Here is a 57,671-nt window from a genome sequence, read left to right as displayed (position 1 = left end):
CGGGTGCCCGCCGAGCACGAGTACGACAAGCTCCTGGCGGAGACGATCTCCTGCGACACCGGGTTCGCCCATCACGGCAGCGGCGGCAGCACGCATCCGCACTGCGGCGGCTGCACCTCGTGTCTGCTGCGCCGACAGGCGCTGGCCGCGGCCGGACGCGATGTCCCCACTCCCCGGCGGCGCACCCCCCAGCGCAAACTCGAACACCACAACCTCATGACCTGGCAGGTGGCACGACTGCGTCACGCGATGAGCGAGGGCCTGTCGTGGAGGCGGATGGTGCGGGAGTTCCCCGACCTGGTGTGCGACCCCGACTCGTTCCGGCCCGAGCGGCGGGGAGAGCTGCTGGACCTGTTCAGCCGCTACGCCGCCGAGTGGGACCTACCCGCCGTCGCCGCGGAGCTCGGTGTTCAGGAGACCGCGCCGCTCCCCTGAGCACCGAGCCACCGGACCCGACCGGACATCAGCCGAGGTAGTTCCGCACCGCCTCGCGGATCTTCTCGGCGTGGAGGTAGATCTCGTCGATCGACCCCAGCCGGTGACGGGTCTCGTTCTTCGCGGCGTCGAAGGTGCCGAGGTACTTCTTCGACCTGGCGTTGAAGTGCAGGCGCGCGATCGGCTTCCGGTTGTTGTCGTCCAACAGGATGGCGAAGTAGCTCTTGGAGTCCCGCTGCGTGATCCGCTGGGGCTTGACCTCGCTGCACGCGATCGCCTTGACGACCTGGTAGCCCTCCAGCTCCTCAAGGGTGGTCTCGATTCCCGTGCCGCGTTCCAGGTCCTCCTCCGCGACGTCCTCACTGCTGGCCGGCTCCACCTCGGTCTGCGGACGGGTCGTCTCCAACGCTTTCTTCAACCGGACGTTGACCTGGTCGTCCAGGAAGGCGGAGGCGGCCTCCCGGACGAGCGGCGTGAGCTGCTCGCGCGCCTTCTTGGTGAAGGCCTTGTCGTAGACGCGGCCGGCGAAGAACTTCACCCAGTCGGCCTCCGGCTCCTGGAACTGCTCCGCCAGTGTGCGCTTGATCGCGCCGATGTACTTGAGTTTCTCAGCGGCGTCGATCACCGAGTTCAGGTCGAAGGAGGCCTTGGTCAGCTTGTACAGCTCGGGCAGGAGGCTCTCGTCGACGTCGCCCAGGTCGAGCACCATGAACGGGCGGGAATCCATGCGGTTCGGTGCTTCGAGGTCGGTGTAGAAGCGGTACTCCACGCCGTTGGTGAGAACCGCGATCCGTGCGTTGGTGACGGAGAAGTACCGGTAGAGCTGGGAGGCGTGCTCGACCTTCAACCCACCGTTCGACTTCTTGCATTCGATGAGCATCTGCACTTCGTTGTCGTGCATGATGGCATAGTCGACCTTCTCCCCCTTCTTCATCCCGACGTCGGCGGTGAACTCGGGAACCACCTCGCGCGGATCGAAGACGTCGTACCCGAGGACCGTCGCGATGAATGGCATGACGAATGCGTTCTTCGCCGCTTCCTCGGTCTGGGTCATCTCGCGCTGCTTCTGCACCTTGGCGCTGAGCGCGGAAACCTTCTCGTCGAATTCCATAACGGCCCTTCTACGGCAACCCGGTCAGGGAACCCTAGCAAGGGATAAAGACCGACATCCACCGGTCAACACATTCGTTATAACGACGCACCGGAGATTTTCGGCCATTCCGACGGCGCCCGCCTCCCCGAACAGCGGGCACGGGGCCTCCTGCCGCTCGCCCGGCGGGATCCCGTTGACCTCGCGTGGCACCTCTCCGGACGGAAACCTGGTCCCGGCGCCGTTACCGGGCCACCAGGCCGTGCACTTCTGGTGTGGAACCGCCCCTTTCCCACCGTCTCCTTCGGCGTGGGCCCGTCCGCCCTCGGTTCCGTGGCCGGAAGACGAACCACACCAGGTGGACGCGAGTCCGCATTCCCACGTTGGCATCCCCGGGAAAAGAGCACATCACGAACCGGCCACGAAGACCCTGGGCGAACACGTGTGCCACCGGGCCGGGGATCGCGCTCACTCGACGGGGCTGCCGCCGCGGTTCAGGATGGCCTCCTCTCGGAAGTGGCGAGCTCCGCGATCCGCCGCCCGGTGTCGCGGGCACGCGACAGCGAGTCCAGCGACTCGGAGTCGACCTCGGCCGCGGCGTGGACCCAGGGGTCATCGACCCGCATGCTCTCCAGGCGCAGGGCGTTGACCCGGTCGATCAGGTCACGCTCCGCCTCGATGACCTGACCAGCCATATGAACGATGGTGTCCACCTGGTGCGCGGTCTTCTCCTGTTCCGCGTCCAGGGTGTCCAGGGCACGTTCGGCGGCCTGCCGACTACGTTCCCCCGTGGTCGGAACCCCTTCGATGCCACGGCGCCGACCATCATGGAGAGGAAGAGTGACGCACCCGCACCCATCCAACCAAACACACTGCTGGAGTACCGGTCCTCTCGGCGTTGTTTCTCCCGGTCCTCCGCGGTCCTTCGAAGAGCGGAAAGGGGACGCTCCGGGAACGTGGGATCGATACTGAGCCTGGGTGACACGGCGTTCTTTGACATGGGAAACCTTTCTGGCCCCGAAAGGGGACGTGAGATTCGCTAGAGGGGCCAGAGCTGGGTGAGGGCCGCGACCGCCGTGCCCGTTGCCATGAACAGCAGCACCGCGCCCGCGCAGCCGCCGCCCTCCTTCCGCGCCTCCACCGGGATGCTGGCGTTGATCTTCCGGGGTCCCCGATCCGGTCGGCGCGCGTACGCCGCCGTATGGTCGCGGCGCTCGAAGGGTGCGACGAACTGCTCGTGGTACTGCCGATCGGTCAGTTCCCGGGGCCGCCAGAACGTCTGCCAGGCCCTGCCGTCCCTCTCCTCCTGGTGCTCGGCCCGGAGCTGGGCGGCGACCACCGCGCCGGTTCCGTCGTCGAACAGACCGCGCTCCGCCCCGTCGACGGCCGCCTTCAGCAGGTCCCAGGCCTCGGCCGGGGTCACCACCCGGATATCCGCCTCGCGGGCCCTGTGGACCTTCACGTCGTCCGCCGCCGGTTCGGCGATGACCAGCCGAACGGTCTTGGTGACGTTCACCCCGACGGTCGCGCCGTGGGACACCGCGAAGTCCACGACCGCGCTCACCGGCCCGCTCTCCCCCACCGGCACGACGCGCCAGCCTCGGAGCGGGCCGTTCCTGCGCGCCTTCTCCTGGTCGGCGACGTAGAGCAGGTCCTGGATGACGTGCCCCGCTCCCAGGTTCCTCGCGGCCTTCTCCAGCTCCCGGAGTTCGGTGGAGGTCACCCGCCCGTCGGCCTCGGCGCGGGCGCGGGCCTCCAGCAGGACCTCCTCGTGCACCCGGCGCACCGTGGCCTGCGTGAACCCCGCCCGGGTGGCGAGCAGGGCGAGCTGCTGAGCCTCGTCTCCGACGATCCTCCCGTCCGTGAGGGCGTGCCCCAGCATGGAACGGTAGGCGGCCACGCCCTGGAGGTTGGGGTGGGGCGAGGGGTTCATGTCGGGCAGTCCGGCGGCCAGGTTGGCCAGCCAGCCCTCCCGTCCCTTGCGGAGACCGGTGGTACGCGGAGCGATCCGCCCGCTGCGGGGCACCGGCGGCGCGGGCACCGGCCCGGGCCCGACCCAGGCGAGCGGTTGGGGGCTCTCGTTCACCAGTACCGACAGCATGCGGGCGAGGTGACGGGCGTCGGCCAGCGCGTGGTGCTGTCCCTGCATCCACTCGCCGGTCATCAGCTGGTAGAGCTGGTGCTGGCGGTAGGCGTACCGGTCCAGGTGGGTGCGGAAGGCCTGGAGCGTGCACAGCCCCGGCAGTCCGGAGGGGCGCATGCCCAGGGCACCGAACCCGGCTTCGAGGAACCCCTCCTCGAAGGGCAGGTTGTGCGCGACGACCACCGCGTCGGACAGGTAGGCGATCAGGTCACCGGCGATGTCGGCGAAGGCGGGCGCGTCGGCCGCCTGGGCGGCGGTGATGCCGTGGAACTCCTCCCCCGTGAGGGGACGTCCGGGGTCGACCAGGGTCGCGTACTCGTCGACGACCGTGCCGTCGCCGCGCATGCGCACCACCGCGACCTCACAGATCCGGTGGCCCCCGCGCGGGTCGAGCCCGGTGGTCTCCACGTCCAGGACGGCGAACGGCATCCGTCGCGGATCGGTTCCCTGGCCTCGGGTCAGGCGGCCCTGGGTGAACATACGCGCCTCCGGTACGGGATTTCGAGGGGAGGGCCGTGCGCGTCCGGGGTCAGGGGGCGGCGGCGACGGCCGTCAGGTGGGGGCGGGGAAGCGCGCTTACCGGCGCGGGCGCTTGCGCTGCTGGATCAGGGCCTCCACACGGACGCGGCGGAACTTCTTCCGCAGCGTCGCGCTGCCGCTCCTGTGTTTCAGGAGCGCCAGAGCCTCGTCGCAGACGTCCAGCGCCAGCTCGGGGTGCCGTTCGACTTCCGCCATGGCCCTGTGTGACATCCTGACGAGCCGCGTGTGCTCCTGCGTCGTGAGCCCTGGTGCCTTCACGGGCCCGGCGGTTTCACCGCCCCGGGGCCGCGGGACGCCGCGCGTCCTCCGCTCGGTCGGGGGCGGAACCCGCCGGGGCTTCGGGACCCTCGCGCCTTGGCCGCGGCCCTCGACCCTGGCCTTCGCCTCACGACGGAGCTGGCGGAAGTCGTCCATCGTCGTCCTGACCCGCTGCCCCACCTGAGCGAGGAGCCGCCGTTCCTCCTTCAGGGCACGGGCGCAGATCTCCAGTGTCCGCTCCGGTTCTTTGGGCAGGAGCGCCTTCGCGCGCGTGCGCATCCTGTTCAGTTCGGGGACGTCGATGGCTCTGGGGGCGGGGGTGAACCTCTCCGTACGAGACCTGGAGCCGTCCGACGAGGGCTGCGCCTTCCTCCTCGCCTTGTTCGACGGTCCCCGTGTGGGTCGGTTCGCCCTCCACCCCGAGTCGACCGGCAGGGGCGTGCGCGGGCGGGGAGCGCGCGGCGCCTCCATACCCCGGTGCTTCGTGCAGCGGGGTTCCATCGAGGTTCCACCGAAGTCGTGGTCGATGTCGCCGCGCCCCCGGATCACGGACTCGCTCGCGTCGCGGTCCTCACACCCCGGGTATCCACAGAGCACCCCGGTATGGCCGAGACCGACCAGACGGGGCGCCCGGCCGTTCTCCGGGCCGGACTTCTCCTTCGCCACCGCGTCCTCCGATCAGCAGCGACAGGGGCCACATCCCTTTCGGGACCAAAGCCCTGTCTGGAGGGTGGGCCTCCGAGCCGGTCAACCCGAAGGCCTGCGCCGCCGTCATAACACCGAAAGCGTGCTTCTGCGTCGCTGAAACAAGGATACACGGCAATGCTGTGAACCTTGTTAACAATCGGGTTTCGGTCGTCGGAGTACCGCCCGAACACCCCACAGTCAGTCGAGTTCCGCGCCTCCCGCCGCCCGGAGTGGGCGAAGGCGCGGTACCGCCACAGCGTCCGGATCATGCTCCTCGACCGGCACCGCCCACGGCACCGCGCTGGCCGCCCGTTCGAGCCCGACCGGGCCGGGCACGCGGGCGTGGGGTGCCTCCGGCGCGAGGAGCAGCCCCGAGTCGACCGGGATCGGCCAACGCGGTCCGGTCCCGTACCCGGGACCATGTGTCCGCTGGAGCATGGTGAGGATCGACGAATCGTCACCCCGTGTCCCTAGGGTCATGGCCACCAGCAGACGAAGAGGGGGAAGAGACGCATGATCCGCGTACATCCGATCCGGCTCCCGGAGGCGTTCGTCCGCGACCGGGGAGTCGATCCGGCCAACACGTTCACGTGGAGGCACCGCGCGGTGTGCACACGGCCCGACGGGGAGCGCTACGTGCTCTCCGAGGTCGGTTACAACCCCTATCGCTACGACGACTCCGACTATGACGAGGAGGAGACCTTCGGGCACGTGCTGTCCCGGTACGCCCCGGACGGGACACCTCTCGCCCAGGTCTTCCTTGACTGGGGACGCCCCGGCTCGATCGTCGGCGACGGGGGCTACCACCCGGGTTCGCTGAGCCTCCTCCCGGACGGGAGGGTCCTGTACTCCACGGGGAACAACCGGGCGTTCGCCTTCACTCCGGACCTGGACTCGACGGCGGAGGTCACGGCGCCCAAGGCGAAGCGGTGGGCGTTCAGGACGCGGCTGACCCCGTCCGGACGTGCGCTGTGCCTGCTCGGCGACAACACGGTGGCACTCTCACACGAGCCGGTCGGAACCGAGCTGCCCGCGCTCACCGCGGTGACCGCGCTGATGTGTGAGCGGCCGCCCGCGGGCCATGCCCCCCGGTACTGCCCGCCGACCGGCGCTTCGGGTGAGGGGACTCCCCGTACCGAGCTGGTCGGGCAACTCGACGCGGAGAGCGGCGGTCGGTTCGGCATACGTGCCGAGACGGTGCGCGACGCCGTACCCGTCGACGACTCCACCTTCGTCGCCCTGGCGGTCGGCTGGCACAAGCACGCGGGACAGCGCGGCGGCGACTTCCTGTTCGCGCTGGTCAACACCGACGGCAAGGTGGTGGGACACCTGGACCTCGACACCTACCGGGACTCGGCGGCCCGCGGCATGCGCTACGACGTGGTCGTGGACCAGCGGCGACGCCGCATCTTCCACCTCAACACCTTCGGCCTGTACGTGTTCGACGACTCCGGGACCAGGACGCTGCACCTGTCCACCGAGGACAAGGGGTACAAGCCGCTCGCGCACTTCCGGTTGCACGAGTTCGACCCGTCCGGGCACCTGGTGCTCACCCACGAGAAGCAGCACCTCGTGCTGACCGTTCCCGTGCCCGACGACCTCGCCGACCTGCCCGGTACCGTCGTCGACGCGCTCACGCGCTTCCGCGGGGAACGGACGCGGCTGAAGAAGGAACACCGCCCCGAGAACTGGTACTGGACGGCGGCCGACACCCCGCTCACCCTCTTCTGAGAGCTCTCGGAGAACGGGCAGCCGAGGGAGCGGCATGTGCCGCTCCAGAACCCCACGGCTCTCCGGTACGCGCTCACTGCCGGTCGCGGCCGGGGGTACCGGCGATCGCGTCCCCTCCACGGGCGGAGGAGACGTGTGTACGCGGGCGGGGTCGTGTTGGCCGAACGGCTCCAAGCAGGTCAGGGCCCCGGCTGGCATCCGAAGACCCGGACCACGGGTGTTCACCACGGCGTCCCGGGGGGCGGGGTGGCCGGTATCGGCCAGAGACCGTCGGACGCCTCGCGCTACGCTGGCGGCTGTCCGTTTCCCTCTGCTTCCGGGACGTGTTCATGACCTCCTGCCCTGTCTGCCGTCAGTCGGACCAGATCGCGAGTGTCCCGGCGATCGTGAGCGCGGGAAGCTCGCAGACCTCGTTCACGGGCACGTCGTACGTCCCGGGGGCGACCGGCTACGCGGGCTCCACCCCGGTACACGTGGGGAGCTCCACCGCCCACCACCACTTCCACTCGCACAGCCAGACCCAGCTGGCCCAGACCCTGGACCTGTGGCTGGAACAGCCGCCGAACCGCTCCCGGTTCCAGCTGGGGGTCTTCGCCCTGTTTTTCACCGTCCTGGCCCTGGTCGGCACGGATTCCATGACGTCGATGCTGATGTTCCTGTGCCTCCTGTGGATCGCGGTGCCCACCCTGGTCGTCCGGAGGTACGGGCCCCGGTTCGGGATGCTCGCCGGGCTCGCCACCTTCGGGGCCACCGCCCTCCTGGTCACCGAACCGGGGCGGCTCGACGCCGTCTACCAGGGCACGGTCGTGGTCGGCCCGATCGTGGCCGTGCTCGCCCTGGGGAGCTGGGCCTGGGCCTGGATCGGCTACCGTCGGCGCGCGCCCCTGCGGGAGCACCTGTACGAGGTGTGGTCGCGCCTGTTCTACTGCTCCCGCGACGGCAGGGTCTTCGACCCCGCGACCGGGATGCACACCGATCCCCACGACGTCAACGCGCTGCTCCACGCGCGGTAGCCCGGGCGGCGGCGCCCACGCACGTCGGGTGCCCCGCCCCGGCTGGCGACCGCGTGCGCGATGGTCGGGGACACCCGTCCTGTCACCATTGGTGTCCCTCGACCGCGACGACGATCTTCCCGACGTGCCGCTGACGCCCGAACCGCTCCTGGGCCGCGGCGAGGTCCTCCCGCGCGTACCGGGCCTCGATCACGGGCCGGACCGCGCCTCTGCGCGCCGTACGCAACAGCGCGGCGAAGTGCTTGCGCGTGTGCATCGGGGAGCCGATGAGGCTGATGTCGTGCAGGTACAGCCGACGCAGGTCGAACTCGACGACCGCTCCGGCGACGGCCCCGGCGATGACCCACCGCCCGTCGTCACGGGTCAGCGGCATGAGCCGGGAGACCAGCGGACCGGCGGCGCGCACCTCGGCGGCCCTGTCGCCGCTGGTGACCGCGATGACGACGACCGTACCGTGCGCCCGCCGTCGACCTCGTTGCACACGTGCTCGCGCTCATCCGATACACGGTTCCTCCCCTCGGCCGGGTCAGGCGATGTCCGCCTCGGCGAGGAAGGGGCTCGGCCGCCCCGACCACGACACGTGCAGGTGGTCCCGCGCCCGGGTGCAGGCCACGAAGAGCAGACAGCGTTCGGCCATCAGGTCGGCTTCGTGCTGGAGGGGGTCCACCTCCTCGGGGGTGACGCCCCGGGCGTAGGGCACGGCGCCGTCGTTGACGCCGATGACGGCCACGCACCGGAACTCCAGTCCCTTGAGGGAGTGCATCGTCCCCGCGCGTACGCCCGGATCGTCCGGGCCCGCCGTGCGCAGCTCGCGGGCGTGGACGCCCGCCTCGGTCAGGGCGTTGACCGCCCGCCGCGCGGCCGAGTTGAAGCGGGCCGCGACGGCGATGGACGCCGGCTCCACTCCCCCGTCGATCCAGGAGCGCACCGTGTCCACGAGCACGTCGAGTTCCTCGCTCTGGCCGGTGGCCGCGTGCGTGGTGGGCCTGGGGCCCTGGAGGGCCGAGCGGTACCCGGACAGGGACTCGGTGCCCCCGTCCGCGAGGGCCTCCACCCTCTCCCCCGCCAGCAGCGGTCCGGCCCAGGTGAGGATCTGCTGGGTGCTGCGGTAGTTGCGACGCAGGCGCTGCGAACGCCCCACGACGTTGACGCCGAGCGTTTTGAGGGAGACCTTCGAGTCGTAGATGCGCTGGTGGGGGTCGCCCGCGATGAACAGGTCGTCCGGGCGCGGAGCGACCAGGGCGCGCAGGAGCCGCCACTGCGCGGGGTGCAGGTCCTGGGCCTCGTCGACCACCACGTGCCGGTAGCGGGGCCCCTTCTCCTCCAGGGCACGCGCGGCCTCGTCGCACGCCTGCAACTGCGTGCGCAGGCCGTCGGCGGCCAGCCGGTCGGTGAAGGCGGACACCACCTCCCACACCCGGGTGCGCTGGTCCTCGTTCAGGGGTCGTCCTCGTCCGCGGCGGGTGGCGGACAGGTACTCGGGGAGGGTGTCGATGCGCTGGGCGAGGACGACGTGGCGGTACTCCTGGAGCAGGAACTCGGCCGTCCACGGCAGCTGGCGTTCCTCCACCAGCGCGCGCCAGCGCTCCAACTCCTGGGTGTCGTTGACGTAGGAGGGTTTTGCGCCCCCGGCGACCTCGGTGAGGACCTCGGCGGCCTGGGCGTTGACCGTGGTGACGTCGAGCCGCTCCAGCCGTGCGGGGTCGTCCGTCAGCTGTCGCACACCCTCCCTCAGCGCGGAGGCGAGCGTGTTGGTGAAGGTGGTCAGCAGGATCCGCTCGTCGGAGCGCAGGTAGGACAGCAGGTGGTGGACTCGGTGCATGGCCACCACCGTCTTGCCTGTGCCGGGGCCTCCGGTGACCTGGTAGCTGCCGGGATAGCTGGCCTTGTAGGCGACCTTGCGCTGGGCCGGGTGCAGGAAGGTCCGCCAGACGGTGAAGGGCTGGGAGAGGATCTCCTCCAGTTCGTCGAGTCCGGAGACGAGCTTGATCCGGGTGGGGGTGTTGCGGATGGCGGTGTCCAGGTCGCCGCTGACGGGCCCGGAGGGCCGGTGGGCGACGATGTCCCTCCAGATCTCCTCCACGGAGAACCCGGCGGCGAGGTACTGGAGGACCTCGGCCTGGTCCTCGGGCAGGAGCGGGACGATACCGGCGAGTTCGTCGGTGTCCGCGATGGTACGGGCCGCGCGCAGCACCCTGTCGGTGACGCCCAGGGTCCTCAGGTCGCCGTCGGAGACCTCGGCGAACAGCTGCCGCTCCGGGTCGGACGGTACCGCCCTCCCCTCCAGGTCCGTGGTGGCCCGTTCCAACGCCTCGGCGTCCCAGATCTCCACCGCTCCGGTGAGCTGGTTGACGCCCGCGTCCTGCTTGTTGGCCCAGTCGTAGGCGTCGTCGTGCGCCATGACCTTGAGCAGCGTGTAGCTGTCGCCGCTCTCGGGGGCCAGGACCACGCCCCGGTAGAAGTTGTCCACCCTGAAGGTGAAGATGCTGCGGTTGCGCCGCCCCTGGGGAGGCTTGAAGTTGAGTCCCTTGTCGGCCTTGAGTTCGGCGGGGGTGAGCAGGCTGAACTTCTCCATGGCGGTCCGGATGTTCTTCCGGGCCGACGGGGGGAGTTCGTCGTACTCACCGCTCGCGAAGAACTGCTTTCCCAGGGCGAGTTGGGGCATGGGGTCAGGGCTCCGTTCCTGCTGGGGCGACTCGGGCGACCGTCCGGCTCAGCTCCGGCTCCGCCCCAGCCGACCCCGTCCCAGCCGGTCCAGGAGGTCGGCGACCTGACGGGTCTCGGGGGCGCCGGGGCCGTAGGCCGCGCGCAGGTCAGAGTACAGCGCGGGCAGCTCGGACGAGGCGCGTTCGGTGTCTCCCGAACGCAGCCGCCACAGGACCATCTCCCGGCGCAGGTCCAACACGTCCTCGGAGCGGTCCCCGCTCACCCGGCGGAACCGCTCCAGGAGCCCCTCCGCCTCGTGCAGGGCTCGGGTGGTCTCCCCCAGCTGCGCCATGCAGTAGACGGCCTGCTGCCGGCAGATGAGGGCGCGTTCGTCCTGCGGCCCGGCCTGGCGCTGGAGGATGTCGGCCAGGGTGGTGAACTCGGGCAGGGCGCGGCGCGCGTCCCCGCTGATGGCCAGGGCGTTGGCCCGCAGCAGGCGCAGTTCCACGACCTGGGCTGACTCCTCTCCCAGCACGGACACGGCCGGGTCGATCACGTCGTCGAGGACCCCGATGGCCTGGGCGAAGCGCCCCTCGCCGATGAGGGCCTGGGCGTGCCCGTCGGCCTCGGTCAGCTCTCCGGGGGCCAGACCGGCGATCGGGGGCGTGGCCGCGGTGGCATCCACCAGCGTGGAGGGCAGCGGCTTGGTTGGCGAGGGCACGGTCGCCCGGGGGCGGAGTGGAACGGGACGCCGGTAGGGGCGGGTGGGGTCGGGCAGGGCGCCGGGCGGCAGGGGCTTGTCCGGCGCGAGGGGGTCGGGTCGGGGCAGGTGGGGAACGAGCCGGTCGTGGACGTCCTGCGCGGTGGCGGGCCGGTCCTCGGGGTCCTTGGCGAGCAGGTCCAGCACGAGCCGTTCCAGGTCCTCGGGAAGACCGTCCACGTGGGCCGAGGGTGGTGAGGGAGTCTCCTCCACGTGCGCGACCTGGAGTTGGAAGTGCGTGTAGTCGGCGGGGAACACGGTCCGGCCGGTGAGCATCTGGTAGAGGACGCAGCCCAGGGAGTACAGGTCGCTGCCGGGGGTGGCGGGCGCACCGCGCACCTGTTCGGGAGGCATGTAGGCGTAGGTCCCCAGCATGCTGCCGGTGTGGGTGAGGCGGGTGACGTCGGTGCGCAGCACGGCGGCGATCCCGAAGTCCAGGACCTTCACCGTGCCGTCGTCGGCCACCATGATGTTGCCCGGCTTGAGGTCGCGGTGGACGACGGGGACCGCGTGGGCCTCGGCCAGGGCCGCGCACACCTGGGCGGCGACCGCCGCGGCCGCGGGCACCGGCATCGGGGCGCTCTCGTCGATGGTGTCGGCGAGGGAGACGCCGCGCACCAGCTGCATCACCAGGTACAGCGAGCCCTTGTCCTTGTCCACGGCGGCGTCGTAGACGGCCGGTACGCCCGGGCTCTCGATACGGGCGGTGACGCGGGCCTCGCGCCTGAACCGGTCGGCGTACTCGTCGTAGAGCCTGGGGTCAGCCACCAGGTCGGGGCGGATCACCTTGACCGCGACCGGCCGGTCGAGCACGGTGTCGTAGCCGCGCCAGACCCGGCCCATGCCACCGGTGCTGATGGTGTCGACGAGTTCGTACCGGTCGGCGATCCGCTCGGGTGTGGCGTGCACCAGGCCCCTTAGGTCGGGTGCGGACGGGCGGTGGCGGGTCGGCCCGGCCCGCACGGATGGTGGTCCTCTTCTCTGCGGGGAGATCCTACGGGGCCGGAACCGGGGTGGCGCAGGGACCTTGGTCCCTTGACGCACATCCCACGCCGCCGGTGGTGGTGCGGGTACACCGCGACTCGCACGACCTCGGCGCGGCCGTCGGCCTCGATCTCCAGGTAGGCGGGGATGTGCGGCCAGGTGTCGATCTTCCTGCCCCTGAGGGTCATCTGGTCGCCGGTGCCGCGCAGGCGCACCCAACGGGAGGGTTCGCCGGGTTCGAGGTCGTGGACCCAGCTCCGCTGGAGCACCTCACCCAGGTCCGCGCCGCCCTTGTCGAGGACGCGCTGGGCCACCTGGTCGACGTCGATGTCCGGGATCTCGGCCCCGTACTCGATCACGCCCATGGTGTCGGGTTTCCTTCGGTGCTGTGGGCCGTGGTGGAAAAGGAGCGGGACGCGGTGGGCGGCTTCCCGCCTGTCACGGTCGGTCCGGTGGAAACGGAGGATCTCGTCCTTGACGAGGGGCGTGGAGGAAGTGTCCTAGACGGGCTGGCACAGGTCCATGCGTCGCAGGCACATGCCGACCAGGTAGCGCCCGTGACGGTTACGGGCGAGAAGGGGTTCTTCACGGAGGCTCTCCCTCGGCCCATACTCCAACAATCCCTCATAACCTTCACATGACGATCAGCATGGGATTGGGCTTTTCCCGAAAATCGGGCAGCCGATTGGTATAGCTTCGCGCAGGTCAGCCGCACCAGCCCGCGCTCCAGTTCTCCTGGTGCCTGCCGGCCCTGCCGCACGTGGATTCTGGAGTATCCATGACCATCCCCCACCCAGCCCGCCCGCCGAGACTGAAGGCGGGCTTGCCGATCGGCACAAAAGAAGGAACCGGTTGCGGAGGATCCGCGTTCATTGTCGGGATCGGTTTTCTGTTGCTGCTGTCCCTGGTTCCCTTCGAAACACCGGCACCGGAAGCCGAATCGGTGGCGGCCATGCCGTCGCCGTCCCCCAGCGAGTCACCGACCCCCACCGCGCCTGACGTGGTCGGCCTGAGCCTGCCGGACGCGGAGGAGGCGGTCGCCGACGCCTACTTCAGCCTGGGCGAGCGCGACCTCGCCGCCGCTGAGGACGGCTCGGCGTGGAATCGTTCGGCGATGCTGGTGTGTTCCCAGGACGTCGACGGCACCGTGGTCCACCTGAATATCGCCCCCACGGGCACCGACTGCCCCGACGACCCTCATGCGTCGGAAGAGTGGCCGACCCTGCCCGGTTTCGTCGGCGGCACGGTCTCCGAGGCGCGAAAGTGGACCGAGAGCGCGGGGATCTCCGGTATTGAGGTGTCGTCCGCGTTCGGCGACGTTGACTCCCCGGACCTCGACGAGGCCGACGACTACCTGGTGTGCGCGCAGCACCCCGGGGAGGCCGAGAGCGCGGCACCCTATCGGGACAGGTTCGTGGTGAAGGTACATGTCGTCGGCTCCGACGAGAAGTGCCCCGACGAGATCGGTGATCCGCGCTTCGAGCCGGAACCTGAACCAGAACCCGAGCCCGAGCCCGAGTGGGAAGCTGAACCTGAACCCGCCCCGGAGCCTGCGCCCGAGCCTGCCCCGGAACCCGAACCAGAGCCCGAACCCGAGCCGGAGGCTCCGTCCCACGCGCAAGGAGTACACCCCGGGGCGTTCTGCTCCGAGCACTGGCAGTACGGGTACACGTCCAAGGGCACCCTCATGCAGTGCACGACCACGGCTGAAGACAGCAGGTTCCGCTGGCGCCAGGCTTGAGCGGTCTCCAGGAGAAACCCTCCGCGACACGGCCGTGCCGGTCCTCCGAGGGCTGACACGGTCGCCGTGGTGTGTACGGGGCTGGACGGGTCGCTACGGCAGGACCGTGACCAGGTGGCGGGCCGGGGCTCCGGGGCTGCTCGCGAGGGCGTGGGCGGCCAGCAACCGTGTCGACCCGGTGCGGGCGGTACCGCCGAGGCGGCTGGGGCGACCGAAGCGGCTGGGCTTGCGTCGGCGACCGTGTGGACGATTCGATCAGCCGCGAGGCGCGGGATGGCCGAATGTGGCCATATCCCAAGGCACCGTTCACAGCGTCGGATACCAGAAACTCGCAGGCCAGAGCATCCTACTCGTGAGAAAAAGGATCTACCCCTTCTCTCCCATTGCACACGGAGGGGAACGGGAAAGCCCCTGAACTGGCGCGCTCACCAGGGACGGACCGGATTTTCTGGCCAAACGTGCGCTCCGGTCCGCTCCCATCGTCCTCGAAGACGCTCCTCCTTGGCTAGGGTCAGCGCAAAACCCCCTTTCCCCCAGGAGAAACACATGGCCGATGCAGGCGCGAACCCGGGCGATGCCGTCAATTCCGCTGGCAGCGCGGCGGACATGGCCGACAGCATGGCCACACTCGCCCGGGACTTCGGCAACGACATCTCTCCGCTCTACTCCGGAGCGCCGGAGCTCGGCGGTTCCCTGGTGGACTACGACATCGAAGGCAACGAACGCATTCGTCTCGCCGTGATGAGCAGCAGAAGTCTCGCCGAGAAGAGCGGACACGCCGGTGGTGAGTTCTCGGAGACGGACCACCAGTCCTCCTCCGACTTCGGGGGCGCCGTTCCGTCCATTCCCCGACCGGTCAACTTCTGAGGGAAGTTCACATGTCACCCGAATCCATGGTGCTCGGACTTCCCGAGGACGTCGATGCGGACGAGGGCGCGATACGTGACGGCGCCGCGGACCTCCTCATCACCAGGAACACGATGCTCGGGCAGTCGGCCGACCTGGAGACCGGCTTCTGGGCGACCGCGAACGAGTTCAGCGACACGATCGCCTGGGACATCAAGGACGCGACCGAACAGGAGATCCAGACCTGGGAGGACGCGGCGGAGATTCTGACCCACGGGTCGGGCACCTTCACCCTGTACGCCGATGCCATCGAGAAGTACCGGGGCGTGCGCGTCGACCTCCATGTCCGCTGGAGTGAGTGCAAGCGCGAGGCTCTGGCACGGATCGAGGAATTCGGCGCCGACACCATGACGTTCAGCGGCGTCTCCCAGGAACAGGCCGAGGTGGAGTACCTGAACGGGGTTCGCGAGGGGCTCCTGGGCGAGCACACCCAGGCCCGATCGGACCTGGACGACGCGACCGACGAGGCCAAGGACGCACTGACCAACGGTCCGAGTGCCGCGTCCTGGGAGCGCATCGAGAACGCGGGCCTCATGACCGGCAGGGAGATCCACCTCTTCGGCGGCGTACCCGATCCCGTGGTCGACTTCGAACCCCAGGACGACTGGACTCCTGGGGAGGTGGCGGACTGGTGGTCCACCCTCGCACCGAACCAGCGGGAACACGCGATGGAGGAGTACCCGGACGACCTGCGCAACCTGGACGGTGTGCCCGTCGTCGTCAGGGACGAACTGAACCGCGCGGAACTCGAGGAGGCGATCGACCACTTCTCCTCTCCCGGTGTCGGAAGCAATCCCTTCACTCTCGAGCAGTTGCGGGAAATCCAGGAGGCGACCAAGGGGGATGACAACAAGTTCCTCATGTACTTCGACCCCTTCGCCCCTGGAGGAGGGCAGGCAGCTATCTCCACCGGCAACCCCGACTTGGCGGACCATGTCTCCACCATGGTCCCCGGGATGTTCAACGACATGGGGACCCTCACGAGCCCGATCGAACGCTCCGAAGCACTCCACGCCCAGATGGTGGAGAACGATCCGAACGGTGAGCACGCCTCGATCACCTGGATGGGATACAACGCACCCCCCACCCACTGGGATTCGAAGGACGGTGCCACAGCCCTCGCCTCCTTCCAGGAAGGGCTGCGTGCCACGCACCAGGGCGATGAACCCTCGCACAACACCGTGCTGGGGCACAGCTACGGTGCCTACATCGCCGGTGCCGCGGCCAACCCCCACATCGGTGGCGGTCTTGACGTCGACTCGCTCGTTCTCGTCGGCGGGGCGGGTGCGAGTGTCGACCACATCAGCGACCTCACCGTCGACGAGGAGAACGTGCACGTCATCCAGGGAGACGACGACTGGATCGAGGATGCCAGAGACGATTTCGGGCTCCTCATCGACGGTTTCGGAACCCCGCTGCACCACGATGAGTTCTTTGAGGATCCCAATAATCCCAGCGAGGAACTGGGCAACCGACTCGACCCCGAAGCGGACACCAGCCACAGCGGGTACTTCACGGACGAGGAGACACTCAGCTATCTGGGCGATGTCCTGACAGGAGGCACCCCCCAGTGAGCACGGACTCCACCCCTTCTCCTCGGAACAGACAGGTAGGAGAAGAGGATAGGTCTCAGCGAGAGCCTCCCTCCACCGTCCGGGACTTCCTGGATCGGCGCCTGTGGCTGTTCCTGGCGCTGTCCGTGGGAGCGGGCTTCGGCTGCGGAGCGCTTGCGGTGTTCGTCGACGGCCTCAGTTCCGAGGGGCTCCCGTTCCTGGAATGGTCCGTCGGCCTCTATGTCACGCCACCGTTCCTGATCGGCTGGATGGCGATCCGTTCCCGGTCGGCGACCATCTCCGGTTCGGTCACGTACCTGTCCGCCGTTCTCGGACACCTGACCACCACCCACCTGACAGCCGACGACCACACCATGCGGGAGTACTGGGTCTGGCTGCTCGTCGGGGTCGTCACGGGGGCGCTCCTGGGATTCCTCGGCAACAGGTTCCGGTCGCACGCCACGGGCGTCAGGGCCTTCGCCGCGGGGGTTCCCCTCGGACTGATAGCGGTCTTCCTGTGGGTGAGCGTCAGGGCGTACGTGAGGTCCGGCGGGGAGGAGGTCCACCTGGGCGTGCTTCTCCTCGAAGGAGTCCTGGCACTGCTCCTCCTGGCACTGTGCCGTGGATGGGCCGCCCGGGGTGTGGCCCTGGTGTGGGCGGCGGTACTGAGCATCCCGTTCGCCTTCGGCATGTTGTCCGTGTTCTCGCTCGTGTGGTTCGCGAGCGGAGACTACTGAGGCTCATGCGTAGGGAAGCAGACGATCCCCTTTCTGTCAGATTGAGATGGAACATCCCCGTGTTTGGTGAGACGGGTAGGGACAACCGTCCGGCCCTCACTTTCTCCCCCCGGTCTGGGTCCGCGGAAGGCAGGCCGACCTCTGCCCGTCGTGTGTGCACAGTCAGCGTTCCAAGGTGGCGGAAGCCGACGGCGCCTCCCCGGCCCGGCTCGACCTGCCCAGGGCTGTCCGCCGTTCGCTCCGCTCAGACCTGGCCGGTGTACTCGGCGAGATTGACGTAGACGTCCTCCAACAGGTGGGCGGCGAGTTGGCCGACGTAGCCGCCGATGTCCTCCTTGGCGATCGGTTGCACGGCGGCGACGCGGGCCCAGCACTTCTTCCGCACGTTGGCCGTACCCCGGCTGAGCTTCACTCAGTACCGGGTCCTGTGCGAGGGCTGGCTCGAACACGGGGCTACCAGGACGATCGGCCAGTCCTGGTTCTCGTGCTCGGCGTCGCCACTGATCACCACGACGGCACGTCGGGGATGGGGCCCGGTCGTAGTCAGGGGGCAGGGCGAGAAGGCGGTCGGGAACCCGGTAGATTCCGCCGCGTTTGATCGGGGGCTTCACCCCTCACCCGGTGCCTTCGTGGTCGCCCGACGGCGGGCCTCGGCGGATTCGGCCATCTCAGCGAGAAGGGCCTCCCCCACGCCGGGGTCGGATTCGACGCGGCCTCTGTCGGTCAACCGCGCCCGGTAACGCTCCTTGAGCGCGGCGTACTGCTTGCGACGCCTGGCCCGGTTCAGATCATGGCTCGCGCCCCGGGCTGAGCCGCGGCACCACTTCGTGTACGCCACCGGCGACGGGTCCCGCACCTGGACCTGGTGTCCCCTTCCGGTCATCCCCGCGCCCAAGACCCGGGGTCAAGGCCGAACGGGTTCGGTCTCAGGCTGACACCGTGTCGGCATGATGAGACTTCGCCCGAACAAAAGGTCTGCGCATGTCTGGCAATGGTCGGTTTCCTGAGATCACCATCAAGGACCGCGTCGAACCGGCTCTCGGCCTCCTCGTGGTGCTCGCCGCTCCGTGGCTCCTGACCGTCGCCGGCACCGGTGAAGTGACGGTCCGCGATCCGGTCACGTGGCACGAAACGCAGGCCTACGCCTGGGCGGCCCCGTTGACGCTGGTCGTCACTGCGCTCGGTTGTCCACTCCTGCTGACGATCAGTCTGTTCCTCCGTGGCCCGGCGGTGTGCCTGGACGCCGAGCGGATTCAGCTCCGCGGAAAATCCAAGGTCTTCGCGCGCTGGAGCGAGGTAGACCGAATCGTGTTGTGGCGCCGGAGGGTCCGGCGGTTCGGGTTCATCCCCGGCTGGGAACCGCAGGTCGGCATCGTGCCGGCCGCCTCCCGGACCGAGGGCTTCCGACAAGTCGCGAGCGTCCGGCTCTCATACCGTTGTGGTTCCGAACTGGCCTCAGGAGTCGCCCGGTTCGCACCGGACACCCCCGTTGTGGACGAACGGAGTCTCGGACAGGCGCCCCCGACCGAACCACGCTGAGGTTCATGCGCAGGGGCGGTGCGATACGGAAGCGCCGGTGGTCGCGGATGCCACGGACCGAGGAGTGCTCTCGCTCCGGTCGAGAGTTTCCCATCACTCGGGGAGAGCATCGACTTCCACCACGACGGACCGGGGGCCTTTCTCACGCACGTGTTCCTCGGGATCGAGATGACACGCGAGGTAGTCGCTGCATGTGTCGCGGACATCAGCGGCGCACCGATCGAGGGCAGGCTCGGCTCTTCGAGATGGTGAGGCTGAACGGCTGGCCAAGGGCGCGACGCCGCGATCGGGCGCGGAACGTGTCAAGCCGGAGCGGAACGCCGTCGTTGTCGCCGGTGCGGGAGCCGCAGAGTGCTGGCACCGGGGCCGACAGCGTGCGGGGATGATCCGGCCGCGTTGGGTCCGAGGGGCGAAAGGACACGTTAAGCCCCCCGTAAGCGCTACGTGATGTCGTGTTCCGGTCAATGCACGTGCGGCGCTCCCGGAACGAGGCGTCCCCGACCGTGAAGGAACACGATGGGCATCGTCAGGAAGACGGCAGCGGTGATAGCGGCATCCGGACTGATGGTGGGTCTGAGCGCAGTGACCGCCTCACCCGCGTCCGCCGACCCCTGGATCAACCATTCTCAGGTCTTGGACATCAGCAACCCAAGAACCGCCTCTTCCGTGAACACATCACTCGGAACCGTGCAGATCCGCTACGGCACCTACCAGGGACGGCAGTACGGATGGGGGCGTGCCATGAACGTGCCGCCACCGTCCGGAGGGCTCTACCTGCGATTCGAAGTGGACACGGACGGCAACCGGATCCCCGATGACTCCGCGCACTTCAACCTGGGGACCGACGGGTTCAACTGGACTGCGGGGTACCCCACCTCCTCCAGCAGCGCACGCGCCTTTCGCGCCTGCGTCCTGGACCTCTTCGAGAACACGTGCTCGGAGGCGGGCAGCCGCACCCCGTGGTGGTGAGTTCCGCCTTCCGTCGAACAACCGGCCCCACCGTCTCGATGCCATGGTGCGGGTGCGCCGGTGGGCCAGCGCCCCGCAGGGCAGCCAAGGTGTAGGCCGTCCGGTTCCAGCCCCGGCCACTTACCCGGGATACGGCTCACCGCTCCCCAATGCGTGTTCCACACGCAGTCGCTGGGTCAGGAGGCCGGAAGGTGACCCTCCCTTCCTTGCTCTCCCCCGCCCCACACCTGCGGCTGGTCTGTTTCCCGTCGGCATGCGTCGCCCTGGACGTGGAGAAGGGGTCCGTGCTGCTGCTGTCCGAGGAGGCCAGCCGGGTCATCTCCCGCATGTGGAGTACAGGGGGTGCGACTCCAGTTCTCTCCCTGGACCCGGTCCAGGAGCGGGTTCTGGTGGCGCTGGTGGACACGGGTGTGCTCATCCAACGAGAGGAACCGCGTTCATGGGAGAGGGTCAGGCGGGGAAATCCCTCCTCTCCCAGCTGGGGGACACGGGACAGCCCTGCCGCGCTCGCGCCGATTCCACGGGCTTCCCTGCACTGGTACGCCCTGGGAATCGTTGCCCTCCTCGTCGTACTGACCAGGGGGTGGGGGACGTAGGAGTGCGTTCGCCCGTACCCGGCACCTGGTGCAGCGAGCGGAAACAGGCATCGCCGACTATGCCGCGGCGGTGCAGGCGACCTATGCGGTGAGGAAAGCGGGCCGCCTGCTACCACTGCGCGTGGCATGTTGGGAGGAGGCCGCGGCGACCACCGTCCCCCTGCGCTGGGCGGGCTACCGGGCCGCCTTCCGGCACGGGGTGGCTACCGACCCGGTGCGGTTGCACGCCTGGGTCGACGTCGGCGGCCGAGTCCGACGACATCACCGACTCTTCGAGGAGTCCTGTGAGTGACATCGCCGAACCGGTCCTGTGGGCCGAGGCCGAGGGCATCGCCCTGGGAGCGTTGCGCGCCGACCTGGCCCGCGAGTACTGGCGGTGGGAGAGCGATCCCGGTGCGGTGCTGGGCTACGGGCGGCAGGTGCCGGAAAGCGCCGAGTCCCGCGCCGAAGGGCTGGAACACCAGCTGCGCGGCGCGCCCGACCAGGCCCGCTTCACCGTCTACGACGTGCGCGGGGGTGAGGCGGTGCCGTGCGGGCTGGCCAGTGTGCTCATCGACCACCAGGTGCGCACGGGCGAGTTCATCCTGGTCGTGGCGCCCGAGGCCCGTGGGAAGGGCGTGGGAACCATCGCGACGCGGCTGACGCTGGACTACGCCTTCCACGTCATCGGGCTGGAGATGGTCTGGCTCAAGGTACTGGAACCCAACACCGCAGGCCGCAACGCCTACGCCAAGGCGGGTTTCCGTGAGGTGGGCACCATGCGCAGCGCCGGGCAGTGGCGGGGACGCCGCTGCGGCGAGGTGGTCATGGACGCCATCCCTGAGGACTTTCCCTGGCCGTCGGTGCTCGTGAACGCGGACGACTGAGACGGGAAGAAGGTGACGGCCGCGCCGGGGACTGGAGGGTCCGGCGCGGCCGTCGCGGTGTGCGCAGGCCGGGGCGGGTCGCTACAGCAGGACCGTGGCCAGGTGGTGGGCCAGGGCTCCGGCGCTGCTCGCGAGGGTGTAGGCGGCCAGCATGCGGGCCGGGCCGGTGCGGGCGGTGCCGCCGAGGCGGCGGAGGTAGCCCAGACGGCCGGGTTTGCGGCGGCGGCCGTGCGGACGCTTCGAACGGCGACGCGGCAACGGCGGGCGCTCCCGGCCAGGCGGGAACGGGCCGTCATCCGGGGCCGGACGCGGACGCGGAACCACGGGTTCAGGCGGGCGTTCCGGCTGTGTGGCAGGCCTGCGCGGGCGCTCCTCGGGGCGTTCGGTGGTCCGGGAAGCGCGCGCGTCCAGCCGGGCGGCGTGAACGCGCATCCACTCGGGCAGAACCCCGTGCGCCTGCCGGTAGGCCACCCGGGGGTTGCCCTCCATCTGGGCGAGCAGGCGCTGTTCCCGGGTGAGCGGGGTCGGGTAGCTGGGCTTGGAGAAACGGCGACCCCGGGGCGCGTCCAGCACCGCACGCACCCCGGAGGAGACCGGTTCGGCGGTCATCGGTCGGCCCCGGCGGTGGTGGTGTTGGTGGTGAGGGTGAATTCAGCCCACACGATCGTGCCCAGCCCTGCGCAGAACGGGAAGTCCACCACGGCCCGGGTGCCCCAGCGGGTGGCCAGGGAGTTGATGAGCAGCAGACCCCGGCCGCGCTCGGCCTCCTCCCACTCTTTCGCCGTGCGCTGGTACGGGATCTCCGGAAGGGTGGGAGCGGGCTCCCGCACGCCGTCGTCGACAATGCCCAAGTGCAGCGTGGTGGCGGTGGGCATGGACAGGATGCGGATGACCCGGCCGTCCGACTCGCCGGAACGGGAGTGGTCGACCCCGTTCGCGAACATCTCGCTCGCGCACAGCACGATCGTGTCGGCCAAGTCCGGGCACAGGCCCTCCAAGCGGAACAGATCGGCGCGCAGGTCCTCACGCACCCACGCGGCCTGGGACAGGTGACCGGGGTAGACACGGGAAGCCCAGCGGCGCCCGGCGAAACCCGGGGTGGGGGTGTGGAACGGCGCACGGGGACGCGGCATGATGGACATGTCGGCAAGCTCCTTGCTTCTCACAGGGGTGGGTTGGTTGTCGGCTTGGGCTCTGGAGGCGCCGCAATCGCCCCCAGAGCCCGTTTTCATGCAGCCGCCCGAACCAGGCGACTCCCACGGTGTCGGCCCGTGAGCCCATCACCGCGTCCAGCCGGGTCGGGATGCGTCCTCCCCCAGCCAGATCTTCTTCCGCTCGACATCGGACGTCCGTGGCGCTGCGAACCGCCTCATGCCCTTCTGGACTGAGAGCTGCTGCTGTGCTTACGTCCGCCCTGGTCAGCAGCGACGGCAACCTCTACGTGCCTTCGCTGCGTACATCTCTAGTAAACTCAATGCCACGAGCATTTGCAAGTAGCTTCTGAAAGTAGCTAATTTTGTCCGGACTCGCGAAGAAAGGCATCATCAACAGATATGGCAGGCAACCCGACACTGGCCCAGTGGCAGCTCGCTCAGGAACTGCGTCGACTCCGTGGCGAACGCAAGTTCGGAGACGTAGTCAAGGCCATGCGCACCGCTGCCAGCAGCCTGGCTCGTTGGGAGACGCCCGGGGATGGCGGAGCGGTACCGGGGGCTGCGGCGATCGAGCGACTTCTCAGCATCTACGAGGTCCCTCATGAGCTTGACCGCTTGCTGGCGTTGCGCAAGCAAGCAAGGGAGCCGGACAAGTGGCAGCCCTACGAGCTGGAGAGAAGCTACCGCTCCTACGCCAACATCGAAGCTCAAGCCACCTCGATCGAGATTTACCAGTCGCAACTCGTCCCAGGGGTGGCTCAGACCGAGGACTACGCCCGAGCGGTGATCGAGGCGACCATGCGCCCCAACAGCGATCTGGACCGCGAAGTACAGGTACGGCTCACCCGCCAGGAGATCCTCACCAAGGAATCCCCGCCCAACGTATGGATCATCATCGCCGAGGCTGCCCTACGCCAACGCATCGGCAGCGCGGAACTCATGGCGGAACAGATCGATCACCTCATCGATCTTGCGGGAGCCCCCACCGTTACGCTCCAAGTGCTTCCTTACAGTGCCGGTGCCCACGCCGCACTGACACTCGCCTCCCTATCGATCCTGCGCGTGGAGCACCACGGGTTGCTGACTGTCTACCTGCAAGGACCGTCCTCGCACATGTTCATGTCCAGCGACGAGAACATCGAACACTACACAGACGTCTTCAATCGGCTCCGGGCAGCAGCACTGGACGAAGGAAAACCTACGATGGCGATGCTCAAGCGCATCGCCGGTGAACACCACCAAGACAAGGAATGACGGCATGAACGCCCCGAACATCCCGACCACCCGTGCATGCATCTTCCGGAAATCCAGCTACTCCCAGAGCGAGGCAGCCTGCGTCGAGGTCGCTGACCTGGACAACGGCGCCGCTATGCGGGACACCAAGCACCGCGAGCTGGGCGCGCTCTTCTTCGGTGCTGACGAGTGGCGCGCCTTCATCGACAGCGCCAAGGGCATCTGATTCCCTTCTCAGCCAGCCCATACGCGAATGATCTTGTACTTATAGCGAGGTTCGACCACCGAGAGTAGCTATAAGTACAAGATCAACAACGTTCGGCCCCGACCGCTGCGAACCAGCGGGCGGGGCCGAGTGCTTTGGGGGCTCAGGCGTGCCTCAGGTGCCGCTGAGGCCGTTGCGCTGGCGCAGGAGCCGGTAGGCGGCCCGGCTCATGGCCCGGTTGATGGAGTCCTGGAAGTCCTGCTCACCGATGTAGCGCTCGGTGAACTCCACGCCGCTCTCGTAGCGGTCCATGACCGCTTCCTTCATCGCCGGGTCGAACTTGTGCCGGAAGGCGCCCTCGTCGTTGTTGACGGCGGCCATCTCGACCTCGGGGTTGTCCATGACCGTCTGGAGGCGTTCCTCCATCATGAGCCGGTCGGCCTCGCTGAGGTCATGGCCGAAGTGCTCGTTGAAGATCTCGATGATCTCCGACAGAAGCTCCTTCTTGGGGTCGTAGGCGCTGCCGGTCCCGTCCGAGAACCCGGGGAGCTCCTGGTCGCCCTCGGGGCTGAGCTTCAGATCGTCCTCGGCCTTGCGGAACAGCTTCAGGTGACTGAGGTCGACCTCGCCGACGTCCACCCCGCCGTCCTTACGCGCGGGCAGCACCCGCAGCAGGAAGCGTCCGTACAGGTAGAGCCGTTCCAGGTCGGCGTCCGGGTAACGCATGATCTGAGAGAGGAACGCGTACTTGGTGACGTAGTCGTTCAGGTCGGCGCGGAAGCGGTCGGCGTCGGTGCGCTCGTCCTCCTCCTCGCTCTCCATCAGCGCGGCGAAGCGCTCGACGGCCGGGGCCGTGAACCGGTTGAGCTCGGGGTGGTTCTTGAGGTTGTCGGTTCCGGGCTGGACCTCCAGCTCGTGGAAGGCGTCGGCGAACCCCTGGAGTTCGTCCCTGACCAGCACGTTGGCCTCACTCATGACCCGGTGGGCGATGGTGTGGAGGATGTCGGGATCAGCCTCGGCGGTGACGGCCTGCTCGTAGTAGGGCCGGAAGGCCTCCCTGATCTCCTGGGCGTCGTTGGCGAAGTCCAGCACCCGCAGATCGCTCTGGGACTTGAGCGGATGCGTGCGGTTGAGCCGGGACAGGGTCTGTACGGCCGCCACGCCCTTGAGCGACTTCTCCACGAACATCGTGGTCAGCAGCGGCTGATCGAAGCCGGTCTGGTACTTGTCGGCGACGATGAGCAGGCGGTACTCCTTGCCGTTGCGCGTGACGGCCGCGGGATCGTCGGCTCGGGTGGCGGCGAAGCGCTTGGGCAGCTCGGTCTCGGGGAACCCGTTGACGGCGGGCTCGGAGACCTCCTCACCGCTCCTGGGGTCCTTGAGCGTTCCGGAGAAGGCGACCAGGACACCGGGGTCGGGAACTCCGCTGTCCTTCAGGTAACTCTCGACCGCCCGGTACATCCGCAGGGCCGCCTCGCGGGAACGGGTGACGACCATGGCCTTGGCCCGGCCGCCCATCTGCCGCCGGGTGACGGCGTTGAAGTTCTCGATGATGGTCTCGGCGTGCTGGGCGAGCGTGGAGTCGTGCAGCAGCGCGAACCTGGCCAGCTGGGATTTGGCCTTGGTGGCGTCGACCTCGGGATCGTCGGTGTTGCCGTTGAGCAGCCGGTACTGGGTGGCGTAGGTGATGTAGCTGCGCAGGGGGTCGAGGATGAACCCCTCCTCGATGGCCTGACGCATCGAGTACGTGTGGAAGGGCTCGTAGAGGCCGGTGGCCTCGCTTCGCACACCGAACAGGTTGAGGGTCTTGTGCTTGGGGGTCGCGGTGAAGGCGAAGTAGGACAGGTTGGCGCTGCGGCCCCGGTAAGAGGCCGACTCCAACAGGGCGTCCTCCGTCGACTTGGGGACGGAGGCGCCCTCGGCCGCGTTGCCTTCACTCTCGGTGCCTTCGGTCCCGTCGGTGTCGTCGTCGGCGTCCAGGCCCAGGTCCCGCAGGGCCTTCTTGACGTCCTTGGCTGCCTCGCCGCTCTGGGAGGAGTGCGCCTCGTCGACGACGATGGCGAACCGGCTGCCGCGGATCTCGGTGGGCTCGCGCTTGAGGTAGTCCAGCAGCGCGGGGAAGGTCTGGAGGGTGACGACGATGATGCGCTTGGAGGAGGTGGACAGTGCCTCGGCGAGCTGGGCGGACTTGGAGCCGCCCTTGCCGCCGATCCGCCCGACCAGGCCCTCCACCTGGGAGAAGTCGCCGACGGTGTCCTGGAGCTGGCGGTCCAGGACCGACCGGTCGGTGATGATGACGGTCTTGTCGAAGACGGGGGTGTTGGGCTCCAAGCCCTTGGCGACGGCGGCCGGGTCCATCAGGTCGGGGTCTGCGGGGGTGTGCAGCGAGGAGAGCCGGTGCGCGAGCCAGGCGATGGTGTTGGACTTGCCCGAACCGGCCGAGTGCTGAATCAGGTAGTTGTTTCCGGCTCCGTGCCGGGCGGCGTGGTCGACCAGGCCGCGCACGGCGTGCCACTGGTGGAAGCGGGGGAAGATGACGGTCTCGCGCCTGCGCCCCTTGTCGTCCTTGTCACGCTTGACGTGGACGAACCGCTCCAGCAGGTCCAGCCAGTTGTCGACGTTCCAGACCGTCTCCCACAGGTAGGCGGTGCGGTAGCCGGAGGCGTCCGAGGCCGGGAGCGGGTTGCCCGCGCCGCCGGTGTGCCCGGGACCTTCGGAGCCGGTGTTGAAGGGCAGGAAGCGGGTGTCCTTCCCGGCGAGCCTGGTGGTGATGAACACCAGGTCCGGGTCGACGGCGAAGTGGACGAGGGTGCGCTTGGTGAAGAGGAGTTCGCGGGGGTCGCGGTCGTGGGCGTACTGGTGCTTGGCGTGGTTGACGTTCTGCCCGGTGAGGGGGTTCTTGAGCTCGGCGGTGGCCACGGGCAGGCCGTTGACGAACAGCACCAGGTCCAGGGCGCGGCCCTGGTCGCCGTCCTTGGCCGCGTAGCGGAGCTGCCGGGTGACGGTGAGCCGGTTGGCCTCGTAGTCGGCGAGGGCGTTCTCGGCGATGGTGTGCGAGGGCTTGAAGTAGGCGAGCCGGAACTTCAGGCCCTCGACGGTGACGCCTTGACGGAGGACATGGAGGGTGCCCTCGGTGTCGATGCGCTTGGCGAGGGTCTTGGCGAAGGTGGCCTGGGCCTGCTCCCGGGAGCCGCCGCAGCGGGTGACGAGCTCCTCGAAGGCGTCGGCCTGAGTGGCGCCGAGGAAGGCGGTGAGCTCCGCCGTGTCCAGGGCGAGTTCGGGGGCGTAGTGGTGGTTGGCGCCCTGGGACCAGCCGCGCTCCAGCATCGAGGCGACGATGTGGTCCTCGAAGGTTCTCTCGTCGTAGACCGGACTCATGGCAGGTCGGCTCCTCGCGCGGTGGTGACGTCGATCTGACCGGTGACAGCGGCAGTGATCAGGGCGCGCTTACGTTCTTCTGTCCGCTCCATCTGGAGCGATACTGAAGAGCCAAGCGACGATGTCAGTTCAATTTCCCGGTCAAGGGTTATTGAGATTTCCTGCTGCCTCCGGAGATCTGGAATCGACAGTTGCTGAGAAAGATATCCGCCGAGATCGATATTCTGAATTCCCGTCGTCTGCTTAATGAAAGGAATGTTCCGCGAGGACCGATAAAGGGCAGACATCACCAGGGCAGCAAAGCGAGAGTCGACCCCCTTCGCTGGTCGCAGAAATTGCAAGAAGTTAGAACAGACCGCAACCCGATCACCGTCGAAGCTTACCGCAAAACCGACCGGCGACTTCTCACCGCCACCTGATTTTTCCAGCAGTACATCCCCCGGAGAAAGGCGCCGCAAACGAAGCTGATCCGGCGAAACCGACCTCATGGTCTCCGCGTCCAAACCAGCGCGATAACTATTCCTTCTGAAATCAGCGACACGAACGCAGACAACGTCCGATTCATAACCAGATGGCTCTTCACCCCAAAACCCGGAGCGGCAGGTATCGAACATGCGCTTGACCACAGTCCTGCGCCAACCAGGCAGGTCGGAACCAGGAAGCACTTTTTCAACCAGAGACGCGGACATACGCTCTTGAAGAAGGCTCATCTCCTTCTTTCGAAGACACTGAATGAGATCTATTTCAGCAGTTCTGGCATCAAGAAAATCAGCTATGCGCTGCTGTTCTTCGCGCCCAGGGAGTTTTATTACAACATTCCCTACATCTTCGGCATTCAAATGAGGTTGCGCCGCCCGACTCTTGTCTACGTCAATTTGCTGAAGCACTCCAGCACTCAACATAGAATAGGACAAATATCTGGAGTCAACCCCTTCTGGAGTAAGTCTTAGATCGTACCCAGGGGCGCTCCCAGACCATTCTTCCGTCACGATTGCAGAGTCGCCAGTATATGCCCCGCTTCGAACAACCAGCACTTCTCCAGCATGAAGCAAAGGAGCTCGATCCAGGGGAATATCTGCAACGTCTGCATAAATCATACCCCGGGAATCAATTTTCCCCCGACTAATATTTGTGGCTCGAATAATTGGCACACCAGAATCACTCAGCTTCGGCGGCTGGCCAAGACCATACCTGACTCGACAGACATACTTGATGGCAACATCCAAAAATCCCCCATACCTACTCAATTCGTCACCTCTCCCAGGAGTCGCTGGATCTCGTACTCAAGCTCCTTGAGCTCCGCGTCGATCTCCTCAAGCGGCCGTGGCGGCGTGTACACGTAGAAATACCGTGTGAAGGGAATCTCGTAGCCGATCTTCGTCTTCAAATGGTCCACCCAGGCATCGGGCACGTGCGGCAGTACTTCCCGCTCCATATAGACGTCGATGTCCTCACCTAGCGGGATGTTCTCGAAGTCGCGCAGGTCCACGTCGGGCTCCGGCTCGCCCTTCTTCTTCTGTACCTCGCCCTCGGGGTCACGCACCGACACCGCGTTCCACATGGCCTTCATCACAGCCGTCGACGGCTTGGACACCCCGCCCTCGGCAAGCGCCTGCTGAATACGGTCTGCGAACTCGGTCTTCTTGAAGCACGGCTCACCGCCCACCAGCGACCGCAGAGCCTCAACCAGCTCCGCCTTCTGCTCGTACTTGGCAGTGGTCTTGCCCTTGTCCAGTGCGGCGGTCAACTCCACCAAGGTGTCCTCAGTGACCTCGAAGCGCAGCTTCAGCGGCCGTTCCACAGTGATGCGCTGGTAACCGAAGTCCTCGTTGCGGAAGACCTTCACCTTGCCGCGCAGCGGATGCTCGGAATCGTCAGCCACACCCAACGCGTCCGCGTACAACCGCGTCAGCTCGGTGATCTGCTCAGCGCTGATCTCCTTGCGCTTCTCCCCCAGGGACTTGCGCATCTTGGTCCAGTGTTCGCGAGCGTCGATGAGCATCACGCGACCCTCATGGGCACGGTCCTTGCGGTTGCTCAGCACCCAGAAGTAGGTGGAGATGCCGGTGTTGTAGAACAACTGGTCCGGCAGGGCGACGATCGCCTCCAGCCAGTCGTTCTCCAGGATCCACCGGCGGATCTCGGACTCACCCGACCCGGCCGCCCCGGTGAAGAGCGGCGAGCCGTTGAAGACGATGGCGATCCGGCTACCACCCCGCCTCTCTCCATCCTCGTCGAGCTTGACCGGCTTCATCTTGGAGATCATGTGCTGGAGGAACAGCAGCGACCCATCGTTGATGCGCGGCAGCCCCGCCTCGAACCGGCCCGAGGAGCCCAGCTCGTGCTCGGCCTCGACCTCCTCCTTGGCCTTCTTCCACTCCACGCCGAACGGCGGGTTGGCCAGCATGTAGTCGAACTTGGCGTACCGGTGCCGGTCGTCGCTGAAGGAGTTGCCGAACCGGATGTTCTTGGGGTCCTGGCCCTTGATCATCAGGTCGGACCGGCAGATCGCCCACGACTCGGGGTTGAGCTCCTGGCCGAACACGACCGCGGTGGCGTCGGGGTTCAGGCCGGTGATGTGGTCGTGCATCTCGGTGAGCATGCCGCCGGTACCGCAGGCCGGGTCCAGGATCTCCTTGATGACACCGGGACCGCGCAGGGAATCCTCGTCGGGGGCCAACAGCAGGTTGGCCATCAACTTGATGACCTCCCTGGGGGTGAAGTGCTCACCGGCCGTCTCGTTGGAGATCTCGGAGAAACGGCGGATGAGCTCCTCGAAGATATAGCCCATCTGCACGTTGGAGACGCGCTCCGGATACAGCTTCAGGTCGGCGAACCTGCCCACCACCTGGTAGAGCAGCCCGGCGTTGTCCAGCCGCTGGATCTGGCGGGGGAACTCGTACTTCTCCAGCACCTCGCGGGCGTTGTCGGAGAAGGCGTTGATGAAGTGGGTGAGGTTGTTGGCCGCCTGGGAGGGGTCGGCGGCGATGCGCTCGAAGGTGAGCGGGCTGGTGTTGTAGAAGCTGTGCCCCGAGGCCCGCAGCACGAACTCGTTGTGGACGGGCTTGTCCCGGAACTTCTCGTGAGCCTCCAAGACCTTCTGCTTGGTCGGCTCCAGGACGCAGTCCAGCCGCCGCAGCACGACGAACGGCAGGATGGCCTTGCCGTACTCGGACTGCTTGTAGTCGCCGCGGAGCAGGTCCGCGACCGACCAGATGAAACTCACCATCTCCTGGTGGGTACTCGAATTCACCGGGGTCCTTCCGAAGGGGTGTGCCGCTGAGGGGCGCTGAGGGGTACTGCTGAAGGTTCTGAGCGGGGTGTGGGTCAAGTCTGGCTGATCCGTCAGACGTTCGCGTCCGTGTTCGGAGGTTCGGGGACTTCCGTCCCTCCGGGCGCCTCGGACACGGTCGGAGGCGGCGGAGCCAACAATCCGGAGCGCAGTCCGCTGGACAGGCGCTGGTCCAGGTCGTCGGCGGCCGCGCGGGCGCGGTCGAGTTCGGTGCGGAACCCGTGGAGTTCCCGGAACGCCGCACCGTAACGCCGCTGCTCCGCCAGGGACAACAGCGGAACACGCAGCCGCCGCAGGTCCACCCGGATGACGGTCGAGCCCTGCCCGGCCCGGCGCAGGTTGTCCTCGTCCTCCAGGAAACCGGCCAGGAACCACGCATCGATGTGGGCCGGGTCCGGCCGGAGCAGATGCAGGTTCAGCCCCAGCAGAGCCCCGGCGTCAGCGTCCGTCGCGACCCTGGCCCGGGAGGCCTCCCTCCTGGCGAGCGCGGAGGGAACGATGACGTCACCGGCGCGCACCTCCACCCGGCCCCGTGCCTCCTCGGAGTCGGCTGGTGCGGTCAGGCACCCGCTCGGTTCCCGCCCGCCGAGGACGTCGGCCAGGGTGAGCACCCGGGGGCCGCGCCCCGCGCCCTCCTCCGCCGCCGGTGACAGGCCCGAGGCCGTGGAGGGCGCGCGGTGCAGGACCAGGGCGCCGGAGCGGGCGAGGTCGGCGACGGTCGCCATCCGCCACTCCCCCGCCTCCCGGGAGGCCCATCTCTCCCCCGGCACGCTGGCGCGGGTGCGCTCCAGCGTGCGCAGGAGTCTTCGGCGCACCTTCCCCGCCCACCGGTGCGCCTCGTCGGCGCTGGCCTCGGGGGCGGCCACCGGCAGGTGGCGCTGCGGGGTCAGGTCGACGGTGTCGTCCAGCAGCTCGACCACGGACACGACCCGGCGGAACCCGGGCACGTCCGCCGTCTCGGCGGGAGAATCGAGGAACGTCCGCCAGGCCTCGTCCACGCCGCCGCGCAGCTCCTCCCAGTCGATCGCCCGACGCTGCTCCTCGCCCTCCTGGTCGCTCCCGGCGTCGACGAAGAGCACGCGCGGTTCGGAGACGATCCCCACCCCGGGCTGGCGCAGCACCCACAGGTGCAGCCCCACGTGCAGGGGGGCCGCCGCGCCCGCGGGCAGGCCGATGACGGCCGCCAGCGCGCCCCGGCGCAGCAGTTCCCTGCGGATGCGGCGGCCCGAGGGGCGGGAGGCGGCGGCCGGGGGCATGAGCACGACGATCCGGCCGCCGGGGCGGGTGTGGGCCAGGCAGTGCTGGATCCAGGCCAGTTCGGACTCGGACCGGGGCGGCACCCCGTAGGCCCAGCGCTCGTCGTAGGCGAGTTCGTCGGCCCCCCAGTCGCGCTGATTGAAGGGCGGGTTGCACAGCACCGCGTCGAAGAGGCGGCCGGGGAAGGCGTCGGCGGTGAGGGAGTCGCCCCCGGCGACCCGGCCGGGGGCACCGCTGGGCACCAGACCCACCAGTGCCTGGGCCAGGCGCGCCGTGGCCTCCTCGACCTCCTGTCCGTACAGGCCCACCGCGCCGTCCTCCGAGGCGGTCCGCAGCAGGGTTCCCGTACCGCAGGCGGGGTCGAGCACCTCGGCGCCCCGGACGTCGGCCAGGTCGGCCATCAGGCGGGCCAGTGGGCCCGGGGTGATGTGCGCCTTGCCGCCCAGGGCGCCGAGGTGGGCGTCGTGGAGGCGGTCGGAGAGTTCGCGGGCCAGCCCCGGAGTCCCCGCCTCCTCGCGTACGGCGCCGACCAGGTCGGTCCCGCCGGGGTGGGCCGCCACCCGATCCGTCGCCGCGCCCACGGCCGGGACGTCGTCCCGGGACAGGTGGAGCAGGAGCTCCTGGACGTCGGCGACCACCTCTCCCAGATCTGCGCTCTCACCGCTCTCGGCGGCCACGGCCCGGATCCGCTCCCAGACGCGCTCGTGGGGTTCGCGCTCGGGCATGCGGTCGCTGCGCGCCAGCCACTGTTCGACCTGGCCCAGGTCGAACAGCGCCCGGTTTCCGCTGCCTCCGACGGGGTGCGGAAAGTCCCCGTGGCGTCGGCGCCAGTTACTGACCGTGGTCCGGCTCACCTGCGCGATACGCGCGATGTCGGCCGCGGTGACGCTCGTGTTCTCCGCCATCGAAGCCCTCCTTTCCTCGATCGAGAACAGTACACCACAGCCAATGGCAGGTTGACAATGTTTTCACCCTGTCCCTATGTTGATGACATCGGCGTTACCGCTCCGCACCAACGACGCACCCCTGGAGTCGGCCATGTCCATGCCCCTTCCGCTGCCCTTCGAGCAGGAGGAACCCCGGGCCACCCCCCAGAAGGTCACCCCGCGCCAGCTGCTCGGCGTCCGCGAGGCCGAGTGGCGCCCGCACCTGGAGTCGGTCTCCCTCATCTCCGAGTCCCCCTTCAACCAGAAGCAGCTCGACCAGGCCGCGCGGGCGCTGGGAGCGGTCTTCACCGAGGAACTCGGCGTGTACGGGCGCTCCGACCTGCACCGCTGGCCCGCCTGCACGGCCGCGGTCACCGTGGGCGTGGCCACCAGGCGCTACGCCCACGGCACCTTCTGGCCCGCGCTGTGGGAGACCACCGGGGTACCAACCCCGCGTCAGAAGGCCGACGTCTGGGGCACCCGCTTCCTGCGGTCCCTGGAGGTCCTGGGCGTGGACACCTTCCCCGGCATGACCTTCCCCTACGTGGACCCGATCCTCATGCACTCGGGGATCCCCACCTACTGCCTGGACGACGTCTTCGACCTGCTGCTGCACCGGAGCGCGGTGGAGCCCGGCCTGGACGCGCACGGGTTCCACCTGTGGGCGGTCTCCGGCCGCCACCGGCTCAAGGACCTGGACATCCCGGCCAGCAGGTTCATCTCCTCCGGCGGCGACTACGCGCTGGAGACCGTCGAGCGGTGCATGCACCTGCTGGAGCTGCTGCGCGAGGACCCCGACGCCGCGCCCNCCCCGCCGGTTCCGGGCGCCCGCGGTCGCCGCGCTGGAGCGCGCCGCCCGCCGGGGCGACCTCCCCCGGAACCCGCTCTCCCACGCCTCCCGCCCCCGCTCCTCCCGGCCCCGGCTGCGCCTGGACCCCTTCGTGCACGGGGTCCACGTCGTCCTCCCGGTGCTCGACGACAGCGCCAACCTCGACGTGTTCTGGGAGATCACCACCGACGACGACACCCACACCGTGCCGGGAGGGCACCGGTGGGGCAGCGGCGCGGCCGAGCAGACGGTGTTCGCCGTGCCCCGCCCCGCCCGCACCGTGAGCGTGACCCCCAGGGGCCTGGGCGTCCGGGAGCAGCTGACCCTCATCGACCCGGACGATCCCCTGCTGGTCTTCGACGACTCCGGGGCGCTGGTGGACTCCGACACCGCGCTGCCGCCGGGGCCGGTGTGGGTGCTGCACCCCTCCTCCGTTCCCCTGGAGCTGTCGGAGGAGGTCGATGAGCTGGCCCGCCACGACGTGCCCTACGGCTGGGAGGGGTGGGCACTGCTGCGGCTGCGCCTGGCGCGCAACGCACGCGTCGGCCTGGCCGGACACCCCGAACACTGGGTGCGCGGCAGGGAGCGGCCGCGCCTGGAGACGCCGGAACCGATCCCGGGGGTGACCACCCAGTACGGCGCACCGGTCCACGCCGAGCGGCCCACCGTCGTGCTTCCCGATCCGGAGGGCGCCCCCGTCCCGTGGCAGGTGGAGGTCCGCTCCGCCGAGGAGGGACGGCTGCTCTGGCGTACCCGGGCCGACTCCGGCGGGCGCGTCCGCCTCCTCCCGGACGGGGAGCCGGTGGTCGGTTCCTTCACGGTGAGTGTGCGCGGTCCCCTGGGCCGCGGCATCAGTCGCCAGGTCACGGTCGCCGAGGGCTTCGGGGCCCACCACGAGCCCGCCGCCCGTGTCCTGGAGGCCGCGGGGCTGACCCCCGCCCGGTCCCGGCTGTCCCCGCCCGAGGGGGCCGAGGCCGAACCCGCCGTGCTGTCCTTCCCCGCCGACGCCCCGGCCCTGCCCGCCACGCTCCGGTCGGGAACGTCCGTGCTGCCGGTGACCGTCAGCCCGCCGCACATGAGCCTGCTGCTGACCCGCGAGCACGCCCCTCGCCGACGCACCCGGCCGCTCCGGCTGGACTGCGAGTCGGTCGCGGACTACGGCGACCTGGTCGTCCGCCTGCCCGAGGTCGGGGAGGGCCGTCCGGGAACGCTGCACGTCCTGCACGGCGACGAGGTCGTCCAGCGGATCGAGGCCGGGAGCGCCCTGGGCACCCACACCCACCGCTACCCGCTCGGCCAGGTGGTGGACACCGCGGCCGCGCGGCGCCACCTGCGCCTGGTCCTGGCCCACGGCCGGAGCCTGGTACCCGTCGCCGTCATCCGGCCGCGGCGTCTGGCCGTCGGGGCGGTGGTCCGCGACCGCGTCGTCCACCTGGAGGGCTTCCCCGGCATCGACGACGTCAGCGCGGCCGTGTACGAGTGCGGGGCTCCGTGGCGCGCGCCCGAGGTCGTTCCCGTCGGCGCGGACGGGCGGATCCCCCTCCCCGAGCGGACCGCCGGGCCGGTGCGGATCCTGCTCGCCGTGGACGACCCGTGGTCGGTCGGTGAGTGGCCCCGCTGGCCCGAGCCGGACGACCCCAACGCGGTCGGCTGCGACCTGCCGGGCCGCCCCGAGGGCACCGACGCCGAGGAGGAGCTGCTGTGCGCCGCCTTCGGCGGGGACTCCCGTCTGTCCGCGCTGCCCCTGGAACACGGCAACGCCGTGCGCCTGTGGCGGGTCCTGGGCGGCCACCGCGTCCTGTCACGGTCGGGGGTGCCCGTCGAGCGGATCGAGTCCTGCGCCGCCGCGCTCGGCCGTTCCCCGGTGGAGGCGCTGCTCGCGCACGGGGCGGCCGACCCCAGCCCGGACGAGAGCGTGCGCTCCCTGGTCAGCGGCGGGATCGTCACGGTGACTGCGAGCGGCCGGGTCCCCGCGGACCAGGCCACGGAACTGTGGCACCGGCTGCCCGCCNNCTGGCCACCAGCGACCTGCTGCCGCTCGTCGACCCCGACTCCCCCTCCCCCGAGTACGTCGACCTCCTGGAGCAGCTCGAACAGCGGTGCGGACCGATCGCCACCGCCCTCCTGCGGGGGGAGACCGACCCGGCGCGCCACGCCGGACGGTTCGACGCCGCCACGGAGCAGCTGGCCCTGATGCCCGAGGAGCAGATCACCGCGATCTGGCGGGAGGCCAGGGTCGTACCGCGGGCCCTGCTCGACGAGGACTCGCGCACCCAGGCGGCGCTGGGGCTGTTCCGCGCCCGCGACCAGGCCGGGCTGCACCGGGTGCGGCGCACCGCCGCCGACGTCTCGCAGAGCGTGCTGTCCTCGGCCCGCAAGCTCGACCCCGTCTACCGGCGCCCGGTCACCGAACTGCTGGAGCCCCGGTACACCGTCGGCGCCTCACGCTGGCGCAACCTGCCCGCCGCGTCGCTGGCCATGGCCCTGACCGCGCGGCTGGCCGCACGCTCCGTGCCCGCCTTCGTCTCGCTCGCCCAGGCGCAGCGCGCGCTGTGGGGCGACCTGGCCCGCCACGCCCCCGACCTCGTACGCATCGACATCGTCCTGGCCGAACTGGCCCTCGCCGGAGCCGAACGCGCCCACCTCACCGAGAGGGCGGCTCGCGGCCCCCGTCCCGGCGAAGAAACCGTCCGCGGCCTCTGACGGCGACCGGAGACCCCGCCCCGGCACGGCCCCGCCCCGCGCCCCTCCGGCTCTCCGCCCCCCTTCCCCCGTTCGACACCCCACCCGTGAGGACACCGAGATGACCGCCCAGATCGACCCGATCGACGTCAGCGCGACGGTCAGCGGCGCCTACCGCCGCTACCTGCGTTCGCTGCTGCCCATCCGCGACCCGGCGCTGGCCGGGGCGCTGCACGAACAGATCGACCGCAGCCACCAGGTGAGCAAGGGACCGCTGCTGGAGGCCACCCCCGCCTACGAGACGGGACGCACCCCGCGCGAGCTCATCGACGAGGGGGTCCTGGCCCCCGGGTTCGCCTCCCCGTCGGGACCCTCCGTGCGACTGGACCGCCCGCTGTACAGCCACCAGGAGGAGGCGGTCCGCAAGGCGGGGGCCGGTCGCAACCTGGTGGTGGCCACCGGCACCGGCTCGGGCAAGACCGAGAGCTTCCTGCTGCCGATCCTGAACGAACTCCAGCGCCAGCACGAGCGCGGCGAGCTGGGCCCGGGGGTGCGGGCGATCCTGCTCTACCCCATGAACGCGCTGGCCAACGACCAGCTCAAGCGGTTGCGCGAGGAGCTGCTGGCGCACAGTCCCCACATCACCTTCGGGCGCTACACCGGAGAGACGAAGCCCAGCGAGCGTGAGGCGCTGGAGGCCTTCCAGGAGCTGTACCCGGGGCAGGAGCCGCTGCCCAACGAACTGCTGAGCCGCGAGCGGATGCGCCAGAGTCCGCCGCACCTGCTGCTGACCAACTACGCGATGCTGGAGTACCTGCTCCTGCGCCCGGCCGACCTGGACCTGTTCGAGGGCGAGCACGCCGGGCACTGGAAGTTCATCGCGGTGGACGAGGCGCACGTCTACGACGGCGCCAAGGCCGCCGAGCTGGCGATGCTCCTGCGGCGGCTGCGCGACCGCGTGGCCCCCGGCCAGGAACTCCAGTGCCTGGCCACCAGCGCGACCGTCGGCGACGATCCGGGGGCCGTCACCAGGTTCGCCAGGGACCTCTTCCACGCGCGCTTCGAGTGGGACGACGGCGACCCCGACCGCCAGGACCTGATCCGCTCCACCCCGCGCGACACCATGCCCGACACCACGTGGGGGCCGCTGCCCGCGGTGGAGTACCGCGCCCTGGCCGGGGCCGAGGACACCGAGGCAGCGCTGCGTGAGGCCGCGGCCCGCCACGGCGGGCACGCACCCGACGCGTTCACCCTGCTGGCCGGGGAGAGGCGGCTCAACCACCTGCGGGTCCTGCTGGCCAGGGGCGGACCCCAGGCCCTGGAGGACCTGGCCCGGGAGCTGTTCGAGGCCGTACCCGACACCACCGGGCCCGAACTGCCCGAGGACGACCGGGTGCGGGCGCTGGCCGACCTGGTGGCGCTGGCCAGCGCGGTCCGCGACTCCGGCGGCGGCCCGCTGCTGTCCACCCGCTACCACCTGTTCACCCGGGCCACCGACGGCGCCTTCACGTGCCTGTCGGAGAGCGGGCCGCACGTGTCGCTGGCCCGGCACGAGACCTGCGCGGACTGCGAGGCCCCCGCCTTCGAGTTCGGGGCGTGCAAGCGCTGCGGCGACCTGTACCTGGTGGGCACCGTCTCCGCCGACGGGTCGGGTGAGCGCCTGGTGCCGCCCGCCACCCGGAGCAAGAGCCCCGAGTGGCTGCACCTGGGCACGGCGCCCATCGCCCTGGACGACGATGACGACACCCTGGAGGAGGGCGCCAAGGTCAACGCGCAGGAGCGCTACCTGTGCACCGGGTGCGGGACGTTGGCGCCCACACCCGCCGCACCGTGCGCGGTGACCTGTCGGCAGCGCTCCCTGCGTCAGGTGCGGCTCATCCGCACTCGCGGCGACCGGGCCGCCCGTTGCCTCAACTGCGGGGCGCTCGGGGAGAGCACGCTGCGCAGGTTCGAGAGCGGACACGACGCCTCCCCCGCCGTGGTGGCCACGGCCCTGTACCAGGCCCTGCCCGAGGCCCCCGACGACCTGGCCGCCGACCGGCCGGGCGGCGGTCGCAAACTGCTGATGTTCAGTGACAGCCGCCAGTCGGCCGCGTTCTTCGCCCCCTACCTGGAGGGCACCTACCAGCTCTACCAGCGCCGACGCCTCATCCTCGACGGAATGGCCGCCATCCACGACCCCGACGACGAACTGCGGGTGGACGACCTGGTGGACGCCACCGTGCGCACCGCCAAACGCGCGGGCCAGTTCGACCGCTGGGTCTCCAAGCGGCAGCGGACGGCCATCGTCGCGCCCTGGGTCATGAGCGAACTGGTCAGCACCGACGACCGCCAGTCCCTGGAGGGGCGCGGCCTGCTGCGGGTCGACCTGACCCGCCCCGAGGGGGTCCGCCTTCCCCCCGCCTTCACCCGGGAGCTGGGCCTGGCCGAGGAGGAGGTGTGGGACCTGTTCGGGGAGCTGGTGCGCACGCTGCGCCAGCAGGGCGCGCTGACCATGCCCGAGGACGTCGCCCCCGACGACGAGGTGTTCGCGCCCCGGCCCGGACCGGTGTACGTGCGTCTGGAGGGCGCCGACCGTCGGCGCAAGGTGATCAGCTGGCTGCCCACCTCCGGGCAGAACCGGAGGCTGAACTACCTCGACCGGGTTCTGAGGCGGCTGGGCTCCTCGGCTCCTCCCGCGATGGTGCTGAAGAAGGTGTGGGAGCTGCTGCGCACGGCCCGCGAGGGCTGGCTCGCCTCGTCCGAGGTCCGCGGTTCCGGCACGGTGTACCAGGTCGACCACCGCGCCGTGGAGGTGTCCCTGGTGGTCCCCGAGACCGCCCCGTACCAGTGCGACAGCTGCCGGAGGCTGCATCCGGTGTCGGTGCGCGGGGTGTGCCCGACCATGAACTGCTCGGGCACCCTGCTGCCCTACGAGATCCCCGATCCCGGCAAGGACACCGACCACTACCGGTACCTGTACCGCAACCTCAACCCGGTGGCGCTGTCGGCCCGCGAGCACACCGCGCAGTGGCGGAGCAAGGTCGCCGCGGGCATCCAGCAGGACTTCATCGAGGGCAGGGTCAACGCGCTGTCCTGCTCGACCACCTTCGAGCTGGGGGTGGACGTGGGCGAGCTGCAGTCGGTGTTCATGCGCAACATGCCGCCGACCACGGCCAACTACGTGCAGCGGGCCGGGCGCGCGGGGCGTCGCAGCGACTCGTCCGCGCTGGTGGTCACCTACGCCCAGCGGCGCTCCCACGACCTGTTCCGCTACCAGGAACCGGAGAAGATGATCGCCGGGAAGGTGCGCGCGCCCTTCGTCCCGCTGGGCAACGTGCGCATCGACCGGCGGCACGCGCACTCTGTGGCGCTGGCGGCCTTCTTCCGCCACTGGGCGAGGGAGACCGGTGAGACCTGGGGCCGGGTGGGCGACTTCTTCCTGGCCGGTGAGGAGCGGCCCGCCCCGGTGACGCGGGTGCGCGGGTTCCTGTCCCCCGTCCCCGAACAGGTGGACACGTCGCTGCGGCGCGTCCTGCCGGAGGACGTCGTGCGGGAGATCGACGTGGACGGCGGCGGCTGGGTCGAGGAACTGTGCGGCCTCCTGGAGAACCTGCGCATGGAGGTCGAGCAGGACGTGGCCGACTTCGAGCAGCGGCGCCTGGAGGCGTTCCAGGCCCGTAGGGACGGGCTGGCCGAGCGGTTCGGCAAGACCATCAACACGGTGGTGCGGCGCTCACTGCTGGGTTTCCTGGCCACGCGCAACGTGCTGCCCAAGTACGGGTTCCCGGTGGACACCGTGGAGCTGCGCACCCACCACTCGGGGGAGGGCGTGGGACGCCAGCTGGAACTGGCGCGCGACCGGCGCTCGGCCATCTACGAGTACGCGCCGGGCGGCTCCATCGTGGCCGGTGGCAGGCGGTGGACCTCGGCGGGCGTGTACCGGCTGCCCGGGCGGGCGCTGCACCCCTTCCACTACCGGGTGTGCGAGGAGTGCGGGTTCTACGACCAGTCCAAGGACGCGCTGGGGCCGTCGTGCCGTTCGTGCGGCACCGCGGCCCGGGGCGTGCCGACCAGGTACATCGTCCCCGAGTTCGGTTTCGTGGCCGACGCGCGTGTAAGGCCCGCCGGGACCAAGCCGCCCGAGCAGACCTGGCANGCCGCCGATCCCGCCACCCGTTCCTGGCCGTTGCCCGGCGGAGGACAGGTGCACTGCCGGGCGGGAAGCCGCGGCGAGCTGGTGGCCGTCTCCGACGGTCCGGCGGGGGCGGGCTACCTGATCTGCGACTGGTGCGGCTGGGGGATGGCACGTATGAGCGCCGGCAGGAAGGCCCCGACCGAGCACACCAACCCGCTCAAGGGCACCACGTGCGCGGGCCCGACCCGGCACCTGTCACTGGCCCACCGGTACGAGACCGACATCGTGGAGATCTCCTTCGGCGGCCAGCTCGACATCGGGAGGGTCTCGTCCGAGACGCGCCACTCCCTGCTGTACGCGCTTCTGGAGGGTGCCTCCTCGGCGCTGGACATCAGCCGCGACGACATCGACGGGGCGATGTTCCGGCGTGCGGCGGGGACCATGGCGCTCGTGCTGTTCGACACGGTGCCCGGCGGTGCGGGCGGAGCGGAGCGGATCGCCGCGCACTTCGACCAGGTGCTGGACGCCGCGCGTGAGCGTGTGGGCGAGTGCGACTGCGGTGTGGAGACCTCCTGCTACGGGTGTCTGCGCAACTACCGCAACCAGCCCTTCCACGACCTGCTGCGCCGCCGCGACGCCCTGGCGGCGTTGGACTCCCTGGCCTGACCGTCCACGCGGGGCGCCCGCAGGTTGGATATCGCTTTGACGTCTTACCTGCGGGCCCCGCATCAATGACCTCAGGAAGCCGAGCGCAGGAACGGTGGACTGAGTCGCTTCGCCGATCCCTTGCGGTAGAGGGCCGCTGGGCGACCAGTGGCCTGGGGTCGTTGTTCTCCCGTGGGCTCGACGAAACCTTCTGCCTTGGTGATCTTGCGACGGAAGTTACTGGGATCGAGCGCACGACCCCACACCGCCTCGTAGACGCCGCGCAGGTCGCTCAGGGTGAAGACGTCAGGGCAGAAGACCGTCGCCACCGTAGTGTCCTCGAGTGTGCCTCGTATCCGTTCCAGGGCGTCCTCAAGGATGCGTGCGTGGTCGAAGGCCAGCTTCCCGGGTTCGCCGAGTAGGGCGGCCACCGGAGCCCAGTATGCGTGTGCCGCGTCAGTGCCGCCCACGGGGGCGGGCAGGTCCGGCCCCAATGCCAGATAGGCGATCGTGACCACCCGGCCTCGAGGGTCCCGCCCGGGATCCCCATAGGCACCGAGTTGCTCCAGGTGCAACCGCGTACCGTCGATGGCGGTCTCCTCCCACAACTCCCGCCGAGCCCCTTCGGCGAGGGTCTCGTTCGTCCGCACACGCCCGCCGGGCAGGGCCGAACGCCCCATGTAGGGCTCAGCCCCCCTCTCGACCAGCAGCACCACCAGGGCGTCCTCCCTGATGGTGAAGATGACCAGGTCCACGGTCACCAGCGACAGTTCGACCCCCACGGACCTCTCCAACCGGTCATCCACAGTCTCCCCCTAAAGGTCACATTGACTTAAATCAGCCCGATAGTTATGGTCTAGTTGACCTTAAAGCGGCAGACGCAAGGGAACGGCATGAGCACCCTCCATGCAGCTCCAGGCCCGGACAGCTCTTCAAAAATCCCCAGTGACGCCACCCGTCACCTCTGCGCGGGCGTCTACGTCGACGAGAAGTTCCGCGACCTCGTCACCAGCGAGGTCTGTACAGCCCCCCACCGGAGAGTGGCGCCCTCCTACGGCTTCGACCTCGTTCCCGTCCTGCGCCATGCCTGGTGGGCGACCCACCTGGCCGCCCTCCCCCGGCTCACGACCACCGCGGTACTCGTCGCGCCAATCGCCCTGGGGCGCCCCACCGCAGAGCTCTTGACCTTGGGAGGCTTCACACTACTGCTGTTGCTGGATCGCGCCGTCGCCCTGGCGTCCGAGATCGCTCGAACCGACGAGCACCCGACCGCCAGGAAGAAAACGAAGCCGCATGGGAGACCGCTCCCCGCCAACGGGTGGTTGCGGAGGAACCGGGCCAGACAACTCAAACACGTCGGAGTGATCGCCCTGACCGTCACCCTGATCATGACGGCCCTGGCCCTCAGTTCGCCAGCCGAGGCGTTCCTGGCCGCATGTCTGGGCGGCGCCGTCGTCGGCGCCGCGGTCCTCGCGAACGTGGTACGTCAACTACGTATCAACCACATCCACAAAGCGGAGACACTACGACCGCGCAGAATGTCCCACCGGGAGTCGGTCGTGGAACGGCAGCAAGTACACCCCTACGTCATCTACCGGCGCCCGAAGCACAAGGGCGCGGACGACGAGGAGAGCACCGTGTTCACGCTCTTCGGTGAGGAGTCCCCCTTCATAGGGGCGGGCGAACTCATCCACCAGTGGAACCCGCCCATGAATATCCAACTCCTACGACCAGGCGACGAAGACTTGCCGCTGAACCAGCGGGAGCATCGTTACCCGCCCTTCAGAACCCATGAACTGGTGGACCACCTACGTGAGGTCGTTACCCAGCTCCAAAGCGACAAGGAGGAGGTCCGCCTCCCCGTCGAAGTACGTGACCGCGTCTACGTAGCCGAGTCGGACGTCTCCGCGGATCGCACGCTACTCCGCAATCCGGTCGACGAGACGCTGATGCGCCGCGTCATCAACGAGCAGGACCCTGCGCGCTACCACTTCCTGGAAGTAAGCGTTCCCGAAGCGGGGTCGGAACTCATGGCCACGGTTCTCCTTCAGGTCAGTCTGCGAGGACGCACTCTGAGCCTGTCGTTCGCCGCCTGCGCCCTCACCCGCAATCCCGACCATTTTCGAAAGGCCGAGGAGTTTGGCCAGAACGGCAAGCGTGCCATCGTGGGGGCGGCCTTCGCAGCCTTGATCTCCCTCCCCCGAGAGGTCACGGCCTTGTGGAAAGTCGTGCGCTATCCCTACATCCTAGCCAAGGCCCTCGTGCTGTACCGGAGGGACCTGACCCTCACCCCCATCCGCAACGTTCCCATCGGAAGCCGAATCAGTATCCGCCAGGCACAGGCGCAGGAGTGGAGCCAAGCCCAGTTCGACAAAACCTACCTCTTGAGTCATATGAAGAACATCGAACTACGCCTGCTCAGGGCCACCAGCGATTTCCTCCGCTCCCACAACGTCGACATCTCCGAGTTCGACAACCGCGCGATGCAGATCATCAACAGCGGCATCGTCAACCTGGGCGGCGACAACAACATCAGCAACACCGCGTTCGGCCACCAGGCACAGAGCCACAACCACGACTTCCCGCAGACCGCCAGCACCGCACAGAACGAAGGCACGGCATGAACCAGTACCACTTGCCCAGCCACAACAGCGGCATCGTCAACATGGGAGGCAACAACAACATCAGCAACACCACATTCGGCGACGGAGCACACGTCACCAACCATTGGGCGAGCCCGCCCACCTCATCGGCACCCACCGAGACCAACGCCCAGGAGAGGAGGCGGTGCTGGGACGTGGGTGTCGTCACCATCCTGCCCAAGGAAATGCGGGCGGTCACCGAGCACCTGGGCCTGACCACCGAAAAACGACACGACGGCCTGTTCTTCGCCACGGGGGAGGTCACCACCGAGACCGGCGCCGTCTCCGTTGCCGCCACCCAGACCCACAGCCCCGGGCAACGGTCGGTGATGTCGGCCCTGGAGCATCTGCGCCGCCACTTCGACCCGCGTCTGTGGGTCCTGGTCGGCATCGGAGGCGGCCTCGATCCCGTGTGTGCCAGGATCGGTAACGTCATCGTCTCCACCCGGGTCGTCTACTACGACGCCCGCAAGATCAAGTCAGAGGGTGAAGTCCAGCCCAGGGGCGAGGAGCGACAAGCACCAGCACGAGTCGTTCACGCGGTGAACGCCTTCTTCACCGACCACGGAGAACCCGCGATGTTCCGGGGCCAGGTCAAGAACCACCGGAAACGAACCTTCGAGGCCCTTCACGGGCTGATCGGTTCCGGCGAGGCGGTCATCGCCGCCAAAGACAGCGAGATCCGCGACTTCCTCACGCGCTACAACGACAAGGTTCTGGCGGTGGACATGGAATCCGGCGGTCTCAGTCAGTTCTGGCAGGAGAACTCGGTACACGGACAGGGCAACCCTGGCTGGGTGGTCGTGCGCGGCGTCTCCGACAACGCCGACCAGGAAAAGAACGACGACAGCCACGACCTGGCCGCCCACAACGCGGCCCACATCGTCAGGGAGTTGCTGCCCTACCTGTGCTGACTCCGCTCAGCACAGTGCCCTGCAGCAGCCCCACCCGTGACGATGGGAGTTTCCGTGACAGCGTTTCTCCTCGGCGTACTCAGCTCCCTGTTGGCCACCATGATCCTCGTGGCCGCCGGGTGGCTGCGTTCCTCACGGCCACGATGGTGGCTGGTCGGGCTCCTGGCCCGACTCACCGGGACCGGGCTCGTCCGCATGTACCGAGAACAGCGCTCCGCCGAGCAGGACATGGCGGACGACCTGGCCCGAGCCACATGGGTCAAAGTCCTGTCCGGTCGGGGAAACGCCCTCACCCGGGATGCGTTCTCGTCTCTGTGGTCGAACAGAACGACCCACACGGTCCCGGTACGGATACTGCTACCCGATCCCGACGCCCGGCCAGGTACCTGGTTGGCCCAGCGGGAGGAGGACCTGGGGCGGAACGACCCGGCTTTCGGTCAGGGACTGCTCAACGCACAGGTGCGGGCGAACACCGACTACTTAGCTCGGGTGGCCCGGCAACGCCCAGGAACCGAAGTGCGTTTGTTCGATGTGCCCAACACCTTCCGCGTCGTGGCCACGAACCGCGCCGCCTACCTCNTCCCCCCCCCTGCCTCTACGTACGCGCACCCGGAGTGCTGTACGAGTCGGCGCTCAGCCTCTTCGACACTGTGTGGGCGGGAAGCTCTTACGCCTTCGACAGTTCACCCTCCGATCCATCGCATGAGACCTGACCACGGTACACATCGGACGTCTGGTGAACCAAGGCTCCGAGTTCGGGGCGGCGCCGGGCGGGTCCGGCGCCGCCCCGGCGGGTCACAGGGCCCGCAGCACCACCAGGTTGCAGGTGATGTCCTCCTTGGTGTGGTAGGCGCTCTGCGGGGTGCTCTCCTCCAGGCGCGCGGCCCCGGCCTCCTCCAGCGCCCCGACCCTGGCCTCGTACCCGGAGGAGGCCCAGATCCGGTCCAGGACGGTGACCACGACGGGTGCGCCCGGGCGGGCCACCCGCACCAGTTCGTCGAGCGCTTCGGGGCCCACGTGTCCCGAGGTCAGGGTTCCGACGCAGATCACCGCGTCGTAGGAGGCGTCCTCCAGGGGCAGGCGCCGGGTCAGGTCGGCCTTGGCGAGGTCGCGGTAGACGCCCTTGGCGCGTGCGTGCTCCAGCATCGCCGAGGACAGGTCGACCCCGTCGACGACCTCCAGGCCGTGCCCGGCCAGCGCGGCGCCGACCAGTCCGGTCCCGCACCCGGCGTCGAGCACCTCGGCCCGCGGCCGGTCGGCCAGCAGGCGGCTCAGGCGCTCGGCGGCGTGCTCGGGGGCCTCGTACCCCATGCCCTGGGTGGTGTCGTGCTCGTAGGTCGTGGCCCACTCGTCGTAGGTGCTCTCGCACTCGGCAGGACTCTTCAGGGCGTACACGCGGTCCAACAGACGTCGATGTTCGCTCATACTCGGCCTTTCCTCGTGATCGCTGTCCGGCCGTCGGTGTTCCCGTGGTTTCCGGCGAAAAGGACAGAAAGCATCAGGGGAGACCGTACAGGGCGGGGTGTGTCCGTGTTCGTGTACTGGCTCTCCCAGTTCCGCCCAAACCGTTCGAAGCCCCCTCGTGACCTGTGCGTACACGGGTGGGGCCATGACACACGGACGCCTCGTCATCTTCCGGGCGTGAACCGATGAGTCCTGTCGCCCCCGGTGATCACCACGGCAGTACGCGGAGACTCTCGCCGAGGGGCACATGATGACGGAGGCGGGGACACACACCCTGGACGTGCCGGACCCCGCCGATGTCGGACTGCCGAGCGGAGACGACGGCCCCCATGGCGATCCGGTGATGCGGCGCCTCGGCAATGGGGCGACCGGCGGGTCCGTGGTTCCCGGATCCGCCGGTCGTCGGTGCGGCCGAAAAGGGACCAAGAAGGAACAATGCGCCTGCCCCGCGCCGCCGCCTCCCGCGTTGACAGAATGCGGAAGTCCTCGACCGAGGATTACACCAGGTTGACGGATGCGCACGAAGACGTGGGCATGTCCCGCGCCAGTGCCCGGTTGCCCGCTTGGCGGCGGAAACGGACCGCGGACAGTCGAAAGCAGCGGTTTCCCAGTAGACCTTCGAAGTGCGCGGCCGACCGATCGGGCAGCCCCCGGAAGGCATATCGCAACCCTCATGTCAGGGTCGTTTTATCGCTTGACACGACATTCGTCCAAGAATATGGTCTTTCAGTTTCCGTTGGACCAAGCACGAGGACACACGCATGCCCTTGATCTCTTCCCGAAACGTACGCACCCCACGTCGTTTCGGTCGCCTGGCCGTGATCGCCGCGGCGCTGGGTCTCGTGACCCTGACCGCGGCTCCGGCATCGGCCCACGCCTACGACGGTGCCGACCCCGCGGCCACCGGGTGCTCCTCCGGCGCGGTCACGGTCGACCAGACCTCCCGTGACGGCATGACCTTCCAGCTGCGCTGGTCGTCCCACTGCCAGACCAACTGGGTACGCATCCTCAACTACCCCGGCACCCTCTCCGCCTCCCAGCGCGACGGCCTGCGGATGGACGTCGGCGATCTCCACCGCGGCCTTCTTGTGCAGTTCGTCGGTGACACCACCACGACGGGCACCCGTTGGGGGAACATGGTCTACTCACCCAGCGACAACTGCGCCGGAGGATACGTCAACTACAAGGTCGGCGGCACCAACTGGGCCGAACACGACCTGAGCCTGTTCAGCAGCACCTGCTGAACGGGTCCCCGTCCGCGCCCGAGACGCCCGCCGGTCGACGGCGGGCGTCCTTGTCGGCGTCAGTCGTAGTGGCAGCGCGGAGGGGGGATGATCTCCCGCCCGGGCGGGCGGGGCCGGGGGCAGCGCACGCGGTCGCGGTGCCTCTCCCGTCGGGGATCGGCCTCCCCCGCCGGGGCGGTGACGACCGCGGTGTACGCGGGAGGGGTGCGGAGCGCGAGGGGGACGTGGAGGTCGCCCAGGAGGACGGTGAGGGCGAGGGCGAGGAGTCCGGTGCAGGGGCGGAGGAACCGGCGGCGTCGCTCTGGCATGGGCACCAGCCTGACAGCGATCGCCCTGTGTCGTGGGTCGGTGACGAAAGGAAGAGTGTCCGGTTCAGGCCAGTGAGGGCAGGTGTGAACCCCGGTGTTGCCGGGTAACCGGTTCGGGCCCCGCCGCCCGTGGGCGGGCGGCGGGGCGGGGTTCAGGACCGGGGCGCCTCCTCGGAGGAGCTCTCCTCGGGAGCGCCCTTGGGGGCGCGGCGGGCCCAGTAGGTGGCGACGAGCGCACCGGACATGTTGTGCCAGACGGAGAACAGGGCGCCGGGCAGGGCGGCGAGCGGCGCGAAGTGGGCGGTGGCCAGGGCGGCGGCGAGGCCGGAGTTCTGCATCCCCACCTCGACGCTGACCGCGCGCCGGGCGCTCTCGGGCAGTTTGGTGACCAGGCCGACCAGGTAACCCAGGACGAGGCCGCAGGAGTTGTGCAGCACCACGGCCAGGGCGACCAGGAGGCCGGTGGAGAGCACGGCGTCGGCGTTGGCGCCCACCACCGCGGCGACCACGACGACGATGCCGGTGACGGACACCAGCGGCAGCGCGGGCAGCACCCCCTCCACGAACCGGCCCGCGGCCATGCGCAGCAGCAGGCCCGCGACGACCGGGACGAGGACGACCTGGAGGATCGACAGGAACAGGTCGCCCGCGGAGACGGGCAGGGACGAACCGGCCAGGCCCAGGACCAGGAGCGGGGTCACCACGGGGGCGAGCAGGGTGGAGATCGAGGTCATCGCCACCGAGAGGGCCACGTCGCCTCGGGCGAGGTAGACGATGACGTTGGAGGCGGTGCCGCCGGGTGAGGAGCCCACCAGGACCATGCCCACGACGAGCAGGGGCGGCAGGCCGAGTGCGTGGGCGATCGCCCAGCCCAGGAGCGGCATGACCGTGTACTGGGCCAGCACCCCGAAGATGACGGCCCCGGGGTGCCTGGCCACGATGGCGAAGTCCACCGGGCGCATCGTCAGCCCCATGCCGAACATGATCACGCCCAGCAGCGGGGAGATGTACGGGGCGGCGAGGGAGGCCTGCTCCGGGGCGAGGAGGCCGATGATCCCCCCAGCCAGGACCAGGAGGGCGAACCACCGGCCGACGAAGTCGGCGATGTTCTTGATGACTGTCATGGATCACGTACTTCCCGTGTGTGCCCCGGGGCGGCGGGACACCTGTTCCCCGGGCGGTCGCCGCCGCGAGGGGTCGGTCGCCGCGCGGTCATGGTAGTCCTCGGCGTCGTCGCGGGTCCGGGGCGGGGCGGCGCCGAGGACGGCCCGATCCTGTGGGCATCCCCACAGGGGTGGATCGTGGGAGGTGGTGATGACCCGTCCGCCCCGGGAAGGGGCCTCCCATGGCGAACATCTCCTCCGGACAAGGGACGAGGGGCCGCACCGGCCCACGGGAATGGCGGTTCGTGCGGCGGCACCGGAACGGTCTGGTCCTGTCCCTCGTGGTGGCGCTGATGGTCGGCACGTGGGTGGCGCGGAGCGCGGCGTGGCCGCTGTTGTGGGTCGCGGCGGCGCTGGCGGTGGCCGCCCTGGTGTGGTGGGCGCGGGCGCGGATGCGCCTGGCCCGGGAGAAACGCCTGGTCGGGCGGGTCGACCTGTCCGAGGTCGACCGTATGTCCGGCGCGGAGTTCGAGGAGCACGTCGCCGGTCTGATGCGGGTGCACGGCTACACCGCCGTGACCGTGGTCGGCGGGGCCGAGGACGGGGGCGTGGACGTCCTGGGCCGGGCCCGGGACGGGCAGGCGGTGGTGGTGCAGTGCAAACGGTGGGCCCACCCCGTGCCGCCGAACGAGGTCCGCGCCTTCATCGGGGTCCTGAACAGCAGCCACGAGGGTTACCAGGGGATCTTCGTGGCCTCGAACGGCTTCACCGATGCCGCCGCGCGCGAGGGGGAGGGACACATGGTGCTGGTGGACCGGGACGGGTTGTCGCGGTGGATGGGTGGTGTCGACGTGCCGGAGCCGCCGAGGAGGTGACCGCGGCCCCGGGCCGGGCGGCGGCGTGTGTGCTCAGAGTGTCTTTCCGGCGAAGGTGACGGCCGGGTGGTCGTACTCCCCGGTCTCGTCCTCGGAGGAGAGCGCGTGGAGCCACCAGTTCCCCGTTCCCTGTGAGGGGCACGGGTCCGACCGGGGGAAGGACGGGGGAGCGGCCGTCCCGAAGGCCGTGTCGTGACGTCGCGCGGAGGGAACGCGGCGTGGCGGCAGGTGGTGGTGATGGGGGACGCCTTGCCGGTGAGCCGCCCCGAGCCCCGGTAGGACTCCTCGCCGTGGTCGGGCCCGGGGTCCATGGCGTCGGTCCCGGCCTCCTGCCCGCGTCGGAGCTCCCGCGGCTCACCGCGCCCGTTGGCGGGGCCCTCGCCGGTGGTCGCGCTGTCCCGGGGCGGACGGTCGCGTGCGGCCCGGGTGCGGCAGGGCCGTGCCGATGTGCGGGTGCCGTTGGGGAGCGGCTGGATGTCCTCGTACACCAGCGCGCCATCGGCGACGCGGACGCGGAGCCCGTTCCGCTCGCCGACCGTGCCGCACCCGGAGCCTTCGCCGGGCGTGTGTCGTGACACCCCGATCGAAACGGAGGGTAGTTGTATGGGTTTGCCGGGTGAGGGCACGTGGGCATCAGCAGCCCGCGTTCCGTCGGCCGGAGCCGACGCCATCGAACGGGGGAGACGGATGCAGATCGGATACAAACTCGCGACCGAGGCCTTCGGGCCGGAGGAGCTCATCCGGCAGGCGGAGCTGGCCGAGAGCGCCGGTTTCGACTTCGTGGAGATCAGCGACCACTTCCACCCCTGGCTGGACGACCAGGGCCACTCACCCTTCACCTGGACCGTGCTCGGCGCCATCGCGGCCAGGACCGAGCGGATCGGGCTGGTGACCGGGGTGACCTGCCCGACCGTGCGGTACCACCCGGCCATCATCGCCCAGGCCGCGGCGACCCTGGCCCTGGTCTCCCGGGGGCGCTTCGTCCTGGGAGTCGGCTCCGGGGAACGGCTCAACGAGCACGTCGTCGGACAGGAGTTCCCCGACTCGGTCCACGTGCGCCACCACATGCTGCGGGAGGCACTGGAGATCATCCGGCTCCTGTGGAGCGGCGGCTACCAGTCCTACGAGGGCGAGTACCTGCGGCTGGAGGACGCCCGGGTGTTCGACCTGCCCGAGCGGGCGCCGCTGATCGCCGTCGCAGCCAGCGGCGGGGACTCGGCCCGGATCGCCGCCGAACTCGGCGACGGGCTGTTCGCGACCGAGCCCAAGTCGCAGATCGTGCGGAACTACCGCGACGCCGGGGGCGACGGCCCGGGCTACGCCGAGGTGCCCATGGCCTGGGCGACCGACGAGCGCACCGCCGCGCGGGCCGCCCTGGAGACGTCCCGGTGGGCCCTGACCGGCTGGAAGGTCATGAGCGAGCTGCCCAACCCGGTCAACTTCGCGGCCGCCACCACCACGGTCCGGGAGGAGGACGTCCTGGGACACTTCGCCTGCGGCCCCGACCCGGAGCGCTACGTCGACGCCGTCCGCACGTACGTCGACGCGGGTTTCGACCGCCTGGTCATGCAGAACGCCGGGCCGGACCCCGACGGGTTCGTCGACTTCTACCAACGCGAACTGGACCACCGCATCCGCGGGCTCACACCCCGCCAGACTCGATAGCCACAAACCCGAACCCGCGCCGACCGTGGTTCGGGCGCTTCTTCTGGCGGCCTCAAGGGTGGCCGGTGCTGTGACGACGCGACCTCGGTGGAGACGTCCCAGGTGTACTTCCAGGTTCCGCGGGATGCCGCACAACGCGTCCGCCAGGTCACTTGGCGGGCCATCCTGGCAGCCGTGACCGCAGCGCTGGCCTGGTGGCTCGCCCAACTCGTCCTCGACGAGCCCACCCCGGTCTTCGCCCCGATCACCGCGATGGTCAGTCTCCTTGACGCGCCGGGAGCGCGGGGCCGACGCGCGTTCCGTGTCATCGGCGGTGTTGTGGTCGGGGTCGTCGTCGGCGAGGTACTGGTGCGCCACCTGGGGACGAGCCCCTGGGAGATCGGGGTGGCCGCGGGGATCGCCGTCCTCCTGGCGTCGACGTTCAGCATGAACCCGCTGACTGTCATTCAGGCCGGTATCGCGGCGTTGCTGGTGATCGCCATGCACACCCCGGAAACCGGATACAGCCGCCTGCTCAGCGCACTGATCGGTGGGCTCCTGGCGCTCGTGGTCAGCCAGGTGCTGGCGACTCCCAGCCCCCTGGCCCTCCTTGAGCGTGCCGCGCGTACGGCGTTGACCCTTGCTTCCCGGGGCTTACGCGGTGCCGGTCGGGCCCTCACCGACACCGACCCCGCGGCAGCACAGGACACCCTGCGACTTCTGCGTGCCGGATACCGGGAACTGGCCGCGCTGTACACGTCCCGGGACACTGGCCGTGAGATTGCCCGCTGGACGTTGCGCGGGCGTGGACAACGGCGCAGCGTGCACGAATTCGACGACCGCCTGGCACACCTGGATTCCCTCTACATCGACGTTCTCCTCGTCGCGTACGCCGTCCACGAGGTCATCGATCGTCAGTGCGTGGTCCCGGAGTGGGTGATCCGCGCGGTCGACGAACTCGCCCGTGCGGTGGAGGCAGCCGCCAGAGACCTCCGCTCCCAGACACACCGTCATCATGCCGGCGCCCTGGCCGAACCACTGCTCCAACTCACCGCCACCGACGTTCCCCCCGCCCTCGCCGTACTCGTCACCCGAGTGCGCCTGACCGCTGTCGACCTCACCGCTCTGACACGGTGAGCGCGGGGCGTCCGCTGCGGGCAGGCGGCCGCTCGCCCGCGAGAGTGGCGTGCCCGGAGTCAAATTCGGTTTCTGCGGAGACTGCTGCGTCCCTCCACGCCATCGCCGCGAACGGAACGTAGCGTTGTGACTACTTCGTCTACGGGAGGACGCCGTGTCCCAGCCTTCACAGCAGCAGACCCCGCCCGGCCGCACCGACGCCATGGACCCCAGGCCCGACCACGGCGAGGAGTCCTACCGGGGCTCGGGGCGGCTCACCGGCAAGGCGACCCTCATCACCGGCGCCGACAGCGGCATCGGACGGGCCGTGGCCATCGCCTTCGCCCGCGAGGGCGCCGACGTGCTCATCGGCTACCTGGACGAGCACGACGACGCGCGGGAGACCGCGCGATGGGTGCGCGAGGCCGGGCGGAAGGCCGTCCTGGCCCCCGGGGACGTGGCGGATCCGTCCCACTGCCGGGCCCTCGTCGCGAAGGCGGTGGAGGAGTTCGGCCGGGTGGACGTACTGGTCAACAACGCCGCCTTCCAGATGACCCACGAGTCGCTGGAGGAGATCCCCGACGAGGAGTGGGACCACACCCTGGCGACCAACCTCAGCGCGTTCTTCCACCTCGCCAAGGCCGCCGTGCCGCACATGCGGGCCGGTTCGTCGATCATCGGAACGACGTCGGTCAACTCCGACAGCCCGCCCCCGACCCTGCTGCCCTACAACGTCACCAAAGCCGGGATCGCCAACATGGCCGCCACGCTGGCCCAGATGCTGGCCTCCAGGGGCATCCGGGCCAACTCCGTGGCACCGGGTCCGATCTGGACCCCGCTGATTCCCTCCACCATGCCGCCCGAGCAGGTGGAGGGTTTCGGCTCCCAGGTACCCCTGGCACGCGCCGGGCAGCCGGCCGAGCTGGCCCCGGTGTACGTGATGCTGGCCTCGGACGAGGCCAGCTACGTGTCCGGTGCCCGCATCGCGGTCACCGGCGGAAAGCCGATCCTGTGACGGAGGCGGCCACGGGCTGGCGTCCGCTGCGGGTGAGTGCTCCGGCCCGGCAGCTGGTGTTCGGCGGCCACGCCATCGCCCGCCACCTGGGCAAGGAGGGGCTGCCCGACTGGGCCGTCGCGGAGACCTGGGAGGTCAGTGACGTCAGCGGCAACGGCAGCAGAGTGCTCGACGGCCCCCTGGCCGGCCGGTCCCTGCGCGAACTCGTCACGGAGTACCCGGAGGAGTTGATGGGCGAGGGCTGGTCCGGGAGGTTCTTTCCGGTGCTGACCAAGTTCATCGACGCCTCCGGGACGCTGCCGGTGCACCTGCACGCCGACGACGCCACCGCCCGGCTCCTGGAGGGCCAGGCCAACGGCAAGACCGAGGCCTGGCACATCCTCGACGCGCCTCCCGGAGCCACCGCCCTGTGCGGAGTCAGAAGCGGGGTGACGGAGGAGGAGCTCCACCAGGCGCTGCTCGACCAGGACTTCGACACCGTGCTGCGCCGACTGCCGGTGCGGCCCGGGGAGACGATCTACGTCCCGGGTGGCACACCGCACAGCTTCGGCCCCCGGACCCTGGTCTACGAGATCGAGCAGACCTCCGACGTCCAACAGCACGCGATGCGCTGGAACATGGAGGACGGCTCGCCGGTTCCGGAGGAGCGGTGGCACGCGAACCTGGATGCGCTGATGGCCGAGGTCCGGCTGGAGTCCAGGCCGAACTTCCACGCCGGGTTGAGGATCGGGTGCGGCGACGGTGTGGAGCGGGTCTTCTGCTGCGCCGGACCGTACTTCGCGCTCGAACGCTGGCACGCCGGTACCGCCGAGCCCCTGCGCCACTCGTTCGCCACCGCGCAGATCCTCACCAACGTCGGGGCACCCGTCGAGGTGCGGTCCGGCAGCTGGAGCGGGGAGCTGGGCCGGGGCCGGACCCTGCTGCTACCGGCCGCGGTGGGCGGGGTGGAGGTCACGGGCCCGGCCGACGTGCTGTTGGGCTACCTGCCCGACCTGGTCCGCGACGTGGTCACCCCTCTGGCCGCCGCCGGTTACCCTCCCGAGGTCATCGCCACCCTCGGTGAGGGCCTGTGAACCGGCGAACGGGTCCCTTCCGCGCCGTCCCGGACGCCCTGACCGCTGGGCACGCCCTGACCGGCCGGTAGGCGAAGCGGTGCCGGGACGCCGGAGCGCCGTCCGCACGGAAAACCCTTTGCGGGCGCGTCGCGGCGCGTGGAAGCCTTCCCGGGCGCCCGCACCGACGCGGACGCGACGAGCGAGGTTCCACGTGGAGAGCGGTCTTGGGCTACATCGACGTCAACCAGGTCAGTCACACCCTGCCCGACGGCCGTGTCCTGCTGGACTCGGTGTCGCTTCGGGTGGGTGAGGGTTCCCGGACCGCGCTGGTGGGAGCCAACGGCTCGGGCAAGAGCACCCTGCTGCGGATCGTGCGCGGTGAGCAGCGGCCCCAGGGCGGCGCGGTCACCCTGGACGGCGAACTCGGGGTGATGCCGCAGTTCATCGGGCACGTACGCGACGAGACCACCGTCCACGAGCTGCTGGTGTCGGTCTCCCCCGCGGGGGTGCGCGAGGCGCACGCGGACCTGGAGGCGGCCGAGGCGGCCATGATGCTCGACGACGGTGAGAGGACGCAGATGCGCTACGCCGGGGCGATCGCCCGCTACGGCGACGCCGGAGGTTACGACGCCGAGGTCGTGTGGGACCAGTGCTGTGTGGCGGCGCTGGGCACGCCCTACGAGCGCTGCCGGTGGCGCGAGGTGCGCACCCTGTCGGGCGGGGAGCAGAAGCGGCTGGTCATCGAGGCCCTGCTGCGGGGTCCGGCGCCGGTGCTGCTGCTGGACGAGCCGGACAACTACCTCGACGTTCCGGGCAAGCGCTGGCTGGAGGAGGCGCTGCTGGCCACCCCGAAGACGGTCCTGTTCGTCTCGCACGACCGTGAGCTGCTGAGCCGGGTTCCGGACCGGATCGTCACGGTCGAACTGGGCGCCGCGGGCAACACGGCGTGGACGCACGGGGGCGCGTTCGACACCTACCACGAGGCCCGGCGGGAGCGGTTCGCGCGGCTGGACGAGCTGCGGCGGCGCTGGGACGAGGAGCACGCCAAGCTCAGGGCGCTGGTGTCCACGTACAAGCAGAAGGCCGCCTACAACTCCGACATGGCCTCGCGATACCAGTCCGCGCGGACCCGTCTGCGCAGGTTCGAGGAGGCTGGCCCGCCGGAGAAGCTGCCCCGGGAGCAGAACCTGCGGATGCGGCTGCGCGGCGGTCGGACGGGCAGGCGCGCCCTGGTGTGCGAGGGGTTGGAGCTGTCCGGGCTGATGCGCCCGTTCGACCTTGAGGTCTGGTACGGCGAGCGGGTGGCGGTGCTGGGCTCCAACGGCTCGGGCAAGTCGCACTTCCTGCGGCTGCTGGCCGGTGGCGGCAGCGATCCGGAGTCGTCGGAGCTGTCGGAGGAGGAGCGGGTGAAGGTGCCGCCGGTGGAGCACACCGGGGTGGCGCGGCTGGGTGCGCGGGTGCTGCCGGGGTGGTTCGCGCAGACCCACGAGCACCCCGAGTTCGCGGGCCGCACGCTGCTGGACATCCTGCACCGAGGCGAGGGCACCCGCAGGGGCGTGCCGCGCGACGAGGCGGGGCGGGCGCTGGACCGCTACGAGTTGGCGCGGGCCGCCGAGCAGACCTTCGACACGCTCTCGGGCGGGCAGCAGGCGCGGTTCCAGATCCTGTTGCTGGAGCTGTCGGGTGCGACGATGCTGCTGCTGGACGAGCCGACGGACAACCTGGACGTGGTGTCGGCGGAGGCGTTGGAGTCGGCGCTGGAGGCGTATGAGGGAACGATCCTGGCGGTGACGCACGACCGCTGGTTCGCGCGCGGTTTCGACCGGTTCGCGGTGTTCGGCGCGGACGGTGGCGTGTACGAGGCGCCGGAACCGGTCTGGGACGAGGGCCGGGTGCGACGCGGCAGGTAGGCCACGGCCAGAGCACAGGCACGCGATAGCCTTTCCCAAGCTCACATAAGCCTTGGAAGACAACACATGCGACATCCCCCATTGTTCGCCCGTGCCCTGAGCCTGCTCGGCCTCCTGGCCGCCGTGCTGTGGTCCCCCGCCGCGGCGCACGCCTCCTCCGGCTCCGGCGTCTCCTCCCCCGCCGCCGGAGCCTTCTACGCCGAGATGCTGGAGGAACACGACGGAGTGTTCGTCCAGGAGGAACTCGCGGGAATCCTCGACCGGCGTGAGACCGCCGACGAACTGCGCGCCCTGCTGGACGAACACCATTTCGACGTCGACGTGCTGGTCGTAGCGGGCCGTGATGACCACCTGGCCGCGTACGACATGGCCAAGGCCGTCCACGAGCACGGCGACCGCCCTCTCCTGGTACTGCCCGTGGACAGCCTCTACATCGGCCATGCCGACCTTAGGGCCGCGGGAATCCCGGTGAGCGCGGTGGAATACGCGGGCCTGACCGGTCGCTGGGTCGAACTCCCCCAGGACACACTCGAACGCCTGCTGCGCATGGCGGACCACCCCGACGTGGACGCCCTCGCGGAACAGGCCTGGACCGAACTCCCCGCGCGGTCGGACGTGGTGTCCACCCAGGAGGTGGGCCCCGAGGTCAGGGCCACCCTGACCTGGCGTGAGTCCGGATGGGTGCCCTGGGCCGGAGGCGCTCTGGGCGCAGCCCTGACCTACGTTCTGGTCGCCACGGCCCTGCGCTGGTACTGGCACTGGCGCCCGGCGCGGAAACGGGGGCTCGCGTGAACCCCGCACCGCTGCGACGCGCCCTGCTGGCCTGGGCCCTGAGCACCCTCGCGCTGTCCACGACCGCCTCCCCCGCCCTGGCAACCGACACCGGAACCGTCGCCGACATCGACGACATGTCCAGGATCGAGCGGATCGCCGGAGAAATGGAGGAGGACCGCCTGTACGTCCACCACACCATGCTGGGCCGATGGAGCGACCGGGAGCTGGACGAACTGCGGGAACGGATGGCATCGGAGCCGCTGACTGACCTGAGGGTCCACGTCGTGGCCTATCCGTCGGTACCCACGGACGAGACCGGGGGCAGCCCCCTCCTGTTCCTGCGCGCCCTGCACGAGGTGACCGGCGACGACGGCGTCTACGTGGCGGTCACCGCTGACAGGCGTACGGCGCTGGCGACCTTCAACAGCCCCGTCCGACTGTCCGAGGTGGACACCGAGGAACTCCGTGCGGTGACCGCGCCACGCATGGAAGGTCTCCTGGACGCGCTGGAGGCGGCACCGACCGGCCCCGCGACCTCCAGCGAGATCCCGCCCGACGAGGCGGCCAGCGTCCGCGACGCCGTGCGGTCCCCGCAGGGGGACGCCGAACGGTTCTGGACGGCGGCGCTGTTCCCCGGCGCCCTTCTCGGACTGCTGCTCGTAGGTGTGCGAGTCCTGCTCAAGAGGCCCCGTAAC

General features: G+C 69.5%; 44 protein-coding genes and 2 pseudogenes (1 of these 46 running past the window's edge). 27 read left to right on the top strand and 19 right to left on the bottom strand.

The features are described from left to right. Window positions 1-435 carry the 3' portion of a 7-cyano-7-deazaguanine synthase gene (locus D455_RS0115490; RefSeq protein ID WP_017571625.1) on the top strand. It extends 903 nt beyond the left edge of the window, so only the last 435 of its 1,338 coding nucleotides appear in the window; its start codon lies beyond the left edge, outside the window; the stop codon is at window positions 433-435. A 28-nt stretch (window positions 436-463) separates the two neighbouring features. On the opposite strand, the gene D455_RS0115485 is transcribed toward D455_RS0115490, so the two are convergent. The 4 genes from D455_RS0115485 to D455_RS34850 all read right to left on the bottom strand — a co-directional run bounded on the left by D455_RS0115485 (window position 464) and on the right by D455_RS34850 (window position 4,403). Continuing rightward, window positions 464-1,546, bottom strand: a complete 1,083-nt coding sequence (locus tag D455_RS0115485) for a type I restriction endonuclease (RefSeq protein ID WP_017571624.1) — start codon at window positions 1,544-1,546, stop codon at window positions 464-466. 473 nt (window positions 1,547-2,019) lie between these two features. Then, window positions 2,020-2,220, bottom strand: coding sequence for a hypothetical protein (locus D455_RS0115480; RefSeq protein WP_017571623.1), 201 nt, complete (start codon window positions 2,218-2,220; stop codon window positions 2,020-2,022). Between the two features lie 344 nt (window positions 2,221-2,564). Further along, window positions 2,565-4,148, bottom strand: coding sequence for an exonuclease domain-containing protein (locus D455_RS0115475; RefSeq protein ID WP_017571622.1), 1,584 nt, complete (start codon window positions 4,146-4,148; stop codon window positions 2,565-2,567). A gap of 96 nt (window positions 4,149-4,244) precedes the next feature. Next, complete coding sequence (locus tag D455_RS34850) at window positions 4,245-4,403, bottom strand: hypothetical protein (RefSeq protein ID WP_206539264.1); 159 nt, start codon at window positions 4,401-4,403, stop codon at window positions 4,245-4,247. 1,263 nt (window positions 4,404-5,666) lie between these two features. Here D455_RS34850 and D455_RS32255 point away from each other — a divergent pair. Further along, entirely contained in the window at window positions 5,667-6,884 is a 1,218-nt protein-coding gene (locus D455_RS32255) for an NHL repeat-containing protein (protein ID WP_017571620.1), read from the top strand. A 386-nt stretch (window positions 6,885-7,270) separates the two neighbouring features. Beyond that, a complete protein-coding gene (locus D455_RS0115460; RefSeq protein ID WP_152487071.1) occupies window positions 7,271-7,897 on the top strand; it encodes a hypothetical protein in 627 nt (208 codons plus the stop codon). An 82-nt stretch (window positions 7,898-7,979) separates the two neighbouring features. On the opposite strand, the gene D455_RS0115455 is transcribed toward D455_RS0115460, so the two are convergent. Genes D455_RS0115455 through D455_RS35420 form a run of 4 tightly spaced genes read right to left on the bottom strand, consistent with a single transcriptional unit; the run spans window position 7,980 to window position 12,652 of the window. Continuing rightward, window positions 7,980-8,378, bottom strand: a complete 399-nt coding sequence (locus D455_RS0115455) for a zinc-binding dehydrogenase (RefSeq protein ID WP_017571618.1) — start codon at window positions 8,376-8,378, stop codon at window positions 7,980-7,982. A 45-nt stretch (window positions 8,379-8,423) separates the two neighbouring features. Beyond that, window positions 8,424-10,562: a UvrD-helicase domain-containing protein gene (locus D455_RS0115450; protein WP_017571617.1), complete on the bottom strand. Its 2,139-nt coding sequence runs from the start codon at window positions 10,560-10,562 to the stop codon at window positions 8,424-8,426. 48 nt (window positions 10,563-10,610) lie between these two features. Continuing rightward, window positions 10,611-12,212 (bottom strand): serine/threonine-protein kinase, encoded by a 1,602-nt coding sequence (locus tag D455_RS0115445; RefSeq protein WP_040684904.1) that lies wholly within the window; start codon window positions 12,210-12,212, stop codon window positions 10,611-10,613. Between the two features lie 8 nt (window positions 12,213-12,220). Continuing rightward, entirely contained in the window at window positions 12,221-12,652 is a 432-nt protein-coding gene (locus tag D455_RS35420; protein WP_017571615.1) for a hypothetical protein, read from the bottom strand. A gap of 413 nt (window positions 12,653-13,065) precedes the next feature. Between D455_RS35420 and D455_RS34565 the strand changes: the two genes are divergently transcribed. The 4 genes from D455_RS34565 (at window position 13,066) to D455_RS0115415 (ending at window position 17,224) form a co-directional block, all read left to right on the top strand. Further along, window positions 13,066-14,028, top strand: coding sequence for a serine/threonine kinase (locus tag D455_RS34565; RefSeq protein ID WP_169552642.1), 963 nt, complete (start codon window positions 13,066-13,068; stop codon window positions 14,026-14,028). Between the two features lie 546 nt (window positions 14,029-14,574). Continuing rightward, a complete protein-coding gene (locus D455_RS32245; protein WP_152487069.1) occupies window positions 14,575-14,895 on the top strand; it encodes a hypothetical protein in 321 nt (106 codons plus the stop codon). Window positions 14,896-14,906: 11 nt separating this feature from the next. Next, window positions 14,907-16,508, top strand: a complete 1,602-nt coding sequence (locus D455_RS0115420) for an alpha/beta hydrolase (protein WP_017571611.1) — start codon at window positions 14,907-14,909, stop codon at window positions 16,506-16,508. After that, on the top strand, window positions 16,505-17,224 hold the full coding sequence (locus tag D455_RS0115415) for a DUF6518 family protein (RefSeq protein ID WP_275040895.1): 720 nt from the start codon (window positions 16,505-16,507) through the stop codon (window positions 17,222-17,224). The genes D455_RS0115420 and D455_RS0115415 overlap by 4 nt, the downstream gene beginning before the upstream one ends. Window positions 17,225-17,468: 244 nt before the next feature. Here the strand turns inward: D455_RS0115415 and D455_RS34210 are convergent, their stop codons facing one another. Further along, on the bottom strand, window positions 17,469-17,636 hold the full coding sequence (locus D455_RS34210) for a hypothetical protein (RefSeq protein ID WP_017571609.1): 168 nt from the start codon (window positions 17,634-17,636) through the stop codon (window positions 17,469-17,471). Window positions 17,637-18,205: 569 nt separating this feature from the next. Between D455_RS34210 and D455_RS0115395 the strand changes: the two genes are divergently transcribed. The 5 genes and pseudogenes from D455_RS0115395 to D455_RS0115375 all read left to right on the top strand — a co-directional run bounded on the left by D455_RS0115395 (window position 18,206) and on the right by D455_RS0115375 (window position 21,194). Beyond that, entirely contained in the window at window positions 18,206-18,763 is a 558-nt protein-coding gene (locus tag D455_RS0115395; RefSeq protein ID WP_017571606.1) for a hypothetical protein, read from the top strand. A gap of 666 nt (window positions 18,764-19,429) precedes the next feature. Next, complete coding sequence (locus tag D455_RS32240; RefSeq protein WP_017571605.1) at window positions 19,430-19,732, top strand: hypothetical protein; 303 nt, start codon at window positions 19,430-19,432, stop codon at window positions 19,730-19,732. A 191-nt stretch (window positions 19,733-19,923) separates the two neighbouring features. Beyond that, a complete protein-coding gene (locus D455_RS32235) occupies window positions 19,924-20,328 on the top strand; it encodes a hypothetical protein (RefSeq protein WP_017571604.1) in 405 nt (134 codons plus the stop codon). Between the two features lie 19 nt (window positions 20,329-20,347). After that, window positions 20,348-20,620 (top strand): annotated as a pseudogene (locus tag D455_RS32230) (lasso peptide biosynthesis B2 protein); the annotation flags it as partial. Continuing rightward, window positions 20,613-21,194, top strand: a complete 582-nt coding sequence (locus D455_RS0115375; RefSeq protein WP_017571602.1) for a GNAT family N-acetyltransferase — start codon at window positions 20,613-20,615, stop codon at window positions 21,192-21,194. The pseudogene D455_RS32230 and the gene D455_RS0115375, both read left to right, overlap by 8 nt. A gap of 81 nt (window positions 21,195-21,275) precedes the next feature. Here D455_RS0115375 and D455_RS0115370 read toward each other — a convergent pair whose 3' ends face one another. Continuing rightward, entirely contained in the window at window positions 21,276-21,803 is a 528-nt protein-coding gene (locus D455_RS0115370; RefSeq protein ID WP_017571601.1) for a hypothetical protein, read from the bottom strand. After that, complete coding sequence (locus tag D455_RS0115365; RefSeq protein WP_017571600.1) at window positions 21,800-22,336, bottom strand: ATP-binding protein; 537 nt, start codon at window positions 22,334-22,336, stop codon at window positions 21,800-21,802. Before D455_RS0115365 ends, D455_RS0115370 begins: the two co-directional genes overlap by 4 nt. Window positions 22,337-22,747: 411 nt before the next feature. Here D455_RS0115365 and D455_RS0115360 point away from each other — a divergent pair, with 411 nt between their 5' ends. Continuing rightward, entirely contained in the window at window positions 22,748-23,602 is an 855-nt protein-coding gene (locus D455_RS0115360; RefSeq protein ID WP_026122658.1) for a helix-turn-helix domain-containing protein, read from the top strand. Between the two features lie 4 nt (window positions 23,603-23,606). Next, window positions 23,607-23,807 (top strand): DUF397 domain-containing protein, encoded by a 201-nt coding sequence (locus tag D455_RS0115355; protein WP_017571598.1) that lies wholly within the window; start codon window positions 23,607-23,609, stop codon window positions 23,805-23,807. Between the two features lie 153 nt (window positions 23,808-23,960). Here D455_RS0115355 and D455_RS0115350 read toward each other — a convergent pair whose 3' ends face one another. From D455_RS0115350 to D455_RS0115335, 4 genes are all read right to left on the bottom strand, one after another. Then, window positions 23,961-27,164: a type I restriction endonuclease subunit R gene (locus tag D455_RS0115350; protein ID WP_017571597.1), complete on the bottom strand. Its 3,204-nt coding sequence runs from the start codon at window positions 27,162-27,164 to the stop codon at window positions 23,961-23,963. Beyond that, entirely contained in the window at window positions 27,161-28,261 is a 1,101-nt protein-coding gene (locus D455_RS32995) for a restriction endonuclease subunit S (RefSeq protein WP_083922254.1), read from the bottom strand. The genes D455_RS0115350 and D455_RS32995 overlap by 4 nt, the downstream gene beginning before the upstream one ends. A gap of 146 nt (window positions 28,262-28,407) precedes the next feature. Further along, window positions 28,408-30,393 carry a type I restriction-modification system subunit M gene (locus D455_RS0115340; protein WP_017571595.1) on the bottom strand — a complete coding sequence of 662 codons (1,986 nt, stop codon included), beginning with the start codon at window positions 30,391-30,393 and terminating at the stop codon, window positions 28,408-28,410. Between the two features lie 116 nt (window positions 30,394-30,509). Next, window positions 30,510-32,618: an N-6 DNA methylase gene (locus tag D455_RS0115335; protein ID WP_017571594.1), complete on the bottom strand. Its 2,109-nt coding sequence runs from the start codon at window positions 32,616-32,618 to the stop codon at window positions 30,510-30,512. A 3,043-nt stretch (window positions 32,619-35,661) separates the two neighbouring features. On the opposite strand from D455_RS0115335, the gene D455_RS35415 reads away from it, so the two are divergent. Continuing rightward, window positions 35,662-36,171: a hypothetical protein gene (locus D455_RS35415; RefSeq protein WP_241480260.1), complete on the top strand. Its 510-nt coding sequence runs from the start codon at window positions 35,662-35,664 to the stop codon at window positions 36,169-36,171. Between the two features lie 100 nt (window positions 36,172-36,271). Further along, a complete protein-coding gene (locus D455_RS0115325) occupies window positions 36,272-40,933 on the top strand; it encodes a DEAD/DEAH box helicase (RefSeq protein WP_017571591.1) in 4,662 nt (1,553 codons plus the stop codon). 71 nt (window positions 40,934-41,004) lie between these two features. On the opposite strand, the gene D455_RS0115320 is transcribed toward D455_RS0115325, so the two are convergent. After that, the gene (locus D455_RS0115320; protein ID WP_017571590.1) at window positions 41,005-41,718 is read right to left on the bottom strand and encodes an NUDIX hydrolase; all 714 of its coding nucleotides are present in this window, start codon (window positions 41,716-41,718) and stop codon (window positions 41,005-41,007) included. Between the two features lie 87 nt (window positions 41,719-41,805). On the opposite strand from D455_RS0115320, the gene D455_RS0115315 reads away from it, so the two are divergent. Together D455_RS0115315 and D455_RS0115310 are read left to right on the top strand one after the other, a co-directional pair. After that, window positions 41,806-43,536, top strand: coding sequence for a hypothetical protein (locus D455_RS0115315; protein WP_017571589.1), 1,731 nt, complete (start codon window positions 41,806-41,808; stop codon window positions 43,534-43,536). Further along, window positions 43,533-44,468, top strand: a complete 936-nt coding sequence (locus tag D455_RS0115310) for a 5'-methylthioadenosine/S-adenosylhomocysteine nucleosidase family protein (RefSeq protein WP_017571588.1) — start codon at window positions 43,533-43,535, stop codon at window positions 44,466-44,468. Before D455_RS0115315 ends, D455_RS0115310 begins: the two co-directional genes overlap by 4 nt. A 795-nt stretch (window positions 44,469-45,263) precedes the next feature. Here the strand turns inward: D455_RS0115310 and D455_RS0115305 are convergent. After that, entirely contained in the window at window positions 45,264-45,893 is a 630-nt protein-coding gene (locus D455_RS0115305; protein ID WP_026122655.1) for a class I SAM-dependent DNA methyltransferase, read from the bottom strand. Window positions 45,894-46,693: 800 nt separating this feature from the next. Here D455_RS0115305 and D455_RS0115300 point away from each other — a divergent pair. After that, window positions 46,694-47,176: a DUF2690 domain-containing protein gene (locus tag D455_RS0115300; protein WP_051064640.1), complete on the top strand. Its 483-nt coding sequence runs from the start codon at window positions 46,694-46,696 to the stop codon at window positions 47,174-47,176. A 59-nt stretch (window positions 47,177-47,235) separates the two neighbouring features. Here the strand turns inward: D455_RS0115300 and D455_RS0115295 are convergent, their stop codons facing one another. Together D455_RS0115295 and D455_RS0115290 are read right to left on the bottom strand one after the other, a co-directional pair. Further along, complete coding sequence (locus D455_RS0115295) at window positions 47,236-47,484, bottom strand: hypothetical protein (RefSeq protein WP_017571585.1); 249 nt, start codon at window positions 47,482-47,484, stop codon at window positions 47,236-47,238. A 152-nt stretch (window positions 47,485-47,636) separates the two neighbouring features. Then, the gene (locus tag D455_RS0115290; protein WP_017571584.1) at window positions 47,637-48,608 is read right to left on the bottom strand and encodes a bile acid:sodium symporter family protein; all 972 of its coding nucleotides are present in this window, start codon (window positions 48,606-48,608) and stop codon (window positions 47,637-47,639) included. 221 nt (window positions 48,609-48,829) lie between these two features. On the opposite strand from D455_RS0115290, the gene D455_RS0115285 reads away from it, so the two are divergent. The 8 genes and pseudogenes from D455_RS0115285 to D455_RS0115250 all read left to right on the top strand — a co-directional run. After that, window positions 48,830-49,462: a restriction endonuclease gene (locus tag D455_RS0115285; RefSeq protein ID WP_051064639.1), complete on the top strand. Its 633-nt coding sequence runs from the start codon at window positions 48,830-48,832 to the stop codon at window positions 49,460-49,462. Window positions 49,463-50,149: 687 nt separating this feature from the next. Further along, window positions 50,150-51,127, top strand: coding sequence for a TIGR03557 family F420-dependent LLM class oxidoreductase (locus D455_RS0115280; RefSeq protein ID WP_017571582.1), 978 nt, complete (start codon window positions 50,150-50,152; stop codon window positions 51,125-51,127). Between the two features lie 87 nt (window positions 51,128-51,214). Further along, window positions 51,215-52,243 (top strand): FUSC family protein, encoded by a 1,029-nt coding sequence (locus D455_RS32225; RefSeq protein WP_017571581.1) that lies wholly within the window; start codon window positions 51,215-51,217, stop codon window positions 52,241-52,243. A 154-nt stretch (window positions 52,244-52,397) separates the two neighbouring features. Further along, a complete protein-coding gene (locus D455_RS0115270) occupies window positions 52,398-53,237 on the top strand; it encodes an SDR family oxidoreductase (RefSeq protein ID WP_017571580.1) in 840 nt (279 codons plus the stop codon). Further along, the gene (locus D455_RS0115265; RefSeq protein WP_017571579.1) at window positions 53,234-54,310 is read left to right on the top strand and encodes a class I mannose-6-phosphate isomerase; all 1,077 of its coding nucleotides are present in this window, start codon (window positions 53,234-53,236) and stop codon (window positions 54,308-54,310) included. The genes D455_RS0115270 and D455_RS0115265 overlap by 4 nt, the downstream gene beginning before the upstream one ends. 206 nt (window positions 54,311-54,516) lie before the next feature. Then, on the top strand, window positions 54,517-56,202 hold the full coding sequence (locus D455_RS0115260; protein ID WP_017571578.1) for an ABC-F family ATP-binding cassette domain-containing protein: 1,686 nt from the start codon (window positions 54,517-54,519) through the stop codon (window positions 56,200-56,202). Between the two features lie 66 nt (window positions 56,203-56,268). Beyond that, a complete protein-coding gene (locus D455_RS0115255) occupies window positions 56,269-56,994 on the top strand; it encodes a hypothetical protein (RefSeq protein ID WP_040684899.1) in 726 nt (241 codons plus the stop codon). Continuing rightward, window positions 56,991-57,671: pseudogene (locus D455_RS0115250) on the top strand (hypothetical protein); the annotation flags it as partial. The gene D455_RS0115255 and the pseudogene D455_RS0115250, both read left to right, overlap by 4 nt.

The sequence above is a fragment of the Nocardiopsis halotolerans DSM 44410 genome, from assembly GCF_000341065.1.
Lineage (GTDB): Bacteria > Actinomycetota > Actinomycetes > Streptosporangiales > Streptosporangiaceae > Nocardiopsis > Nocardiopsis halotolerans.
The sequence above is the reverse complement of the archived record's forward strand: the minus strand, read 5'-3'. Positions and strand labels throughout refer to the sequence as shown.

What these genes read in the sequence shown, in the direction of transcription:
- D455_RS0115485 (WP_017571624.1), bottom strand. Translation starts at nt 1,546, where the DNA reads ATGGAATTCGACGAGAAGGTTTCCGCGCTCAGCGCCAAGGTGCAGAAG.
- D455_RS0115480 (WP_017571623.1), bottom strand. Translation starts at nt 2,220, where the DNA reads ATGGCTGGTCAGGTCATCGAGGCGGAGCGTGACCTGATCGACCGGGTC.
- D455_RS0115475 (WP_017571622.1), bottom strand. Translation starts at nt 4,148, where the DNA reads ATGTTCACCCAGGGCCGCCTGACCCGAGGCCAGGGAACCGATCCGCGA.
- D455_RS34850 (WP_206539264.1), bottom strand. Translation starts at nt 4,403, where the DNA reads ATGGCGGAAGTCGAACGGCACCCCGAGCTGGCGCTGGACGTCTGCGAC.
- D455_RS32255 (WP_017571620.1), top strand. Translation starts at nt 5,667, where the DNA reads ATGATCCGCGTACATCCGATCCGGCTCCCGGAGGCGTTCGTCCGCGAC.
- D455_RS0115450 (WP_017571617.1), bottom strand. Translation starts at nt 10,562, where the DNA reads ATGCCCCAACTCGCCCTGGGAAAGCAGTTCTTCGCGAGCGGTGAGTAC.
- D455_RS35420 (WP_017571615.1), bottom strand. Translation starts at nt 12,652, where the DNA reads ATGGGCGTGATCGAGTACGGGGCCGAGATCCCGGACATCGACGTCGAC.
- D455_RS34565 (WP_169552642.1), top strand. Translation starts at nt 13,066, where the DNA reads ATGACCATCCCCCACCCAGCCCGCCCGCCGAGACTGAAGGCGGGCTTG.
- D455_RS32245 (WP_152487069.1), top strand. Translation starts at nt 14,575, where the DNA reads ATGGCCGATGCAGGCGCGAACCCGGGCGATGCCGTCAATTCCGCTGGC.
- D455_RS0115420 (WP_017571611.1), top strand. Translation starts at nt 14,907, where the DNA reads ATGTCACCCGAATCCATGGTGCTCGGACTTCCCGAGGACGTCGATGCG.
- D455_RS0115395 (WP_017571606.1), top strand. Translation starts at nt 18,206, where the DNA reads ATGTCTGGCAATGGTCGGTTTCCTGAGATCACCATCAAGGACCGCGTC.
- D455_RS0115370 (WP_017571601.1), bottom strand. Translation starts at nt 21,803, where the DNA reads ATGACCGCCGAACCGGTCTCCTCCGGGGTGCGTGCGGTGCTGGACGCG.
- D455_RS0115365 (WP_017571600.1), bottom strand. Translation starts at nt 22,336, where the DNA reads ATGTCCATCATGCCGCGTCCCCGTGCGCCGTTCCACACCCCCACCCCG.
- D455_RS0115360 (WP_026122658.1), top strand. Translation starts at nt 22,748, where the DNA reads ATGGCAGGCAACCCGACACTGGCCCAGTGGCAGCTCGCTCAGGAACTG.
- D455_RS0115355 (WP_017571598.1), top strand. Translation starts at nt 23,607, where the DNA reads ATGAACGCCCCGAACATCCCGACCACCCGTGCATGCATCTTCCGGAAA.
- D455_RS0115350 (WP_017571597.1), bottom strand. Translation starts at nt 27,164, where the DNA reads ATGAGTCCGGTCTACGACGAGAGAACCTTCGAGGACCACATCGTCGCC.
- D455_RS32995 (WP_083922254.1), bottom strand. Translation starts at nt 28,261, where the DNA reads ATGATTTATGCAGACGTTGCAGATATTCCCCTGGATCGAGCTCCTTTG.
- D455_RS0115340 (WP_017571595.1), bottom strand. Translation starts at nt 30,393, where the DNA reads ATGGTGAGTTTCATCTGGTCGGTCGCGGACCTGCTCCGCGGCGACTAC.
- D455_RS0115335 (WP_017571594.1), bottom strand. Translation starts at nt 32,618, where the DNA reads ATGGCGGAGAACACGAGCGTCACCGCGGCCGACATCGCGCGTATCGCG.
- D455_RS35415 (WP_241480260.1), top strand. Translation starts at nt 35,662, where the DNA reads ATGCCCGAGGAGCAGATCACCGCGATCTGGCGGGAGGCCAGGGTCGTA.
- D455_RS0115315 (WP_017571589.1), top strand. Translation starts at nt 41,806, where the DNA reads ATGAGCACCCTCCATGCAGCTCCAGGCCCGGACAGCTCTTCAAAAATC.
- D455_RS0115310 (WP_017571588.1), top strand. Translation starts at nt 43,533, where the DNA reads ATGAACCAGTACCACTTGCCCAGCCACAACAGCGGCATCGTCAACATG.
- D455_RS0115305 (WP_026122655.1), bottom strand. Translation starts at nt 45,893, where the DNA reads ATGAGCGAACATCGACGTCTGTTGGACCGCGTGTACGCCCTGAAGAGT.
- D455_RS0115300 (WP_051064640.1), top strand. Translation starts at nt 46,694, where the DNA reads ATGCCCTTGATCTCTTCCCGAAACGTACGCACCCCACGTCGTTTCGGT.
- D455_RS0115295 (WP_017571585.1), bottom strand. Translation starts at nt 47,484, where the DNA reads ATGCCAGAGCGACGCCGCCGGTTCCTCCGCCCCTGCACCGGACTCCTC.
- D455_RS0115290 (WP_017571584.1), bottom strand. Translation starts at nt 48,608, where the DNA reads ATGACAGTCATCAAGAACATCGCCGACTTCGTCGGCCGGTGGTTCGCC.
- D455_RS0115285 (WP_051064639.1), top strand. Translation starts at nt 48,830, where the DNA reads ATGGCGAACATCTCCTCCGGACAAGGGACGAGGGGCCGCACCGGCCCA.
- D455_RS0115280 (WP_017571582.1), top strand. Translation starts at nt 50,150, where the DNA reads ATGCAGATCGGATACAAACTCGCGACCGAGGCCTTCGGGCCGGAGGAG.
- D455_RS0115255 (WP_040684899.1), top strand. Translation starts at nt 56,269, where the DNA reads ATGCGACATCCCCCATTGTTCGCCCGTGCCCTGAGCCTGCTCGGCCTC.